51 protein-coding genes and 1 pseudogene (1 of these 52 running past the window's edge) are annotated in these 56246 nt (G+C 62.8%); 30 read left to right on the plus strand and 22 right to left on the minus strand.

Annotated features, from left to right (window positions below):
* The first annotated feature begins 91 nt into the window (after positions 1–91).
* Positions 92–2374 (plus strand): NADP-dependent malic enzyme, encoded by a 2283-nt coding sequence (locus SPHV1_RS07275; RefSeq protein ID WP_054945363.1) that lies wholly within the window; start codon positions 92–94, stop codon positions 2372–2374.
* A gap of 9 nt (positions 2375–2383) precedes the next feature.
* Here SPHV1_RS07275 and SPHV1_RS07280 read toward each other — a convergent pair whose 3' ends face one another.
* Both SPHV1_RS07280 and SPHV1_RS07285 read right to left on the minus strand, forming a co-directional pair.
* Complete coding sequence (locus tag SPHV1_RS07280; protein WP_054945364.1) at positions 2384–3754, minus strand: surface lipoprotein assembly modifier; 1371 nt, start codon at positions 3752–3754, stop codon at positions 2384–2386.
* 1 nt (position 3755) lies between these two features.
* Positions 3756–4895, minus strand: a complete 1140-nt coding sequence (locus tag SPHV1_RS07285; protein WP_054945365.1) for a transferrin-binding protein-like solute binding protein — start codon at positions 4893–4895, stop codon at positions 3756–3758.
* A 235-nt stretch (positions 4896–5130) separates the two neighbouring features.
* On the opposite strand from SPHV1_RS07285, the gene SPHV1_RS07290 reads away from it, so the two are divergent.
* Positions 5131–5964 carry a hypothetical protein gene (locus tag SPHV1_RS07290; protein WP_156367279.1) on the plus strand — a complete coding sequence of 278 codons (834 nt, stop codon included), beginning with the start codon at positions 5131–5133 and terminating at the stop codon, positions 5962–5964.
* 16 nt (positions 5965–5980) lie between these two features.
* Here the strand turns inward: SPHV1_RS07290 and SPHV1_RS07295 are convergent, their stop codons facing one another.
* The 10 genes from SPHV1_RS07295 to SPHV1_RS07340 all read right to left on the minus strand — a co-directional run bounded on the left by SPHV1_RS07295 (position 5981) and on the right by SPHV1_RS07340 (position 16913).
* Positions 5981–6202 carry a hypothetical protein gene (locus SPHV1_RS07295; RefSeq protein WP_054945367.1) on the minus strand — a complete coding sequence of 74 codons (222 nt, stop codon included), beginning with the start codon at positions 6200–6202 and terminating at the stop codon, positions 5981–5983.
* Positions 6203–6559: 357 nt separating this feature from the next.
* Positions 6560–8011, minus strand: a complete 1452-nt coding sequence (locus SPHV1_RS07300) for a pyridoxal-dependent decarboxylase (protein ID WP_156367280.1) — start codon at positions 8009–8011, stop codon at positions 6560–6562.
* Complete coding sequence (locus SPHV1_RS07305; protein ID WP_054945369.1) at positions 8008–9525, minus strand: pyridoxal-phosphate dependent enzyme; 1518 nt, start codon at positions 9523–9525, stop codon at positions 8008–8010. The genes SPHV1_RS07300 and SPHV1_RS07305 overlap by 4 nt, the downstream gene beginning before the upstream one ends.
* A 107-nt stretch (positions 9526–9632) precedes the next feature.
* On the minus strand, positions 9633–10343 hold the full coding sequence (locus SPHV1_RS07310; RefSeq protein WP_054945370.1) for a response regulator: 711 nt from the start codon (positions 10341–10343) through the stop codon (positions 9633–9635).
* A complete protein-coding gene (locus tag SPHV1_RS07315; protein WP_231634570.1) occupies positions 10336–12216 on the minus strand; it encodes an ATP-binding protein in 1881 nt (626 codons plus the stop codon). Before SPHV1_RS07315 ends, SPHV1_RS07310 begins: the two co-directional genes overlap by 8 nt.
* A 1-nt stretch (position 12217) precedes the next feature.
* A complete protein-coding gene (locus SPHV1_RS07320) occupies positions 12218–13267 on the minus strand; it encodes an adenylate/guanylate cyclase domain-containing protein (protein ID WP_054945371.1) in 1050 nt (349 codons plus the stop codon).
* A 4-nt stretch (positions 13268–13271) separates the two neighbouring features.
* Positions 13272–13628 (minus strand): group 1 truncated hemoglobin, encoded by a 357-nt coding sequence (locus SPHV1_RS07325; protein ID WP_054945372.1) that lies wholly within the window; start codon positions 13626–13628, stop codon positions 13272–13274.
* A gap of 86 nt (positions 13629–13714) precedes the next feature.
* On the minus strand, positions 13715–14881 hold the full coding sequence (locus tag SPHV1_RS07330) for an NAD(P)/FAD-dependent oxidoreductase (RefSeq protein ID WP_054945373.1): 1167 nt from the start codon (positions 14879–14881) through the stop codon (positions 13715–13717).
* Positions 14882–14936: 55 nt separating this feature from the next.
* The gene (locus SPHV1_RS07335) at positions 14937–16142 is read right to left on the minus strand and encodes an NAD(P)/FAD-dependent oxidoreductase (RefSeq protein WP_197277679.1); all 1206 of its coding nucleotides are present in this window, start codon (positions 16140–16142) and stop codon (positions 14937–14939) included.
* A gap of 189 nt (positions 16143–16331) precedes the next feature.
* Positions 16332–16913, minus strand: coding sequence for an OsmC family protein (locus tag SPHV1_RS07340; RefSeq protein WP_054945374.1), 582 nt, complete (start codon positions 16911–16913; stop codon positions 16332–16334).
* A gap of 204 nt (positions 16914–17117) precedes the next feature.
* Here SPHV1_RS07340 and SPHV1_RS07345 point away from each other — a divergent pair, with 204 nt between their 5' ends.
* The 4 genes from SPHV1_RS07345 to arsB are packed head-to-tail and all read left to right on the plus strand — an operon-like array spanning position 17118 to position 19511.
* Positions 17118–17456 carry a helix-turn-helix transcriptional regulator gene (locus tag SPHV1_RS07345; RefSeq protein ID WP_054945426.1) on the plus strand — a complete coding sequence of 113 codons (339 nt, stop codon included), beginning with the start codon at positions 17118–17120 and terminating at the stop codon, positions 17454–17456.
* Positions 17456–17935 carry an ArsI/CadI family heavy metal resistance metalloenzyme gene (locus tag SPHV1_RS07350; RefSeq protein ID WP_054945375.1) on the plus strand — a complete coding sequence of 160 codons (480 nt, stop codon included), beginning with the start codon at positions 17456–17458 and terminating at the stop codon, positions 17933–17935. The genes SPHV1_RS07345 and SPHV1_RS07350 overlap by 1 nt, the downstream gene beginning before the upstream one ends.
* Before the next feature lie 8 nt (positions 17936–17943).
* The gene (locus tag SPHV1_RS07355; RefSeq protein ID WP_054945376.1) at positions 17944–18444 is read left to right on the plus strand and encodes an arsenate reductase ArsC; all 501 of its coding nucleotides are present in this window, start codon (positions 17944–17946) and stop codon (positions 18442–18444) included.
* Positions 18441–19511 carry an ACR3 family arsenite efflux transporter gene (arsB, locus tag SPHV1_RS07360; protein WP_054945377.1) on the plus strand — a complete coding sequence of 357 codons (1071 nt, stop codon included), beginning with the start codon at positions 18441–18443 and terminating at the stop codon, positions 19509–19511. The genes SPHV1_RS07355 and arsB overlap by 4 nt, the downstream gene beginning before the upstream one ends.
* A gap of 40 nt (positions 19512–19551) precedes the next feature.
* Here arsB and SPHV1_RS07365 read toward each other — a convergent pair whose 3' ends face one another.
* The 4 genes from SPHV1_RS07365 to SPHV1_RS07380 form a co-directional block, all read right to left on the minus strand.
* Complete coding sequence (locus SPHV1_RS07365; protein WP_054945378.1) at positions 19552–20337, minus strand: DeoR/GlpR family DNA-binding transcription regulator; 786 nt, start codon at positions 20335–20337, stop codon at positions 19552–19554.
* Between the two features lie 88 nt (positions 20338–20425).
* A complete protein-coding gene (rhaT, locus tag SPHV1_RS07370) occupies positions 20426–21553 on the minus strand; it encodes an L-rhamnose/proton symporter RhaT (protein WP_054945379.1) in 1128 nt (375 codons plus the stop codon).
* The gene (gene lldD, locus SPHV1_RS07375) at positions 21553–22716 is read right to left on the minus strand and encodes an FMN-dependent L-lactate dehydrogenase LldD (protein ID WP_054945380.1); all 1164 of its coding nucleotides are present in this window, start codon (positions 22714–22716) and stop codon (positions 21553–21555) included. The genes rhaT and lldD overlap by 1 nt, the downstream gene beginning before the upstream one ends.
* Positions 22713–24131: an FGGY-family carbohydrate kinase gene (locus SPHV1_RS07380; protein ID WP_054945381.1), complete on the minus strand. Its 1419-nt coding sequence runs from the start codon at positions 24129–24131 to the stop codon at positions 22713–22715. Before SPHV1_RS07380 ends, lldD begins: the two co-directional genes overlap by 4 nt.
* Before the next feature lie 89 nt (positions 24132–24220).
* Here SPHV1_RS07380 and SPHV1_RS07385 point away from each other — a divergent pair, with 89 nt between their 5' ends.
* From SPHV1_RS07385 to SPHV1_RS07405, 5 genes are all read left to right on the plus strand, one after another.
* Positions 24221–26341, plus strand: coding sequence for a bifunctional rhamnulose-1-phosphate aldolase/short-chain dehydrogenase (locus SPHV1_RS07385; RefSeq protein WP_054945382.1), 2121 nt, complete (start codon positions 24221–24223; stop codon positions 26339–26341).
* Positions 26342–26365: 24 nt separating this feature from the next.
* On the plus strand, positions 26366–27658 hold the full coding sequence (gene rhaI, locus SPHV1_RS07390) for an L-rhamnose catabolism isomerase (RefSeq protein WP_054945383.1): 1293 nt from the start codon (positions 26366–26368) through the stop codon (positions 27656–27658).
* An 88-nt stretch (positions 27659–27746) separates the two neighbouring features.
* The gene (locus SPHV1_RS07395; protein WP_054945384.1) at positions 27747–31187 is read left to right on the plus strand and encodes a glycosyl hydrolase; all 3441 of its coding nucleotides are present in this window, start codon (positions 27747–27749) and stop codon (positions 31185–31187) included.
* Between the two features lie 47 nt (positions 31188–31234).
* Positions 31235–32170, plus strand: coding sequence for a LysR family transcriptional regulator (locus tag SPHV1_RS07400; protein WP_054945385.1), 936 nt, complete (start codon positions 31235–31237; stop codon positions 32168–32170).
* A gap of 95 nt (positions 32171–32265) precedes the next feature.
* Positions 32266–32457, plus strand: a complete 192-nt coding sequence (locus SPHV1_RS07405; protein WP_054945386.1) for a hypothetical protein — start codon at positions 32266–32268, stop codon at positions 32455–32457.
* 13 nt (positions 32458–32470) lie between these two features.
* Here SPHV1_RS07405 and SPHV1_RS07410 read toward each other — a convergent pair whose 3' ends face one another.
* Together SPHV1_RS07410 and SPHV1_RS07415 are read right to left on the minus strand one after the other, a co-directional pair.
* The gene (locus SPHV1_RS07410) at positions 32471–33295 is read right to left on the minus strand and encodes an IS3 family transposase (protein WP_156367281.1); all 825 of its coding nucleotides are present in this window, start codon (positions 33293–33295) and stop codon (positions 32471–32473) included.
* A complete protein-coding gene (locus SPHV1_RS07415) occupies positions 33268–33615 on the minus strand; it encodes a transposase (RefSeq protein ID WP_054945388.1) in 348 nt (115 codons plus the stop codon). The genes SPHV1_RS07410 and SPHV1_RS07415 overlap by 28 nt, the downstream gene beginning before the upstream one ends.
* Positions 33616–33683: 68 nt before the next feature.
* Here SPHV1_RS07415 and SPHV1_RS07420 point away from each other — a divergent pair.
* The 11 genes and pseudogenes from SPHV1_RS07420 to SPHV1_RS07465 form a co-directional block, all read left to right on the plus strand.
* Positions 33684–34751 (plus strand): annotated as a pseudogene (locus SPHV1_RS07420) (amidohydrolase family protein); the annotation flags it as partial.
* Between the two features lie 4 nt (positions 34752–34755).
* The gene (locus SPHV1_RS07425) at positions 34756–36279 is read left to right on the plus strand and encodes a bifunctional 3-(3-hydroxy-phenyl)propionate/3-hydroxycinnamic acid hydroxylase (protein ID WP_054945389.1); all 1524 of its coding nucleotides are present in this window, start codon (positions 34756–34758) and stop codon (positions 36277–36279) included.
* Positions 36276–36707, plus strand: coding sequence for a heme-binding protein (locus tag SPHV1_RS07430; RefSeq protein WP_054945390.1), 432 nt, complete (start codon positions 36276–36278; stop codon positions 36705–36707). The genes SPHV1_RS07425 and SPHV1_RS07430 overlap by 4 nt, the downstream gene beginning before the upstream one ends.
* A complete protein-coding gene (locus tag SPHV1_RS07435; protein ID WP_054945391.1) occupies positions 36704–37594 on the plus strand; it encodes a VOC family protein in 891 nt (296 codons plus the stop codon). The genes SPHV1_RS07430 and SPHV1_RS07435 overlap by 4 nt, the downstream gene beginning before the upstream one ends.
* A 91-nt stretch (positions 37595–37685) precedes the next feature.
* Entirely contained in the window at positions 37686–38519 is an 834-nt protein-coding gene (locus tag SPHV1_RS07440) for a fumarylacetoacetate hydrolase family protein (protein ID WP_054945392.1), read from the plus strand.
* A 50-nt stretch (positions 38520–38569) separates the two neighbouring features.
* On the plus strand, positions 38570–40918 hold the full coding sequence (locus SPHV1_RS07445) for a TonB-dependent receptor (protein ID WP_082430896.1): 2349 nt from the start codon (positions 38570–38572) through the stop codon (positions 40916–40918).
* A gap of 94 nt (positions 40919–41012) precedes the next feature.
* Entirely contained in the window at positions 41013–41993 is a 981-nt protein-coding gene (locus SPHV1_RS07450) for an MBL fold metallo-hydrolase (protein ID WP_231634572.1), read from the plus strand.
* Entirely contained in the window at positions 41990–42475 is a 486-nt protein-coding gene (locus SPHV1_RS07455; RefSeq protein WP_156367282.1) for a hypothetical protein, read from the plus strand. Before SPHV1_RS07450 ends, SPHV1_RS07455 begins: the two co-directional genes overlap by 4 nt.
* The gene (locus SPHV1_RS07460; protein WP_231634573.1) at positions 42472–43089 is read left to right on the plus strand and encodes an alpha/beta hydrolase; all 618 of its coding nucleotides are present in this window, start codon (positions 42472–42474) and stop codon (positions 43087–43089) included. Before SPHV1_RS07455 ends, SPHV1_RS07460 begins: the two co-directional genes overlap by 4 nt.
* 3 nt (positions 43090–43092) lie before the next feature.
* Positions 43093–43335, plus strand: a complete 243-nt coding sequence (locus tag SPHV1_RS25720) for a hypothetical protein (RefSeq protein ID WP_231634574.1) — start codon at positions 43093–43095, stop codon at positions 43333–43335.
* A 10-nt stretch (positions 43336–43345) separates the two neighbouring features.
* Complete coding sequence (locus SPHV1_RS07465) at positions 43346–44668, plus strand: family 1 glycosylhydrolase (RefSeq protein WP_054945396.1); 1323 nt, start codon at positions 43346–43348, stop codon at positions 44666–44668.
* Here the strand turns inward: SPHV1_RS07465 and SPHV1_RS07470 are convergent.
* Complete coding sequence (locus SPHV1_RS07470) at positions 44665–45546, minus strand: helix-turn-helix domain-containing protein (RefSeq protein WP_054945397.1); 882 nt, start codon at positions 45544–45546, stop codon at positions 44665–44667. The genes SPHV1_RS07465 and SPHV1_RS07470 overlap by 4 nt on opposite strands.
* 126 nt (positions 45547–45672) lie before the next feature.
* Here SPHV1_RS07470 and pobA point away from each other — a divergent pair, with 126 nt between their 5' ends.
* From pobA to SPHV1_RS07490, 4 genes are all read left to right on the plus strand, one after another.
* Positions 45673–46842 carry a 4-hydroxybenzoate 3-monooxygenase gene (gene pobA, locus SPHV1_RS07475; RefSeq protein WP_054945398.1) on the plus strand — a complete coding sequence of 390 codons (1170 nt, stop codon included), beginning with the start codon at positions 45673–45675 and terminating at the stop codon, positions 46840–46842.
* Between the two features lie 237 nt (positions 46843–47079).
* Positions 47080–47475, plus strand: coding sequence for a protocatechuate 4,5-dioxygenase subunit alpha (locus SPHV1_RS07480; protein ID WP_054945399.1), 396 nt, complete (start codon positions 47080–47082; stop codon positions 47473–47475).
* 4 nt (positions 47476–47479) lie between these two features.
* Positions 47480–48319: a class III extradiol dioxygenase family protein gene (locus SPHV1_RS07485; RefSeq protein WP_054945400.1), complete on the plus strand. Its 840-nt coding sequence runs from the start codon at positions 47480–47482 to the stop codon at positions 48317–48319.
* 23 nt (positions 48320–48342) lie between these two features.
* Entirely contained in the window at positions 48343–49527 is a 1185-nt protein-coding gene (locus tag SPHV1_RS07490; protein ID WP_054945401.1) for a cytochrome P450, read from the plus strand.
* A 66-nt stretch (positions 49528–49593) separates the two neighbouring features.
* Here the strand turns inward: SPHV1_RS07490 and SPHV1_RS07495 are convergent, their stop codons facing one another.
* From SPHV1_RS07495 to ligK, 3 genes are read right to left on the minus strand one after another with little or no spacing between them, the layout of a single operon-like run.
* Positions 49594–50484, minus strand: coding sequence for an amidohydrolase family protein (locus SPHV1_RS07495; protein ID WP_054945402.1), 891 nt, complete (start codon positions 50482–50484; stop codon positions 49594–49596).
* A complete protein-coding gene (locus tag SPHV1_RS07500) occupies positions 50477–51541 on the minus strand; it encodes a 4-oxalomesaconate tautomerase (protein ID WP_054945403.1) in 1065 nt (354 codons plus the stop codon). Before SPHV1_RS07500 ends, SPHV1_RS07495 begins: the two co-directional genes overlap by 8 nt.
* Entirely contained in the window at positions 51534–52208 is a 675-nt protein-coding gene (gene ligK / locus SPHV1_RS07505) for a 4-carboxy-4-hydroxy-2-oxoadipate aldolase/oxaloacetate decarboxylase (RefSeq protein ID WP_054945404.1), read from the minus strand. The genes SPHV1_RS07500 and ligK overlap by 8 nt, the downstream gene beginning before the upstream one ends.
* A gap of 99 nt (positions 52209–52307) precedes the next feature.
* On the opposite strand from ligK, the gene SPHV1_RS07510 reads away from it, so the two are divergent.
* The 4 genes from SPHV1_RS07510 to SPHV1_RS07525 form a co-directional block, all read left to right on the plus strand.
* A complete protein-coding gene (locus tag SPHV1_RS07510) occupies positions 52308–53462 on the plus strand; it encodes a LysR family transcriptional regulator (protein ID WP_054945405.1) in 1155 nt (384 codons plus the stop codon).
* A 108-nt stretch (positions 53463–53570) separates the two neighbouring features.
* On the plus strand, positions 53571–54440 hold the full coding sequence (locus SPHV1_RS07515) for an NAD(P)-dependent oxidoreductase (protein WP_054945406.1): 870 nt from the start codon (positions 53571–53573) through the stop codon (positions 54438–54440).
* Positions 54437–55462, plus strand: a complete 1026-nt coding sequence (locus tag SPHV1_RS07520; protein ID WP_054945407.1) for an amidohydrolase family protein — start codon at positions 54437–54439, stop codon at positions 55460–55462. Before SPHV1_RS07515 ends, SPHV1_RS07520 begins: the two co-directional genes overlap by 4 nt.
* Positions 55463–55465: 3 nt before the next feature.
* Positions 55466–56246, plus strand: the 5' portion of a protein-coding gene (locus SPHV1_RS07525) for an aromatic ring-hydroxylating dioxygenase subunit alpha (protein ID WP_054945408.1). It continues 254 nt past the right edge of the window; only the first 781 of its 1035 coding nucleotides appear in the window; it begins with the start codon at positions 55466–55468; its stop codon lies off the right edge, out of view.

The raw sequence follows: 56246 nt of genomic DNA on the forward strand, positions 1-56246 counted from the left end.
GTCTGAGGCAAGGTTCGAGGTTGAAAAGTGCGCGACTCTCGTCTGAGGAGGCGCGGACCGTTTGACATGCGAACCGGAGTTCTAAGGCACCATGGATGAAAACCTGCGCAAGGCGGCTCTCGATTACCACCTTTCCCCGCAGCCGGGAAAGCTGAGGATCGAGCCGACGAAGCGCATGGTCAACCAGCGTGACCTTGCCCTTGCCTATTCGCCCGGCGTGGCGGCACCTTGCGAGGAAATCGCCGCGGATCCGGACAAAGCGGCGGACTACACCGCGCGCGGCAATCTCGTTGCGGTCATCTCCAACGGTACGGCGGTGCTGGGCCTGGGAGCGATCGGTGCGCTTGCTTCCAAGCCGGTGATGGAAGGCAAGGCGGTGCTGTTCAAGAAGTTCGCCGATATCGACGTCTTCGACATCGAAGTGGACACGACCGACCCCGACCGGTTCATCGATGCGGTCTCGCTGCTCGAACCCACCTTCGGCGGCATTAATCTGGAGGACATCAAGGCCCCGGAGTGCTTCGCCATCGAGGCGGCCCTGCGCGAGCGGATGAACATTCCGGTATTTCACGACGACCAGCACGGCACGGCCATCGTCGTGGCTGCCGCGGTGCGCAATGCCCTTGTGCTGCAGGGCAAGAGCCTGGGTGAAGCCAAGTTGGTGACGTCGGGCGCCGGTGCTGCCGCGCTCGCCTGCGTTGACCTGCTGGTGTCTATGGGACTGCCCGCGGAGAACGTCACGCTGACCGACAAGGACGGCGTGATTCACGCAGGGCGCGAAGGCATGTTGCCGAACATGGCGCGTTACGCTCGCCAGACCGATGCACGTACCCTGCCGGAGGTTTTGCCCGGCGCGAACGTGTTCCTCGGCCTGTCCGCGCCCGGCGTGCTAAAGCCAGAATGGCTGCCCCTGCTGGCTGACAAGCCCCTCATCTTCGCACTCGCCAATCCTGAGCCCGAGATCCTGCCCGACATTGCCCGCGCCGCGCGTCCCGATGCGATCATTGCCACGGGCCGGTCGGATTTTCCAAATCAGGTCAATAACGTCCTGTGCTTCCCCTATATCTTCCGTGGAGCGCTGGATGTCGGGGCGACGACGATCAACGAGGAGATGAAGGTCGCTGCGGCAGAGGCGATCGCTTCGCTGGCCCGTCTTCCCGCGCATGAAAGCGTCGCGCAAGCCTATGGCGGACGCAAGCTGGCCTTCGGGCCGGATTACATCATCCCCACGCCTTTCGACCCGCGCCTGATTGTCCAGATTGCGCCCGCCGTCGCCAAGGCGGCCATGGATAGCGGCGTTGCACGTCGTCCGCTCGACCTCGAGGCCTACCGTCGCTCGCTGGCGCAGAAGAATGCGCGCTCCGCGCAGCTCATGATGCCGGTCTTCGAGGCGGCACGTGGATCGCAGACGCGCATCGCCTATGGCGAAGGTGAGGACGAGCGGGTCCTGCGCGCAGTCCAGGACGTTCTTGATGACGGTATAGCCCGTCCGGTGATCGTCGCCCGCCGCCGCATCCTCGAACAGCGCCTGCCCGAACTCGGATTGCGCTTTGAACTCGATCGCGATGTCGAGGTGATCGATCCGGAAACGGACCATGCGATCATGGAACCGCTGGTCGAAGCCTACCGGAAAGTCGCAGGCCGCAAGGGCGTGCCGACACCGGAGATCGTACGTCACGTCTACCGCCGTCCCACCGTAACCGCCGCGATGCTCCTGTGCACAGGGCAGGTCGATGCCGCCCTTGTCGGCGGCAATTCGGAATACTGGGGCCAGATGGAATACGTGTTGCGGATCATCGACCGTGCACCGGGCGCGCAGCGCGTTTATGCGCTTTCGGGTCTGATCCTCGATGCCGGTGCACTATTCATCACCGACACCCACATGGTGCCCGAGCCGACGCCGGAACAGATCGCGGAGATGACCTTGCTGGCGAGCCAGGAGATCCGGCACTTCGGTCTGGAACCGCGCGTGGCCCTGCTGTCGCACTCCAACTTCGGCGCCTCGCACAGCCCCAGCGCGCGCAAGATGCGGGCCGCGCTCTCCTTGCTGCGCGACAAGGCGCCCGACCTTGCAGTCGACGGAGAAATGCATGCCGATGCTGCCCTGTCGCAGCCGCTGCGCGAGAAGCTGGTGCCTGACACCCGTTTCGATGGGCCTGCCAACCTGCTGGTCATGCCCAACCTCGATGCGGCCAACATCACGCTCACTGCGCTCGGCGCCTCGTCAAGCTCGCCGACCGTCGGCCCGATGCTGATTGGCCTCTCGCGCCCGATCCACGTGATGACCCCCAGCATGACTTCGCGCTCGGTCCTCAACATGACGACCATTGCCGTGTCGGAGGCCATGCATCGAGATCGTGCAAAGGTATCGTGAACGGCCTGATCAGAAATTCGTCGTCAGGCCAATTTCGATACGGCTGCGCGTGAAGCGATAGAGCGCCATGTTGCTGTCCTGCTTCGTGAATGTGTAGGACAGGCGCGGGGTGAAGCGTGACAGGACGATGTGCCGGTTAAGCAAGGTCACCTGTCCCGATAGCGTCCTGTCCGAACGCCTGATGCCGATCGCCGGAAGCGCTTCGTCGTAGCGGGCGAATGCCAGCGATGGTTCGAGATAGATCGAGAAGCCTGCAGGCAGGTCGCGATAGTAGCCCAGCGCTGCATAGCCGCTCCAGTTGGAATAGGCCGACGATCTGGCATCCTGTCGGTTGATCCCGAACTTGGCCGCGAGCGCGCTCGTCGAGCTCATCGGATGGAAGGCGCTCACTCCCAGCGACAGGATCGGGCCGCTCATTTCCGGAATGCGCTGGTGATCCAGCCACTGCGCCGAGGCACTGGCCGAGAGCATGAACGTTGGCGCAAGGTAGTGCGTTGCATCGATACGCGCGCCAGCGGAACGCGCGTAGGCCGATCCTGCGTACCAGCGCTGGAATCCGGTTCCCAGGATCGATATGTCCCACTTGCGGCTGACAAAGCGCGGCCCGATGTAGGTTGCGAGGGTCATGTCGTCGAAACGTGACCCGGAATACTCGCGGCGCTGGCCGTTTAGCCCCATGCGAAGGCGTCCATTGCCGGAAATGCGCGGTGCCCATTCGACGCCGGCATCCAGTGCGAGGCCAATACCGCTGCGATGTCGGGCATCGTCGGAGAGTTCGAAAGGCAGTCCGTAAAGCGTCACTTCGCGCTCCGATGGGCCCGCATTGATGTTGGTGTCCGGCGCCAGCGATACGTTGATGCTGTAGGACCATTCCTTCGACTGGCGGATCGCGAAGAGGTAGCCGTCGATGTTGGCGAGAACGTCGCGCGGCAGCTTGCCGGCACGCGTCAGCCGGAACTGCCTGTCGGCATTGGCGTAATCCTTGTCGAGAAAGAAGGCGCGGGCCAGTTCGAGGCGTACGCGCACCGCGTCGGGGTGGTCGATCAGGATCGCGCGGAACCTGTCGATCGCTTCGCGGTAATCGCGACGGGAAAGCGCGACCATGCCGTTCAGGAACCGCACCCGAACATTTTGGGGGTGGTGCATTGCGATTTGCTCGAGGATCTTTGCGGCCTCCTCGGTCCTGCCCTCTCGAAGCAGATGTTCGATGAGGGCTTCAAGGCCGACGACCGGCGTGCTTTCGGCTGCGGTCGAGGAGTCGACATTCGTGGCGACGGGCTCAGGCTCATTGGCGACGGCTTCGCCGCTGGCCACTCCAAGGACCAGCAAGCCAAGCCGCCACCAGTGGCCGAGGCCCGGATCAGGGCTCCGGAAGGACATGTCATTGCTTCCCGACAAGGACGCCGGTGGCCGCCCCGACGCCGTCGTAGAGGTTCCAGACGGCGCCCAGTTCTTCCGCGCCCGGGCCATAGAACATGCCCGCAAAATAGCCCGCTGCGCTGTCGAGCAGCGAATAGGCGCCGGTTGGCGCTGTGGTTACGACCGTCGTACCCGAAAAGCCGTTGAGACCGCTCGTCATGGTGCCCTGGAAGCTCAGGCCGTTCCATGGTTGTGGATCGCCGGGGGTGACAGGTCCGGTGATCGGCAAAGTGCTGATGGGAATGGCGATGATCTCGGGCGCCGCACCGGTGATCGTGCCGTTGGCGAAATTGGCGGTGATCGTGGCATCGCCGCGGATCGAGGCTGTGTCTATCGCAGAGCCATTGGGAACGGTTACCGATCCTTCCACGAACCCGTTGAAGGTTGCGGAGCCGCTGGTGGGGACGTGGCTGTCGGACGTCTCGATTCCCGTCACGAACACCGCCCCCTTTTGCGGAACATTCGTGGCGTTACGGATCCCCCAGGTGCCATAGGCGGTCCAGTCGAGATCCTCACCCGCTCCACCCGTATTCCGGTCTTCGGTGAAGAGCGCAACAGACAGTTTCCTTCCGTCCGACAGGGTCACTTCACGCACCGAAGACTCGTAATCGTCTTCGTTGAACGCGACGTCCTTGATGCCCAGCGCGTCGTTGCCCAGCGTGAAGGTGGTGACCGTTTCGGCGTCGGGATCCGCGGGTATGGTGACGGTGAAATGGCCTCCGCCATCGTCTGTCGCCTGGTCGGCAAAAGTCTGTGAAACTTCACCGAGCGAGAGCGAGCGGGCAGACTGAACCAGGCGAAGCTTCATCGTCTGATCGGTGTCGCCGTCAGCGCCTGCCAGCAGGTCCTCGAAGGTCGTCGGATCGATGGGGTCGGTGCCAAGGCCCGGTGCAATGACCTCACCAACTTGGGCCACGTCGCTGGCTTCGTCGTCGTCGGGCGGGAGCGTGGGACATGTCGTGCACTCCCCGAAGAACCCTTCATCTGAATTGCTGAGACCGGCGCAGCCAGAAATCCCAAGTGCCATGGCGGCGACCGAGCCCAGCAGGACGATTTTCCCGAACCCATCGGCCAGACATTGTCGATTGCAGATCGTAGTCATCTTGACCTCCTGTTTCCTGCCGGATTCAGCCGTTTGGAATTCCGGCAGTCGCTGAGGCTATGGGAGACCGGCACCTGCGATCAGTCGCTTCTCGCGGCGCGCGGGTTGCACGCCGGGATGCAACCCGTTGCAATGCGCGCAAAACTGTGTTCACTCTTTAACAATGGATGCGAAAACGCACTTCTCTGAGAGGTTCCGCCTTGTTCTCAAGGCCTTGTCTCTCAGCAGGGCTGCGGTGGCTGCGGCACTTGCTGTCGACAAGTCGCTTGTGGGCCGTTGGGCATCGGGGGCGGTGCGGCCAACGGATCACAATCTCTCGCGCATCACCGGACTTGTTGCCTCACGCCAGCCCAGTTTCACGATGGCTGACTGGGAGCGCGACATCACCTCATTCGCGCGCCTGCTCGGGCTCGATCCGATCGCATCAATTGCCGAAGAGGGCTTCGCCAGCGATATAGCGGTCCTGCCTCCCGCTTTCCTGGAGCAGGCCCGGCGTGTCACCGGCCAACGCGGCGCGACTTACGAAGGCTTCTGGCGAACGACCCGGCCATCGGTCATCATGAAGGACAAGTTCTTTCACGACTATGGCATGATCCGCGTAATGGCGAATGGGATGCTGCAGGTACGGATGGGCAGCCAGGGTCTCGTCTTCGAAGGCTACGTCTTTCCGGCTGAAGGCAACATCTTTTCAGTCCTTTACGATTCGGTTGGCGCAACCCCGTTGTTTCTCGTCTTTCGCGGGGTCCCATTACCCAAGGCGGATATTCTGGACGGCTTGATGGTAATGGCTGCGCTCAATGCTGAACGCACGCCGGCAGCTGTGCCCCTGCTCCTTGAGCGCATCGGTGACCTGACCGGCGACGATCACGAGGATGACCTGTTCTGTCAGGAACTCTTCACCCGGAACGCCATCGTCGAGGAAGGCGAAATCGACCGGGCGGTGATCGATCATCTGCTGCGCGATATCGGGCCGGCAGCTGCTGAAAAGGGCGGGGATCTGTTCCTCACGGCGACATCGCAAGGTCGCTTTACGCAAGGCACGACGATGACGGGCCAGTTGCGCGGCTAGGCAAGGCAAGGGCCGTTCAATCCACCAAAAGTTCGGTCCATTCCGTCTGCGTCAGGTCAACTTCAACCTTTCGCGGTCGCTTGACCCGACGCAGCCTCTCATCACTGGAGCCATCGGCAAGCAGGCAGTCGCCTTTGACCGTGACGCCCGTCAGACGGTCGCGGGAAGGCTCGGCAAGCGTTGAGAGCGAGACGTGCATCCAAGCCGCCCCGGCTTCATTGTCGATAGCCAGGATCATCTCCGGACACGGGGTTTGCGGCATGGCAGCATGTGCAGCCGATGAGCCTCCCGTAATCAGGACGGCCGATAAGGCTATGGCGGTAAGTAGGTCCCTGTTCATGGCCGTTCTCCATCCGTGGATCTGTGCTTGAGCGGAGAGACGGGCCTGGAATAGGGCGCGGGATCGAATGCGGTCAGGTGCAGCGCCATGCGCAGTGTATTGCACCTGTTGCAATGTCCTGGTGGCCGGGACCGGGGTCCGGGCTTGATGGACTGACCGCCTTGCTCGCTATCGGGCTATCTCTTTGTCCGCGTCACTTGCGTTATGAGATATCTAGGCCGCGCAAGTATCGATCCGATGTCGTAGGCTGTGCTTTCAGGTTTCAATTGTTGCAGGCAAAGGCGCGTTTGCGGCGGCGGCATAATCGCGGCACAGGGCTTCGATGTCGCGGGCGAGTCCGACGACTGCCTCTGCGTCGGTCTCATGGCCCATGATCGAAACCCGCATGATCGTGCGGCCCCGCCACAGTGCGGTTTTCAGGAAATGGCGACCGGTGGCATTGAGGCGGTCGGTCATTGTCCTGGTAAGGGCATCGCCCTGGGCATCGTCGAGGCCGGTAAAGCGCAGGGCCAGCTGGTTGATCGTGGCCTCGTGGCAAAGCTCGACCCCGTCGATCCCTGCGATCCGGGCTGCGAGCGCGGAGGCGGCCGCGCAGTGGCGCTCGACCATCTGGCCAACGCCGTCACGGCCCAGCACCTGCATCATCACCCATGCCGGAAAGCCGCGCGCCCGGCGCGAGAGTTCAGGGACGTAATCGCTGGGATGGCGTCCGTCGCGCTCATCCCGCGTCAGGTAGCTGGCGTCCATGGTCATGGCGCGGCGGTGGTATTGCGCATGGCGGGTGATCGCAAAACCGCAGTCATAGGGAAGCTGCAGCCACTTGTGCCCGTCGACCGACCATGAATCGGCAAGCTCGGCGCCCTGCGCCAGATAGCGCAGACGCTCGCTGGCGCGGACCCACATGCCGAAGGCGCCATCGACGTGAAGCCAGGCGCGGTGCTCCCGGCAAAGCCGCGAAAGGGCGGTGAGATCGTCGAAGGCGCCGCTGATCATCTGCCCTGCCTGGCCGATCACGATCTTCGCTGCCGCCGTGCTGTCTTCCATCGCACTGGCGAGGGCGGGAAGCTCGAATGTGCCGGCATCGTTGCAGGCGATACGGCGGATATGGTCGCTGCCGAAGCCGAGATAGCGCAAGGCCGCGAAATTGGTGACATGGGCATCTTCGCCAATGAAGATTTCCATCGGAGGCGCTCCGGCAAGGCCGCATTCCTCGATCCTGATGCCGAGCCGGTCGAAGATGGCCAGGCGGGCCGTGGATAGGCAGGTGAAGGCTGCCATGGTTGCCCCGGTCGTGAAGCCGACCGAACAGTCGGATGGCAGGGCGAGCAGTTCCAGCAGCCACTTCGATGCGACTTCTTCGGCCACGGCGGCCGACGGTGCGCATTGGTAGATTGCCGCGTTCTGCCCCCAGGCAGACGTCAGCCAGTCGGCAGCCACGCCGGCCGGATGCGAACCGCCGATTACCCAGGACAGGAAGCCCGGGGCCGTGGTCGCGCTCAGGCCCGGCTTCGCAGCTTCGACCAGCTCTGCCAGAACCGCGACGGCATCGCGCGGGGTTGTGTCGAGCGGAATGTCGAACAGCGCGCGCAGCTGTTCGACGCCAGCTGCTGGATGCAAGTCACCGCCTTCGCTCCGAGAGGTCACGGCGTGGTGTGCTGCGAAAGCGAGAACGTCTTGCAGCGAAGTAGGCTGGAGGGGCGCGTTCATCGCGGCTGCATCCACTGGGGAAGCAGCGAATAGGCATCGCCGATCGCCCCGTCCCGGGCCTCGATACCCAGCTTGGCCAGCATTCCGGTCAAAGCGCCGCTGTTATGCGCGTCGAACAGTTCGGTCGCGCCGCCGACATGCCTGCCGCCGATGTAGACTTGCGGGATGGTCGGCGCACCGGTGCGCTGTGCAAGCGCGCGGCGGATGCGCCCGGCCCAGTCGGCATCGGCATATTCGCCGCCGTCTAGGTCGACCGTGCGGTAGGGTACGCCCAAGGCGTCGAAAAGCTCGCGGGCCGACCAGCAGAATTCGCACCATTGCAGCGCGAACATGACGACCGGCTGCGTGAAGTCACCGACAATCCCATCGACATGGGCAAGCGCTTCGCTGTCGGCGGGCTCGGCCTGCATTGGCGCAGGCGCGGGCGAAGCGGGCCGGTCGAAGCGGAAATTGGGCGAGGAGGTTGAGATCGCCAGTTCCTCTGCGTTCATGGCCTCCTCGATCCCGGCAAAGAGCGGGGTCGTCATGTAGCGCTCGCCGGTGTCCGGGATCATCGCCAGAATGCGCGATCCTTCCGGCATGGTCTCGGCCAGTCGATAGGCCGCTGCGAAGGTCGCCCCGCTGGAAATTCCGCAGAATACGCCTTCCTCGCGCGCCAGTCGCCGCGACCAGTCGAGCGCTTCCTGCCCGCCGACCGGCATGACGCGGTCGACCAGTCCGGCCTCGAAAGCCTGCGCGGTTATGTGCGGGATGAAATCGGGCATCCAGCCTTGCATCAGGTGTGGCCGGAAGCGGGGATGGCTTGAAGCCGGGCTGCCGTCCGCCGCATAGTCCTGTATGAGACCCGATGACAGGAGGGGGGCATTGTCCGGCTCGCACCCGACGATCAGCGTTGCCGGGCTTTGAGCCTTAAGCGCACGGGCAACGCCTGCAAGCGTGCCGCCCGTGCCGACGCCGCTGACGAAGGCATCGAGCGGGGCGGCGGCAAAGTCTGCCAGGATCTCCCGCGCGGTCGTGCGGGCATGGACTTCGGCATTGGCCTCGTTCTCGAACTGCCGGGGCAGGAACCAGCCATGCGTCTCGGCCAGTTCGCGCGCCTTGGCGAGCATTCCGGTGCCTTTTTGCGCCGCGGGGGTCAGCACGACTTTCGCGCCGAGGTAGCGCAGGATCTTGCGCCGTTCGACACTGAAGCTCTCGGCCATGACTATGACAAGCGGATAACCCTTGCGTGCACAGACGAGGGCAAGGCCGATACCGGTATTGCCGCTGGTGGCTTCGACTACGGTCTGGCCGGGCTTCAGCGTTCCGTCGCGCTCGGCCGCTTCGATCAGGCCGAGCGCCAGCCGGTCCTTGACCGAACCCATCGGATTGAACGCCTCAAGCTTGAGGTAGATCTCGCGCCCCGGCGGTGACAGCCGTTCAGCCAGCAGCGTGGGCGTGTTGCCGATCAGTTCGAGGATCGAGTTGCGGACACCGCAGGTGCCGGCAGTCGATGCAAAATGCGGCTTGTTCATCGCGGAAATCTCCTCTCGCCGGCGATCGCCGCCGGGCTTGGAAGAGACATTCGCGCCGCTGCGTATCAATCCGATTGCGCAGGGGCGGTTCGATTGTTTCGATTGTTTCAGCCGGGATCGTAGATGTAGCCGATGCCGCGCACGGTGCGGATCACGGCCGGTTTCTCCGGGTTCGACTCGATCTTCTTGCGAATGCGCGAGATGCGGATGTCGATGCTGCGATCGAAGGGTTCCCAGGCGCGATCGTGCGCACCTTCGAGGATCTGGTCGCGGTTGAGAACGCGGCCCTTGTTGCGGGCAAAGAGCTTGAGGAGATTGAATTCCATCGCCGTGAGCGGGAGCGCGTGGCCATCGCCATCGAAGAGCTTGGCGGCGTCGAGATCGAGCGTGCACTTGCCGAAGGGGAAGCGGTTTTCTCCCCCGGCCTCTTCCTGGGAATGATCCGCAGGTCCCTTGCGTCGCAACACTGCCCTTACGCGTGCGACCAGTTCGCGAAGATCGACGGGTTTGCCGAGATAATCGTCCGCGCCCATTTCCAGCCCGACGATGCGGTCCACCGTCTCGCCCGCAGCCGTCAACATGATCACGTGCGGCGCGTCGTCGGCCTGCAGGCCGCGCAGGACCGAGAGGCCGTCCTCGCCCGGCATGTTGATGTCGAGCAGGATGAGGTCGGGCCGACGCCCGGCGATCAGGGCGCGCAGGTCATCGCCGCAAGCGGCTTGCGCCACCTCCAGACCGTGGCGCGCAAGGTATTCGGCAACCATGTCGCGAAGGTCCGCCTCATCGTCGCAGACGTATATCAGCGGCGCGTCAGCCATGATTGGCCTTCAGCATTGTCGTGACGAGACCCCGCAAGTCGCGCGGGGCGACCGGCTTTTCCAGGTAGGGCCGATTGGCGCGATCGAGGAAGGCGCGCACTTCCGGGCTCATCGTGTCGCCGGTGATGAAGGCGACTCGTTCGGCGATCTCGGGGCGTTCGCCCGACAGCGTTTCGAACAGTCCGCGTCCGCCCATGCCGGGCATGTTCAGATCCGTGAGGATGAGGCGATAGCTGCCGGAACGGGCAAGCGCGAGGCCCCTTTCGGCACTGGCGGCACTGTCGACCTGAAAGCCCTCCTTGCGCAGGATCTCGCGGATGAGGTCGCTGACGTCCTTTTCGTCGTCGATGACCAGAACCCTGCCGGTGGCGGCGACGGGTTCGGGACGTTCCACTTCGTGCGGGCTTTCCGACTCCGGCTCGGCCAGTGGGAGGGTGATGCGAAAGTGGGCGCCCTTGCTTGCGGGCATGAGGGCAATGGTGCCGCCATGCGCGTTGACGACGCGGTGGCAAAAGGCAAGACCGATGCCGGTGCCCTGTCCCGGGGCCTTGGTCGTGAAGAGCGGTTCGAAAACGCGCTTGGCGGCGTCTGTAGAGATTCCCGGCCCGTCGTCGATGACGTCGATGGTCAAGGACGCGCCTCCGGGTTCCTCGCGAGCCCGTATCGTGATGCGACTGCCGCCGCCGTCACGGATCGCCTGGTCGGCATTGGCGACGAGGTTCATGAACACCTGCCGGATCTGGCCGGCGTCGCCCTGAAGCGGCGGTAAGTCCGGAGCGACGTCCAGTTCGACTTTCGCGGTCAGTGCACCTGTGCCCTGTTCGAGCGTGTCGATCGCATCGCGTATCGCCGTGGCAAAATCGATCGCCTCGACTTTCAGGTTCTGGCGGCGGGCCATGGCGAGGAACGATTTGACGATTCCGGTGCAGCGCTCCGCTGCAGAGCCGATCTTTTCGATCCGGCGGATCGTGTCGGGATCGCTGGCCTCTTCGCGCATCATGAGGGCGTGGCCGACGACAACGGAGAGCGGGTTGTTGAGTTCGTGGGCGACGCCCGCCAGCAATTCGCCCAGCGCCGACATCTTCTCTGCCTGGAATATCCGTTCACGCTGTTCGGACAGGGTCTTGCGCAAGGCGGCTTCCTTGCTGATGTCGACCATCGAGTAGAGTACGACGTCCTCACCGCGATAATCGATAAGACGGGCCGAGGCGAGGCAGGGAAACGGATCGCCATCCGGGCGCAAGGCATCGACGCGCATCTCGTCGACCCGGCCTTCCGGCAAGAGCGCGGTGATGAAATCCGCCCGCTGCCCGCGTGAGGCGAAGTGCGCGCCGAAATCGCGGCCGGAACCGAGCAGCTCGCGGGCGGCGGGAGTGCGATAGATGATCTGCCCGTCGCCGATCCGCGCCATCACGAGATTGGCCGGACATGCTTCGAGCACTTCGCGAAGCAGGGCGTCGGCCTCGCGGTCGCTTTCTTCGCGTTGCCGGGCCTCGGTAATGTCGCTCTGGGTCAGGACGAAGCCGCCGGTCGCGGTCTGGCGCATGGTCAGGGCGTGGATCATGCCCTGCCTCGTTTCCAGTTCGAGCGGGGGCTGCGCGCGCTCGTCGTCTCCGAGACGCATTTCCATGCTTTCGAGCGCTTCGCGCGACCGGGCCGAGATGGCGCCGCGTGCGGCCATCTCGAACAGCAGCAGGCCCCAGTCGAGCCCGGGTTCGACCAGTTCGGCGACGAGTGGATTGAGTTCGCGAAAGCGCCGGTTGGCCTGCACCAGCCTTGCGCCGTCGTCGAAGATTGCCAGGCCATCGGGCAGGGCGTCGATGACCTCGCCGATGAGGCGGCGGCTGTCCACGTCATGCACAGCCTGGGCCATCTCAGGCCCCTTCCGCTGCATCCAGGCGGCCGGTCAGGGCAAACACTTCCTCCGGTTCCTTGCCGCCGAGATCGAGCGTGCCGACGGGCTCGCTGGAATAGGGATCGGGCAGGGCCTGGATGAAGGCCCGGGTGCCGACGATGTGCATGGGCTGGGCCAGCTGGCGCAATTGGCTAGCCTCGATGACGGCGGGACCGAACACATCGTAGATGTACTTCTGTACCCCGACGACGGAGCCGATCACCGCACCTTGCGACACGCCAACGCGGCAGCGCCATTGCATCGGATGGCTGCGGTTGCGCTGCTCCAGGTAGCGCACGAAGCGTACGGCAGCATGGGCGATCGAACCCGACGCTGCCTCTGCCGGATCGGGCATCCCGGCCACCGTAATGTAGGTGTCGCCCACGGTCTTGATCCGCTCGCACCCGAACTGGTCGCCGATGCGGTCGAAGGCGGTGTAGATGTCGTTGAGCTCGCTGACGACAACGCCAGCATCGTTCTCGACGACGAATTCGGAAAAGCCCGCGAAGTCGAGGCACAAAACGGCGACATCTTCGTAAAGACGCGGGGTGACGACGCCGAAGCTCTTGTATTCCTCGTAGACCGAGCGCGGCATCATGTTGAGCAGGAGCTTTTCGACCTGCTCTTTCTCGCGCTTGATCTCGCGCGTGTTGCGCTCGACCATCATGGAATAGGAATCGATCATCGCTTCCAGTTCCTTGATGCGCGAGATGTTCTGGCACACCAGGACCGCAATCGGCTCGCCGCCTTCCTCGGCGCTGTCGATGGTCACGGCAATCGTCATCGTGCGGCGGCGCAGACGGAAGCTGGCCTCGGTGGTGAAGCGACGACTGTCCTTGAAGGCCTCGCGCATGGCGGCAACGTCGAACTCGGGGAAGAGGTCGGTCAATTGCTGGCCGATCTCGATGTCGCCGAACCATTCGCGGAAGGTGTCGTTGAAGAAGCGGAAGCGCAGTTCGCGAAGGTCGAGCAAGGCAACGCCGACCCCGATGGCGCGCAGCAGCTGTTCGTTGATGGCTTCTATCGACATGCCGCTATCCCACGACCAGGCCGCGCCGCTGCTCGAAAGCCTGCGCCACGGTTTCGATATCCTCCGCAGCGACGCCGTGATCGCTCAGGGTCTCGGCTAGCAGGACCTTGAGCTGGTCGAAATGCGCATCGTTGATGTCGAGCCGTTCGTGCAGGCGCCTGATCTGCTCGTCGGTGAACGAGGCGGGGCCGCCCATCAGTGCGGACACGAACTGCGTCTGATGGTCGACGATCCGTGGCAGATCGACGTTCTCGAAGAAAGGTCCGACGTCGTCGTCTTCGAGCAGGCGGTCGTAGAGATCCATGACAATACGGCTGATGACCGCGAAGCCGCCGTACTTTTCAAAAAGCGATCTTTCCATTGCAACACCCCCCGTCGCAACTGTCCGGGGACTTTGCGCCCTGAATTCCGATTCTTGCAAGCTTTCTTGCATAATTATTGTCTTTATCATGCCGGAACTGCGCAGCGCATGAGATTGTCCGCAATCCAGTTCTGATTGGCCTTCATCTCGCGGTTGAGCTGCTCGTGAAGCACTGCGATGCCTTCGAGATCCCAGTCGAACGAGCCGATGCGGTCGGAGATTTCGAGCATGCCGTGGCTCAGGCCATCGCGGGTAGTGGCATAGCTGCAAGGGGTTCCGGCCAGCACGGCATCGGCCAGGATCTGCGCGTCGCGCAGGGCATCGGTGATCCCATGGGCGGTGAGTGGGTCCTTGAACCAGCCTGCATCGCCGACGAGGGCCCAGCCCGGACCGGCGCATTCGCGCATGTATCCGGGCTGGCCGGGAAACCCGACAAGGCGGCCTTTGCGCACCGCTTGGGAGAGCTGCGTGCCCAGTTCCGGGAACGCCTGCTGCATCAGCTGCAGGAAACGGGACGGGTGAAGTGCCTTGCGGAAATCGCCGAGGCGATCGCGCGGAAGCGAGAGGAAGACGCAGCTCGCGCCATTGTTCGTCGGGATCGCGCCGGCGGCAGCCTGCTCACCCCAATACCAACGGAAGCCGTCATTCGGCATCCCGGTGAAATAGCCGTAGATCGACATGGACGCCTGATGCATGCGCACGAGGTATCGCGCATCCACCTCGCGCGCGATGCGCGACTGGCGCCCGTCGGCACCGATGACGATGTCCGCCTCGACGCGGTAATGCGCCCCGCGCGTATCGCGCAGGATGACGCCGCTTACAGGCCCTTGCGCATGCTTGCGGATCACGCCCATGCAATCGAGACCATAGCGGCGTTCCACCCCGGAAACTTCTGCGGCATCCGCGATCACGCGGTCGAGTACCGTGCGGCGCGGGGCATAGAGGCAGTCGGTCCCGAAAGCGGGGCGGATATCGATGTCGACCCGATTCTGGCCATAGTGGAAACTGGTGCGTTCGATCCCCGGCGTGCCGCAGGCCAGCAGGTCGCCCTCAAGCCCCCAGCTCGCCAGCTGCATCACGGCGCCGCGCATCAGGGCGTGGGTCGAAAGCGTGTCGCTGCCCAAGGGGCTGCGGTCGACCATCAATACCCGCGCACCGCCGCGTGCGAGCAGCATGGCGGTGGCGGCGCCTGCGGGGCGGGCGCCGACGACGACGGCGTCATAGCGTTCATGGTTCCAGGTGGGCGTGTTCATGGTGGTTCTCCTCATCAGACGGCTATCGGACGTGCAGCGCCAAGCTGCGCGGCGATTATCGGGGCAAGCGCCTGTGCATCGCGGCCAACGCCATCGATGAAGGCAGAAGCGCGGTGGCGCATGAACGGCAGGCCCAGGGCATAGAGGCCGGTATCGGAGTGATGCCGCCGTGCTGGATCAGCTCACCGCAGGTGTCGGTGACCGGAAGGTGGAGCCAGGGGTAATGGCGCGCATAGCCGGTGGCGAAGAGCACGCTGGTGATCCCCTCGGCGCGCAGGTCGAGGCATTTCGGCACGGCGCCCGGTTCCATCGGTGCGCGCCATGCTGCGGGATCGCAGGCAGCGCGAAGGCCTGCGCGTTCGATGTGCGCATCAATCGCGCGAAGCAGGACGTGGCGGCGCTCTTCGGCCGCTCGACACTGTTCGGCCAGATCGTTGGCCAACTGGACCTGCAGGCCCTGCGCATCGGTGACACGTCCGACAAGCCGGATGCCTTCGCGGGCAAGTGCGGGGAGGTCGATATCGCCGCCGGTGGGATCGCCTACGAGTTGCAGCGAAGGCTGACGCAGCAGGGCGGCATTGTCGGCTCCGCTGGGGCGTGGCTCGGCCAGAAAGCCGCTGCCATCGAGCCAGTGGAATAGATCCCGCCCGCGATAGCGTCGCGGCGCGCGGACATGGCGGCCAACGGCAAGCGTAACATCTCGACCGTGGCGGCGGATCTCGCGTGCGAGCTGGACGCCCGTCGCAGATGCGCCGACGACCAGAACGCCGCCGTCGGGCAGGAGGTCTGGGGTCAGATAGCTACTCGGTGTGACCTGGTGGATCGCGAGCGAGAGCTTGCCTGCCCAGAAAGGAAGGCGAGGGCGATCGCAGGCACCCGTCGCGATGATGACGGTGCGTGCAATCCGCGTGCCGCGCGAGGTGGCGACGCGAAACCTGTCCGCCATGCGTTCGACGGCGAGGATTTCGCAATTCTCGGTGACGGGAGCGGCGAAGTCGCTGGCATAGCCTTGCAGGCGCTTCACAAGGTCCGCCGAAGTGAGAAATCCGTCGCTTTCCCGGGCGAGCTGGGCGCCAGGAAGCCGTGTCATCCAGCCCGGCGTAAGCAGGCGCAGCGAAGGCCAGCGCTGCGAGCGCCAGCGCTCTCCGATGCGGCCGCGTTCGATGACTTCGTGATCGATACCGCGCTCGGCAAGGCAGCGGCTCATGGCGAGGCCGGCCTGTCCGGCGCCAATGACAAGGCTGTCGATGTTGCGAGGCATGGAAGCTTACTCCTTGGGTTCGCAAGCAAGCCTATGCACGGCAGGTATCAGTCCTGTGCCGCCAGGCCGGGCAATTTGTTTCAATCGTTTCAGCGCAAAGATGCGGGAGGCGATGAGCAGAAAAGCCCCGCCGGCACAGGCCGACGGGGCAGGGGAACGCTCGGGAGAGCGGGGGGTCGGTGTGGCGCGTCAGTCGGCCTGTGCCGTTACGGTGACCGGTACGCCGTTGGTCAGGACGTCGAATACGGCAGAGCGCGCGACCGACTGGTGGACGATCTTCTCCAGATCTTCGGCACCGGCATCGCCCTTGATGCGCACCTGGATGCTGATGCCTTCGAAGCCGTTGCGCACGGTGTTGTCGAGGCCGAGAATGCCGAGCAGGTCGATGTCGCCCTCAACCCTGGTTTCAACCGATTCCAGCCTGACCTGGCGGATCGAGGCGATGTTGCCGATGCCGGCGGTGATGCAGGCCGAGAGAGCGGCCAACAGCATTTCCACCGGCGTTGCGCCCTGATCCTTGCCGCACAGAACGGCGGGGTGATCGCCGTCGATCATGTGCCCGCAGTCACGCGGCTGTTCGCCGCCGGCGCCGTGGAAATTGCCCATGCGGGCCTGGCTGTGGGTGCCGGCAATCCAGTTGCCTTCGGCGCGGAAGGTGAACCTGGCGAGTTCGCGCTGGCCATCGACGGCGCCGAGCGTGGCAAGGAATGCGGGAACGTCGACGCCGTTCATGGCGACCTTGGCGGGCTTTTCGAGAGTGGCAGTGGTCATGATCAAAAGTCCTTGTCTGAAGTGCCTGTTGTGCAGTGAACTTGTGCCGGCGAACGCGTGTCGTTCGTGGCATGCAGACAAGATTGCGGTTGGGCTGTTTCAATCCGATGCCGCGAAACGGGCGTTCGCGTTTCAATTGTTTCGTCCTTGCCTCAGGGTGAAGAATTCGATATTTCCATAGTTATCGAATCATCGGAGAATGCAGTGCACGCCGAAGTCGTGATCCGCGCACTTTCTGCCTTGGCGCAGGAACATCGCCTTGCCGCCTTCCGATTGCTGGTGCAGGCCGGAGAGGAAGGAATCGCCGCCGGCGTGCTCGCGGACAAGCTTGAAGTTCCGGCATCCTCGATGAGCTTTCACCTGGCCCAACTGGCCAATGCCGGGCTCGTCAGCCAACGGCGCGAAAGCCGCTCGATCATCTATTCGGCAGACTATTCGGCGATGAACGGGCTGATGGATTACCTCACGGAGAACTGCTGCGGCGGTATCCCCTGTGGCGAGGACGCAGCCTGCAATACCGAAGCGAAGAGGAGGACGGCCTGATGAAGCGTTTTCACGTGCATGTCGGCGTAAGCGACATCGATCGCTCGATCGCGTTTTACAGCAGGCTCTTCGGCAGCGCGCCGACAGTGGTGAAGCCGGACTACGCGAAATGGATGCTCGAGGATCCTTGCGTCAACTTCGCCATTTCGCATCGCGAGGGTGCAGCCAGGGGGATCGAGCATGTCGGCGTGCAGGTCGGGGACCGTGCGGAACTTGCCGAGGTCCAGAGTCGGCTTGAGGCGGCAGATGGCCCCGTCCTCGATGAAGGCGCGACGACCTGCTGCTATGCAAGATCGGAAAAGAGCTGGATTGCCGATCCCGATGGCGTTGTCTGGGAAGCCTTCCTGACCGAGGGCGAGAGCACGACCTATGGCGGTTCTCCCGATCTGGACCGGCTCGTGTCCGGCAGTGCGGACCGTAGCGCCTGCTGCGTGCCGCAAGCGGTCGCCGCACCTGCCACCTCCACATCCTGCTGCTAGAGGCTGCCATGAGCCACACCCCACTCAACGTACTTTTCCTGTGCACCGGCAATTCGGCGCGCTCGATCCTGGCCGAGGCCATCCTCAATCAAGAAGGAAAGGAGCACTTCCGGGCCTATAGTGCCGGCAGCCAACCGGTCGGCACCGTCAATCCCTGGGCCATCCACACGTTGGAGACGCTGGGTTATCCGGTCGAGGGCTATCGCTCCAAGAGCTGGAACGAGTTCATCGACGGGCCCGAATTCGATCTGGTCTTCACCGTTTGCGACAATGCTGCCGCAGAAAGCTGCCCGGTCTGGCCCGGCAGGCCGATAACGGCGCACTGGGGCATCCCCGACCCGGCTGCCGTGGAAGGACACGATGCCGAAAAGGCCGCGGCATTCCTCGATGCCTACCGCATGCTCAAGCGGCGCATCGAGCTGTTGCTCGCATTGCCTATCGCAAGCCTGGAAAAGGTGGCCCTTCACGAAACCCTTCATGCCATCGGTCGGGAGGCCGATCACAAATGAGTGCAAGCATAATGGAAGCAGATGCCCGCGCGGCGGGGTTGGGCCTGTTCGAGAAATGGCTCTCCGTCTGGGTGGGCGGGGCGATCCTTGCCGGCATACTGCTGGGCAACATGGCACCGGCGATGTTCGCTGCGCTGGCCTCGATCGAATACGCCTCGGTCAATCTCGTCGTTGCCGTCCTGATCTGGGCAATGATCTTTCCGATGATGGTTGCGGTGGACTTCTCAGCCGTGCGCCATGTCGGAGACAAGCCCAAGGGCCTGATCATCACCCTTGCCGTCAATTGGTTGATCAAGCCTTTCAGCATGGCGGCGCTGGGTGTGCTGTTCTTCCAATTCGTGTTTGCCCGATTTCTTCAGCCAAGCGATGCGCAGCAATACATTGCCGGCCTGATCCTGCTCGGCGCAGCGCCATGCACGGCGATGGTTTTCGTGTGGTCGCAACTGACCAAGGGCGACCCGGCTTACACACTGGTACAGGTTGCGGTGAACGATCTTGTCATGATCGTGGCCTTCGCGCCGATCGTCGCGCTGCTGCTGGGCGTGACCGACATCGTCGTGCCATGGAACACACTTTTGCTCTCCGTAGCGCTCTATGTCGTTGTGCCGCTCGCCGCCGGGGCCTGGGTTCGCCGTCGGCTGTTGGCAACGCATGGCGGCGATGAAGGTGCTGTCAGCGCGTTCACCGGACGACTGAAGCCGCTTTCGATCCTGGGGCTGCTCTTGACCGTCCTGCTCCTGTTTGGCTTTCAGGCGCAGACAATCCTGTCCCGGCCCTTGCTGATCGCCCTGATCGCAACGCCTATCGTGATCCAGAGCTATGGGATCTTCTTCATTGCCTATGGCGCGGCAAAGGCTTGGAAAGTGCCTTATGCCGTGGCGGCGCCCTGCGCGCTGATCGGAACCTCCAATTTCTTCGAACTTGCCGTCGCCGTTGCCATCGGGCTGTTCGGTCTTGGCAGTGGAGCGGCTCTCGCCACGGTCGTGGGCGTGCTGGTTGAAGTCCCGGTCATGCTGTCGCTGGTGGCGATCGCCAACCGGACCCGGGGGAGCTTCGCAGCAGGATAGCTCCGGTTCCCGCAATCAGGGGCTTGGTCGGTTGTGTCCTTCAATCCAACGGTGCGATGATCAGGTGCACGCCCTGCTTGTCGAGAATGGCGCGCATCTCCTCAGGAATACCGGGATCGGTAATTAACACATCCACTTCGTCCAGGCCGCAGACGATGGCGCCCGAAGATGAGCGGAATTTTGAGCTGTCGACCATCAGGATCACCTGCTCGGCGCGGTCGATCAGGCGCCGCTCGGCCGCAACGAGGATGACGTCGGCCTGCATCACGCCCTGAGGTCCAACCGAGGCTGCGCCCATGAACAGCTTGGGCGCATAGAAGCGCGGCATGGAATCTTCGCCTGCAGGAGCGAGCACGATGTTCTGCTCCCTGAACACCGTGCCTGAAGGCAGGAGGACCCGTGTACCGGCCTGCGGCAGCAGCGCATTGACGATGTGCAATGAATTGGTGAGGACCTGCGCGTCCTTGCCGTCGAGGTATGGGCACATCTGCAGCGTTGTCGTGCCGCCGTCGATCATGATTCCTTCGCCGTTCGCGCACAGGTCTGCCGCTGCACGCCCAATGGCCTGCTTTTGCGGCAAGTTGAGCGAAATCGATTGATCGAACGGCGTACCCGACAGGCGATCCGCATCTGTCTCGCTTTCGGCGTCGGGCAGCTTCGCGCCGCCGTGAACCCGAACGATGCGGCCTTCTTCCTCGAGGCGCGTCAGATCGCGACGGATCGTGGCGGGCGATGCATCGAGGCAGGACTCCAGCTCGCGATAGGTCACAAACCCGGTCGCGCCTATGGCATCGAGAATGAGTCTTTCGCGTTCAGCCGAATGCATCGTGTTTCCCTGCCCTTGCCCCCAGCGGACCTGTTCGAGGCTCAGTCCGCAAGGTCCGTTACATGCTGCGCGCCCCGCTCCGCAACCGTCAGTGTGCCGCCGCGTTCGCGTCCAGCATATTGCCGAGGCCGATGATGACCGTGGAGCCGACCAGCAGTCCGATACCCAGCCAGACCATCGTGCGGGTGCGAACGCTCGCGCCTTTCCATTCCTTGAGAGCGAAGCCCCAGAGAGTGGAGAAGAGAATGATCGAAGCCATGTGCAGCGTCCAGGATGAGAACCCGTAACGTCCCATCTGGCTCTCGCCCATGGTGTAGAAGAAGAACTGGAAATACCACAGCGTGCCACCGAGTGCGGCCAGAAGGTAGTTCAGCAGTAGCGGCACCTTGGCCGCCTTGGCGCGATGGGCGTCATGCGGGGTTCCTGCACCCGGGTCGGCAATCGCGCCGGGATCGGCGACTGCGCCGAAGTATTGTCCAAAGCTGCGATTGCGGCGAATGAGGATGGAGCACCAGATGGCATTGGTGGTGAGCCCGCCTGCAAGGACAACGCAAAGAACGGGAAGACCCTGGTTGAGCGGATCGGTTCCGGCTGCAAGCGTCAGTTCGCGAATGGGTTGCCCGGCGTCGAGACCCCACGCGAAGCAGCCCGACATCACGCCGGAAAAGACGGCGATCAGCAGGCCCTTGCGCAAGTCGAACTCGGCAACGCCCTCGCTCGCTTCTCCGCCCAGTTCCGCGTCCTTCTTGTGGCCTGCGCGTGCGACGACGACGATGCCGACCAGCGTGACGAGGATGCCCAGCAGGGTCAGCTGCCCGCTGGTGCGCGAGGCGATCTCACCCAGGGTTCCGTGGAAGATGGGCGGTCCCATCGTTCCGATCACGGTGGTCAGTCCCAGTGCAACCGCCATACCCAGCGAAAGCCCGAGATAGCGCATGGTCAGGCCGAAGGTCAGGCCCCCGAAGCCCCACATTGCGCCCCAGAACCAGCACCACCAGAGCGTCTTGCCCGGGGTCTGGACCAGCACCGCGAAGAGGTCGTTGGTGCGCAGCGACGCGAAAAGCCACGGCGCTACAGCCCAAGAGAAGATCCCGCCTGCCAACCAGAAGACTTCCCAGGACCAGAGCTTGATACGCTTGTAGGGGACATAGAAGCTGGCGGAGGCGAAGCCGCCCAGCCAGTGGAACAGGACGCCAAGCGCCGGGTTGCCTCCCATCAAATTCGATCCTTTCCGCTCATTCGCGCGAGAACGTTGCTGTCGATCTCTGCGATTCTTGTCGTTCCGGTCAGCGCCATGGCGACCCGCATTTCGGCCTCGATCAAGGCCAGCATCCTGGTGATCCCCGCCTCTCCCCCTGCGGCGAGGGCCCAGGCCCATGCGCGCCCGAGCAGTACGCCCTCCGCACCCAGCGCCAACATGCGCACGACATCGAGGCCGGAGCGAATGCCGCCGTCCGCAAGCACGGTCAGGCGATCGCCCACGGCCTCTGCGATGGGGGGCAAGGCGCGCGCGCTTGAGAGCACGCCGTCGAGCTGGCGGCCGCCATGGTTGGAAACGACGATCCCGTCTGCCCCCAGCTCCGCAGCCTCGCGCGCATCCTCGGGATCGAGAATGCCCTTGATGATCAGCGGACCCTTCCACTCGGAGCGAATGAAGTCGAGATCGCGCCAGTTGATCGATGGATCGAAGTTGTTGCGCATCCAGGCGAAGAAGTCCTCGATCCCGGTCCTGCCCTGCAGGACGGGGGCGACATTGCCGAGGGTATGCGGACGGCCCCAAAGGCCGACGTCCCAGGCCCAGCCCGGTCGGGCCAAGGCCTGAGCTGCGCGCCATGCGGCTCCCTTGAGGCCCGATGCGCCGGCAAGGCCGGTATGATAGTCGCGATAGCGGCTGCCCGGCACCGGCATGTCGACGGTGAAGACCAGCGCGGAACAGCCTGCCTCGACAGCTTGCGCCAACAGGTCCTTCATGAACGCACGGTCACGGATCATGTAGAGCTGGAACCAGAACGGCTTGCTGGCGGCACCGGCGACTTCGCCCAGTGGGCAGGCACCGACGGTCGAAAGCGTGAAGGGAACCCCGGCCTTTTCAGCCGCACGGACGGCCTGGCATTCCCCGCGCCGGGCGTTCAGGCCGGCAAGGCCGATTGGCGCAAGGGCAAGCGGAAGGGCCAGTTTCTGGCCGAACAGCTCGGTCGACAGATCGAGCTGCGAAACATCGCGCAGGACGCGCTGGCGAAGGGCGAGCCCGGCCAGATCCTCGACATTGCGGCGCAGGGTCGCTTCGGCATAGGAGCCGCCGTCAATGTACTCGAACAGGAAGCGGGGCAGGCGCCGTCTCGCTGCCTCGCGAAAGTCGGGAACCGATGCGACGATCATGCTTGAACCCTTGCCACTGCTTCGCGCCATTTGTTCTGATACGCTTGGAGGTCTCCCTCTAGCGGTTCAACCCGGCGCAGGCCCGCAGCCGGCTTGAGCAGGGGATTGATCAGGCGCAGGGCCCCGAACGAGACATCGTTGTGCGCATTGGCGATGAAAACTTCGGTCTCGGGCCGCAGTGCTGCCAGGGCCCGCACGAAGACTTCCGCTTCGGCAAAGCGGCCTTCGACCAGAAGGCGGTTCTTGGAGCCGATCAGGTCAAGCGAAGTATCGGCCACGAGGGCTGCGTAGAGGCAGATGGCGGCGCGGCGCGCATACCAGGTGCCCGCCCATTCGACCGGGGCGTTGATCCAGCAGGCCTTGCCGTCCGGGAAGGGGCCGAAACCTGGCGCCAGCGTCGGCATCATGACCGTCCCGCGTTCGAGCAGTGCGGGCACGGCTTCCATGAGCCTGGGCTGATCGGGCTTGATATCCACCCGGCGCGTATCGAGCTGGATGACGGTTTCGATCTCGCGTCCGCCCATGAATCGCGCAGATGGTACCGGCCAGCCATAGGCATCGACATTGACCAGTGTGTCGCGATCTTCCGACAGCGAGGCAATGGACACTGTTTCGGCGGCAATGCGCATGGCGACGAACCAGGTGCCGGTCGACAGGATCGTGGCTTCCTGACGCGCAATCTCCGGGAAACCGCGGGCGGCGAGCAGGGCGGCGTTGGAATCGTGCAGTCCCGCATGGACCTGAATGCCCGGAGCCAGACCGGTTTCCGCAGCAAGATCGGGGCGCAGCGGCCCGATGACTTCGCTGGCCTTGACCACGGGGGCAAATCGGTCGGCCCAACCCAGACGTTCGGCCATGGGTGCGAAACGCGCGTCCGCTGGGCACCACAAGTCGGTATGGCAGCCAAGGCTCGTGACTTCGCTGACCGCCTTGCCCGTCAGGAACCAGGCCCAGTACTGCGCCCAGGGCACAAGTGTCGCGCTTTCCATTTCTTCCGGATAGAGGCGTGACATCCAATAGACCTGCGCCCCCAGGTTGAGGCCGTCCGGCAGTGCAGGGCTCCCGGTCCGCGCAAAGGCATCGCGTTCGCGGCGGTAATCGGCCATCACGTCCTGCGGGATCGGCTGCTCGTAGTCGAGCGGCGGGAACAGCGCTCCTTCGCTACCCAGCGCGACGAAGCCGGCGCCATGGGCAACCGGGACGATCGCCTCGACGGGGTGAGCGGCGAATGCCTTGAGCGTAGTCTTGAGCCAAGCTCCTATCCCGGCGACATCCAGGCGGCGCAAGCCGGCTTCCTCACAAGGGGCATTGGGTCGAACCTGCCGATCCAGCATTCGTCCCTGCTTCGTCCACAAGGTGACCTTGCTGAGCGTCTTGCCGATGTCGACGACGATATAGGAACCGGTACCTGACATGCTCTCCCTTGCGAGCTGAATGATTGAATATGATCGTTTACTATCGAAATAGATTGATAAAGGAAAGGGGGATTGTTAAATGCGGCGTCATGAACACGATCACCGCACCATCGCCCGTAGCCGCAATTCCTTTCGCTGTCCCGGAAAGTCGCTGGGACGAATCGGTTGCGGCATCGTTCACTCCAGCCGAACTCCTCCTCTATCGTTCCAATCTGCTCGGTTCGGATCTGACCGTCACCAACTTCGGCGGCGGCAATACCTCGGCCAAGCTGGTGGAGATCGATCCGCTCACGGGTGAGCAGGTCGAAGTCCTCTGGGTCAAGGGCTCGGGCGGTGACATCGGTTCGATGAAGCTCGACGGATTTGCGACGCTCTATCAGGAGAAGTTGCTGGGCCTCGAGAAGCACTATGCCGGGCCCGACGATGATGACAAGATGGTCGGCTATCTGCCGCACTGCACCTTCAATCTCAATTCGCGCGCGGCTTCGATCGATACGCCGCTGCATTCGTTGCTTCCTTTTGCGCACGTAGATCATGTCCACCCGGATGCGATCATTGCGCTGGCGGCCTCTTCGGGGGGAGAGGCCGCCACCCGGGAAATCTGGGGTGGCAAGATCGGTTGGTTGCCCTGGAAGCGTCCGGGCTACACACTTGGCGTGCAACTGCGCGATTTCGTCAAGGCTAACCCGCACGTCGAAGGCGTGATGCTGGCCGGTCACGGCATCATCTGCTGGGCCGACAGCGCGAAAGCCTGCTACGAACATACCGTTTCGCTCATCGCCGATGCGGCCAATTACCTGAATTCCAAGCTTGCCGGAAAACCGGCATTCGGTGGCATCTCCGCAACTCTCTCCTCCTCCGCGGAACGTGCTGCGATTGCTGCCGACCTTATGCCTCGCCTGCGCGGTCTGATGACCGGAGCGCGGCGTAAGGTCGGCCATTTTTCGGACGATGCCGAAGCTCTCGAGTTCGTGAACTCGGTCGATTTCGAGCGTCTGGCAGCGCTCGGCACTTCTTGCCCCGATCATTTCCTGCGCACCAAGATCGCGCCTCTCACGCTCGATCCCGCCCGCCTGCAGGATGATGCCTACCTCGCGCAGAAGGTCGCAGATTACCGCGATCTCTACGCAGCCTATTACGAGCGCTGCAAGCGTCCCAACTCACCGGCGATGCGCGATTCCAATCCGGTAGTCGTGCTGGTGCCTGGGCTTGGTCGCATGACCTTCGCCACCGACAAGACCACCGCGCGCCTGGCAGGTGAGTTCTACGGCAACGCCATCAATGTCATGCGCGGGGCCGAAGCGATCGGCGATTATATCGCGCTCGACGAGCAGGAAGCATTCGACATAGAGTATTGGCTGCTTGAAGAAGCCAAGTTGCAGCGCATGCCTGCGCCCAAGCCGCTTGTCGGCCGAATTGCGATGGTCACCGGAGGTGCCGGTGGCATCGGCGCGGCGACCGCAGCACGCCTGATGGCGGACGGCGCGTGCGTGGTCTTGGCCGACCGCGACGAAAAGGCCGTTGGCGAAGTGCGCGAAGGATTTGCCCGGCAGTTCGGCAAGGATGTCGTTCGCACCGTCGTTTGCGACGTTACCGACGAAGCGCAGGTGAGCGAGGCGTTCGCTGCCTGTGCCCGTGAATTCGGCGGCCTCGATATCCTCGTTGCCAATGCCGGCATTGCATCCTCGGCTCCGATCGAGGAGACCACGATCGCATTGTGGAGCCGCAATTACGACGTTTTGGCCCAGGGCTATTTCCTGAGCTCGCGCGCCGCCTGGCCGCTGCTGAAGGGAATGAAGGAACAAGGCGGATCTTCGGTCGTGTTCATCGGCTCGAAGAACGGTGTGGCCGCTGCCACCAATGCCAGTGCCTATGCGTCGGCAAAGGCGGCCGCCAATCACCTGGCCCGCTGCCTTGCACTGGAAGGTGCGCCGCACGGCATCCGCGTCAACGTGGTAAACCCCGACGCGGTGATCCAGGGCAGCCGTATCTGGGACGGTGACTGGCGCAAGGAGCGCGCGGGTGCCCACGGGATCGATTCCGGCAAGGAGCTGGAGGAACATTACCGTCAGCGTTCGATGCTCAAGCGTGACGTCCTGCCGTCCGACATTGCAGAAGCCGTCTATTTCCTTGCCAGCGACATGTCGGCAAAGTCGACCGGGAACATGGTCAATGTCGACGCGGGCAATGCGCAGGCATTCACGCGCTGAGAGCTAGAGAGAGGATAAACAAACATGAGCAATTTTCCGATCTCGGCAGAACTGATCGCCGAGGCCAACGCGCGCGACCTTGATGCGCTGGACGACGATTACGCGAGCCTCGGTCGCAAGCTGGAGCGCGCTGGTATTGCCATCGATGCGATCAAGGACCGTGTCGCCGACTTTTCGGTTGCCGTACCTACCTGGGGGGCAGGCCGTGGCGGCACCCGCTTCGCCAAGTTCCCGATCGCAGGAGAGCCCACCAACATTCACGAAAAGCTGGAAGACTGCGCGGTCATCAACCAGCTTTCGCGCCTGACCCCGCGCGTCTCGCCACACTTTCCCTGGGACAAGGTATCCGACTACGCAGCGCTGCGCGAAGAGGCGGCCAACCTCGGGCTCGGCTTCGATGCAGTGAATTCGAATACCTTTCAGGACCAGCCCGGTCAGGCACAGACTTACGCGACCGGCTCGCTCTCCTCGACCGTTGCAGCGACACGCCAGCAAGCTGTCGAGCACAACATCGAATGCATCGAGATCGGGCGCCAGCTCGGTTCGACCGACCTCACGGTCTGGGTCGGAGACGGCACGAACTTCCCGGGACAGCAGGATCTGGCGCGCAGTCTCGACCGCTATCTCGAAGCGGCGGCGCAGGTCTATGCCGCATTGCCCGATGACTGGCGGATGCTGCTTGAGCACAAGATGTTCGAACCGGCCTTCTACTCGACCGTCATCAGCGACTGGGGTTCCTCGATCCTCGCCGCGCAGGAACTGGGTCCCAAGGCCAAGTGCCTTGTCGACCTTGGCCATCATGCGCCCAACGTGAACATTGAGCAGATCGTTGCCCGACTGCATCGTTTCGGCAAGCTTGGAGGCTTCCACTTCAACGACAGCAAGTATGGCGATGACGACCTCGATTCCGGATCGATCAATCCGCATCAGTTGTTCCTCGTCTTCAACGAGTTGGTCGAGGCCGAATTGAACCCGCGCGATGGCTTCAATCCCAGCTACATGATCGACCAGTCGCACAACGTGACCGATCCGATCGAATCCATGCTGTCTTCCGCAGAGACTATTGCCGCCTGTTATGCAAAGGCGCTGCTGGTCGATCGCGAGGCCCTGCACCTTGCGCAGGAAGCGAATGACACGATGATGGCCTTCCAGGCGTTGCGCCGGGCGTACAACGTCGATGTTTCCCCGATCTTGGCCAAGGCCCGGATGGAGAATGGCGGCGCCATCGACATGCTGGGCACTTATCGTGAAAGCCGTTGGCGCGATCGCAAGGCGCAGGAGCGCAAGGCCGTTGGGCTGGGCGCAGGGATCGTCTGAACCAATACAGTATTATCGGGGTCGCGGCCTGTTAGGGTCGTGGCCCTGTATGCAAGCAAAACACCAGATCTGGATACCGGGAGAATTCATGTCGCGTCGATCGCTTCGTATCGTCCTGTGCCTCGCCACTGCGCTGAGCGCCTTGCCCGTTCTTGCCGAAAATCGAAACGACGGCAGCGAGATTGCCCCTTCGACACAAGCCGGACCTTCCCTGGAAGAGGCGTTCAATGATCCGCCCAATTCCGCGCGTCCACGCGTGTGGTGGCACTGGATGAACGGCAACATCACCAAGGACGGAATCCGCAAGGATCTGGAATGGATGAAGCGCGTCGGCATCGGCGGTCTGCAGAACTTCGATGCGAACCTTCAGACGCCGCAGATCGTCGATCATCGCCTCGTCTACATGACGCCGGAATGGAAAGATGCGTTTCGGTTCGCCGCGCACGAAGCCGATCGTCTCGATCTGGAACTGGCCATAGCAGCCTCGCCGGGCTGGTCCGAGACTGGAGGTCCGTGGGTCAAGCCGCAGGACGGTCTCAAGAAGCTGGTCTGGAGTGAAACGACGCTTGGAGGCGGCAAGCGCTTTGTCGGCAAGCTCCCGAAGCCGCCGGGCGATACCGGTCCCTTCCAGACCCTGAAACCTCCGTTGAGCATCGATGCGATCATTTCGGGAGCGCCCGCTGAGGCCGACGAGGCCTCCTTCGAGGGCGGGGTTGGCGTGTTCGCCTTTCCGGTTCCCGATAACGGATCTGAACTGACCCCGCGCGCTTCCGACGGTGCAGGCAATGTACTTTCGAGCAAGGCGCTCATCGACTCCGACCTAGCAGGAGGCGTGACCCTGGCGCGCGAGGACGGCAAGGCCCCGCAACTCAGGCTCGATTACCCGCGTCCGATCACGGCGCGGTCGGCAACGGTCTTCGTACCCAACGTCAAGATACCGTTTGCCGGGGCTGCCTTTACCGGCTCACTCGAGGCGAGCCAGGATGGCAAGACCTGGAGGCCAATCCAGCAGTTCGACCTGAACAACGTGCCGACGACGATCAGCTTTGCCCCGCTCGAGGCAGCGCATTTTCGGCTCGTTCTCAATCCACGCAAACCGGATGGCGGCCTTGGCTCACCGGCGCCGGGAATTGCTGCTAACGGCCTTTTCGACGCCATCGGCAAGCGGATGGCCACACAGCCGCTCGTCGTCGGGCAGTTCGAGCTTCATGGCGAAGCCCTTGTCGACCGTTACGAAACCAAGGCTGGCTATGTGATGAGCCGCGACTACTACGCGCTCACAGGACCGGATGACGATGCAACGGGTGTCGATCCCGCCAGCGTTATCGATCTGACCGACAGGCTCAAGGCCGACGGTACGCTCGACTGGACCGCGCCGAAACTTCCCGCCGGCCAGCACTGGCGGGTGCTGCGCCTGGGTTACTCCCTGCTTGGCACCACGAACCATCCCGCTCCGCCCGAGGCGACTGGTCTGGAAGTCGACAAGTTCGACGGCAAGGCCGTGCGCGAATATCTCGAGCACTATATCGGCATGTACAAGGATGCGGCCGGGTCAGAGATGGTCGGCAAGCGCGGTGTGCAGGCCATCCTGACCGACTCGATCGAGGTCGGCGAGGCCAACTGGACGCCCAGAATGCTCGAGCAGTTCCAGCGGCTGCGCGGCTACGATGCGCGGCCTTGGCTGCCGGCACTTACCGGAACCATCGTCGGGTCGCGCGAGCAGTCCGACCGTTTCCTCTACGACTATCGCCGGACCCTTGCCGACCTGCTTGCCAGCGAGCATTACGGGACCGTGGCCAAGGTCGCGCATGAAAACGACCTCAAGGTCTATGGCGAGGCGCTGGAAGACCATCGCCCCATGCTCGGCGATGACATGGCCATGCGCAGCCATGCCGACATCCCGATGGCCGCCCTCTGGACGTTCAATCGCGACGAAGGACCGCGCCAGACGCTGGTTGCAGACATGAAGGGGGCTGCATCCGTCGCGCACCTCTATGGGCAGAATCTCGTCGCTGCGGAATCCATGACGGCCTCGATGGCGCCTTGGGCCTTTGCGCCGAAGGACCTCAAGCGTTTCATCGATCTGGAATTCGTGACCGGGGTGAACCGTCCGGTCATCCATACTTCAGTCCATGTTCCGGTGGATGACAAGAAGCCAGGGCTCTCGCTGGCGATCTTCGGCCAGTATTTCAACAGGCAGGAAAGCTGGGCGGAAATGGCGCGGCCATGGGTCGACTATATCGCGCGCAGTTCTCTGCTTCTGCAGGAAGGACGCAATGTGGCCGACGTCGCCTATTTCTATGGCGAGGAAGCTCCACTCACGGGTCTCTATGGCGATGAACCGGTGACTGACGCTCCGGTGCGCTATGCCTACGATTATATTAACTTCAATGCCTTGACCGAACTTCTTGCCAACGATGGTGAAGATGTGGTCGCGCCGAGCGGGGCTCGCTACAAGACCATCTACCTCGGCGGCTCGTCCAGTCACATGACCTTGGCGGCACTCCGAAAGCTGGCCGCACTCGTCGATGGCGGCGCGACCGTGGTTGGCAAGGCGCCGATCGCGACGCCGAGCAACACGAGCGCACAGGAAGGCGATTTGACCGAATGGTCATCGCTGGTCGCCAGGCTCTGGCCGGGAAGCGGCGATGCCCGCGTCGGCAAGGGCCGCGTGATAGCCTCGCACGATATCGAAAGCGCGCTCCGGGCGATGGGCGTTGCTCCCGATTTCACTTTCTCCGGTGCCGACGCCGGGGTGAAGATCCCCTTCGTCCATCGCCGTGACGGGAAGGGCGAGATCTACTACCTCGTCAATCAGCAAGAAGCCGCACAGTCTATCGAGGCGCACTTCCGCGTTACCGGCAAGCAGCCCGAACTCTGGCATCCCGAGACGGGCCAGAGCGAGCCCGTCAGCTACCGCATCAGCGGCGATGAGACCGTGGTGCCATTGCAACTGGACGGCGATGAGGCGGTCTTCGTTGTCTTCCGCAAGGCGGCCGCGAAGGATCAGGTTACGCTTGCCCCGCAAGGCGAACGGGAAATCGCGAAGCTGGACGGAGCATGGCAAGTTGCGTTCCAGGCCGACCGCGGAGCGCCGGCGAGCCTCGAACTCGCCGAGTTGGAACCGCTCGAGAAGAATGACATTCCGGGCGTGAAACACTTCTCTGGAATAATGACTTACTCCCGCAATTTCACAGTATCTGGAAAGTTCGGGAAAGGCCGCTCGCTGTGGCTCGACCTCGGCAAGGTCGGTGACATGGCGCAGGTCTCCGTTAATGGCGTGGACGTCGGAACGGCTTGGCATGCGCCCTATCGCCTCGATATCGGCAAGGCCGTTCGCAAGGGGCAGAACAGCCTGGAAATCCGCGTTGCCAATACCTGGGTCAACCGCTTGATTGGTGACCAGCAGGAAGGCGCACAGAAGATCACCTGGACGGCCATGCCGACCTATCGTGCCGATGCCCCCTTGCGGCCATCCGGCCTGATCGGTCCTGTCCGGTTGGTCGAGGAAAGCAAAGCCGGGGATTGACGAGCGACGTCTTGCCAAGGCGCGGTGCGCGGATCAAAGCTTCAGGGATGGTCACGCCAAGCCCCGATCCCGCGCCGCGCTCACATCAACCCCAGATCGATCCGCGCGCCGTGCTCACATTCAGGGCGGTGTGCGATGCCGGGTCGATCAGCGGGGCAGCGCGGTTGCTCAACATCTCGCAGCCTTCGGTGTCCAACACGATTGCCTTGCTTGAAAGCAGGCTCGGGGTGGTTCTGTTCGAGCGCGGTCGCGGCGGCATCACCCTGACCGAGGAGGGCATCGCCTTGCGCCGGCGTGCCGATGCCCTGGCAATTCTGCTCAAGGATACCGCGAGCGAAGTCGAGCATGCCAGCCAGCGCATTGCAGGACCCTTGCGGATTGGCGGCACGCCAGGTGCCTTGCTCACATTGCTGCCCGGAGCCATCAAGCGTGTGGAAGACACTATCGGCGAGTTCGCCCTGAGCGTCGTCGAACGGCCTGACGCGCAATTGCTCGAGATGCTGCGCAAGGGCGAAATCGAGTTGGCCTTCGTCACCACCCAGATCGAGCGGCTGCCTCCCGATATTCTGGAAACGACCTGCGAGCGCGATCCCTTTGCGTTGATCGTCGGCGCCCATCACGAGGGATTGCCCGAGTCGATTTCCTTGCGCGAGGTCGAACACTATCGCTGGGTTCTGCCTGAGGCGAGTGGGGCCTTTCGCCGTCAGGTCGATGCGCTCTTCATTGCCGCGGGGGTTGCGGTGCCCGGGACGGTCATTCGCTGCGACTCGCTCCTCACCACACGCGCCATTGTTCGGGAGACGGACCGGGTAACGGTCTTGCCGCGCACCGTGGCTCTCGATGGCATTTCGACAGGCTCGCTTCGCGCCATCGCCATCAGGGAAGCGGTGTTCGAGCGCAGTGTCGGTGTCTTGCGTATTTCCGGGAGAAAGCTGTCTCCTCTTGCCGAAGCGATGGTTCAGGCTGTCGCTGTCCATCCATAGGAAAATACTATGGCAATTAGAAATATCATTATTTTACTTTAGGTCTGTGGCTTGGGTAAAACGCGTTCAACCGAAGAGAACCGAGGGAGAGCGCGATGCGGACCCTGATCCGCCAAGTTTCCATTTTCGATGGCACCGGAATTGCCTCGCAGCTCGGCAGCGTCCTTGTCGATGGCGAGCGTATCGCGCGCGTGGCCTTGGGCGAGGATGCTCTGGCGGGAGAGGCTGCCGAGGTCGTCATCGATGGCACGGGCAAAACGCTCATGCCGGGTGGAGTGGGCCCCTAGGGTCGGACAGTCATTAGGCTGCTGTTTTGACCCTTGATTTGGCGTGTAACTCCTCGAACTGTTCTGGGCTCATGTAACCCAAGGCGGAATGCAACCGACGTTGATTGTAGGTGTGATCGATGAACCGTGGAAGATGGATGGCGACATCGTCGAAAGTTTCGAATGCCATCGGGTAGACTGCTTCGACCTTGAGCGTCTTCATGAAGCTTTCTGCCTTGGCATTGTCGTAAGGATTTCCGCGTCGGCTCATCGAACCACTGATGCCGTTGGCTGCCAACAATGCGCGATAGGACCCGGCTGCGTATTGAGAGCCACGGTCCGAATGATGAATGAGGCCCGGAGGTGGTCGCCGGCTCGAAATGGCGGACTCGAGAGCGGCAATGGCTAGTCTGGCGTCGATCGAGCGGCCGATAGCGTAGCCGACCACCCGCCGAGACCATGCATCCAGGATGATCGCCACATAGGCAAACCCGCCGATAATAGGCACACATGTAAGATCTGCGACCCAGAGCTGGTCTCTGCCTGACAGAGCGATCTCCTTGGTCAGGTCTGGGAATATTGGCAGATCATGGGCGCTGTCTGTTGTTGCAACATATCGCCGTCGCCGCCGTGGCTGCAGGTCATGCTCGCGCATCAAGCGCTTGATGCGCTTGTGATTGGCGCAGATCCCCTGCTGCTTGAGGGCAGCCCGTACACGGCGCCAGCCATAGGCCTCGAATTCGTCACAGATCGCGATGATCGCGTTCAGCAACTCGGCTTCTCCGATCCGTTGGAGTTGCTCGCGATAAAACGTGGAACGGGCGATACCCATCAGCTTGCATCCTTGGGAAACGGAGATGCCTCTGGGCCGGTGATGACGGAGGTAGTCCCGCTTTTCCGACGTGGTGCACTTTTCAGAGCCCCCTTTAGAAACTCAAGTTCGAGAGCCTGCTTGCCGACGAGGCGCTCGAGCGCGGCAATGCGGGCCTCGTACTGCTGAATGAGGTCGGCAGCACGAGCATCATCGTCAAAATCGCCAGCCTCATACTTCTCGATCCAGACTCGGATCAGTTGGCGGGAAACGTCGTGCCGCTTGGCCAGGCCGTGTAGCGTCTCGCCGCCGAGGTACTCCTGAACGACCTGACGCTTGAACTCGATACTGTGAGATCGGTGACGCATTGGCTTTCTCCGAAAGCCAAACCCATGGTCAAAGATTTAGGTCCCGACTGTCCGACCCTAGGGGCCCACTCCAGGGCCTGGTCGATGCGCATACGCATCTGACATGGGCCTCCTCTGTCGAGAAGATCTACCACCAGTTCATTCTGCCCCCTGAGGAACTGAGAGTCGCGGCATGGCGCAATGCGCGCGTGTTGCTCGATCACGGTTTCACCAGCCTCTATTCGGCAGGCGCACTGGGCGATCAGATCGAACCGGAACTGGCCGCTGCCATCGAGGCGGGCGATACGCCGGGACCGCGCCTTGTGCCCTCGACGCTCGAGCGCAGCCCTGAGGGCGCCGAAGGCGTCGATACCGGCAACGTCTTCAACGGCCGTGGCCCCGATGCGATGAGAAGGTTCGTCGCTTACTGCAAGGACGAGGGCGTCAAGTCGATCAAGCTCGTGGTCTCGGGCGAAGATGCTCTCAAGCCCGGATCGGCCATGGATGTGCTTTATACCCGCGAGGAAATGATGGCTGCGGGCAAGGCGACCAGCGAGGCTGGCCTGTGGATTGCCTGCCATACCTATTCACCCGAAGCGATCGGACTGGCGCTCGATGCCGGTGCGCGCATCCTCTATCATTGCTCTTTTGCCGACGAGGCGACCATCGCGCGCATGGCTGCCGAGAAGGACAGGTTCTTCTATGCGCCGGGTGCGGGCGTTTCCGTCGCGGCCCTGGAAGCCAGTCCGCCACCGCATGTGGACATGACCCACATGAAGGCCAGCGCGGCCCAGCGCATGGAACTGGAAGGCAGGCTCGTTCCCGAGCTGAAGAGGCGCGGCGTTCGGGTGCTGGTCGGCGGCGACTACGGCTTTCCCTTCAATCCCAACGGCCGCAATGCCCGCGACCTCGAGCACTTCGTCACCTACTTCGGCTTCACGCCCGCAGAAGCACTGCAGGCTGCGACACAGTACGGCGGTGAGCTGATGGGGCTTGAAGTCGGCCTCATGCGCGAAGGTTACCTGGCCGACCTCCTGCTCGTCGACGGCGATCCGACTCAGGATGTTGCGATCCTGCAGGACAAGGACCGGCTCGCGATGATCATGAAGGGCGGGGTCCTCTACAAGGCGCCTGCCAATCTGGAAGCAGTAGGCTGAACCCATGACCATCGATGTCGTTATCGTGGGGTGTGGCCCGGTCGGCGCACTGGCAGCGAACCTGCTCGGCCACGCGGGACTGACCGTACTCGTGCTGGAAAAGGAGCTGGAGCATTATCCGCTGCCGCGCGCAGTCCATCTCGATCACGAGATGATGCGCCTCTTCCAGACTGCAGGCGTGATCGACCGGGTCGCAAATGACATGGTGGCGACCGATGGGCACCTGCATGTCGGAGCCGATCATGGTGTGATCCGCTACATGGGTACAGTGGGCAAGCCGCGTCCGTTCGGATGGGCCAACGATTACTTCTTCTACCAGCCCGAACTCGAAGCGCATTTGCGAGAAGGCTTAGCTTGTCTGGACAATGTCGAGCTCAAGCTTGGCGCCGCCTTCACCGGCCTCGTCCAGAATGGCGACACCGTCACCGTAGCCTACGAACGGGATGGCAAGATCGAGGAAGTGACGTCGCGCTGGGTGATCGGCACAGACGGTTCGCGCAGTGCAGTGCGCAAGGCGCTGGGCGTCGCCCTCGACGATCTCAAGTTCGAAGAGCCCTGGCTCGTTGTCGATGCTGAAGTCGACGGACCCGTCACGTTCCCCGATATTACGGGTGTTCCGGCTGACGCGGACCTGCAGCGCCTCTCCGTGATGATGTGCGATCCCGCTCGGCCGGCCACAGTCGTTCCCGGAAGGCGCGATCATCGCCGCTGGGAATTCATGCTGCTGCCCGGCGAGGACGACGCGGCGATGATGAAGCCGGAGAAGGTTGGCGAGCTTGTCGGCGCGTGGATGGTGGATGTTCCGCACCGTATCGTGCGTGCCGCGACGTATCGCTTCCACGGGCTCGTGGCCGAACAATGGAAGGTGGGCAATGTCTTCCTTGCAGGCGATGCCGCACACCAGACGCCGCCGTTCTTCGGGCAGGGCATGTGCCATGGCCTGCGCGACGTTGCGAACCTGGCCTGGAAGATGGATGCGATCGTGAATCACGGTACGTCTTCGGCCATCCTCGATACTTACCAGTCCGAGCGCGATCCCCATGTACGCGCGGTTATCGGTGCCGCAGTCGAGGCCGGGCGCTATATTTGCGAGCTCGACCCGGACGAGGCGGCTGCTCGCGATGCCGATATCCGCGCCAAGGCCCGCCAGCGCCAGGGCGAAACAGCGCATGACCTCATCCCGGCGATTGCGAGCGGTGTCATCGCTCAGGGCACCCCGGGAGCAGGGGAGCGGTTCGTGCAACCGATCCTGGACGATGGGCGCAAGCTGGACGACCTTGCCGGGCAGGGCTGGCGGCTGTTCGTGCGCGATCACGCTGCAGCCAGCAATGAATCGGACGTGGTACTGATCGTCGCGGCCGATCTTCCTGACAGCGGCGCGATCCTCTCCTGGCTCGACGCGCACATGGCCGATGCCGTGCTCGTGCGCCCGGATCATTACGTGTTCGGCACCGCCAGTGGCGATGCAGCGGCATTGCTTGCCGCGCGTCGGCAGAAGCTTGCCGCAAGACGGGAACTGACTGCATGACACTGACCCTTGAACAGGCACAGGCCATCGTGGCCGGCGCTCTTGCCGAGGCCCGGCGGCGCAAGGCCAAACCGCTCGCGGTGATCGTCCTCGATGCGGGGGCACATCCCGTGGCCTTCGCTCGGGAAGACAAGGCCAGTCTGTTTCGCTTCGATATCGCGCGAGCTAAGGCGACAGGCGCGATCGGTATGGATGTCGACACCTCGGTACTTGCGGAGCGTGCCAAGGGCAATCCGGTGTTCTTCCAGAGTGTGAGCGATATTGTCGGTGGCCAAATCGCCTTTTCGCCGGGCGGTGTCGTGATCCGCAATGCGTTGGGCGTGGCAATCGGCGCGGTTGGCATCAGCGGCGATACCGGTGAGTGCGACGCCGAATGCGCCTATGCCGGCATGGCTGCAGCCGGACTTTCCAGGGAGACGATCTCGTGAAACTGCGTAGCATCGAATTGGCGCTGCCCGATCCGGCGGGCGCCGCGGCATTCATGACCCACATCTGGGGAATGGCCCCGGCGGAGGTGCGCGGAGATACGCATTACCTGCGCGGGTCCGGCCCATTTCCCTATCTCGTCGCCTTCGAAAAGGCCGACGATGAATTCGTGCGCTCGACCACGTTCGTGTGCACGGCCGAGGAACTCAGTGGCCTCAGGCAGCGTATCGCCGATGCCGGATGGCCTGCCCGCCCGACCCGGTCCGAGGATCCGGGCGAAGGCGAGGGGATCCTCGTCGAACTGCCCGAGGGCGAGATCCTGCGTTTTCTCGTAGGCGCCGAAGATGTCGAACCGATCGCCGGGCGCGACTTGCCCGTAAAGCTGACTCATGTCGTCTTCAATTCGGCCGACGCCGAAGCGTCTGGCCACGCTGTCGAGAACGTGCTGGGCTTTCGTGTGTCGGATCGGACCAAGGGCATGGTGTTCGTGCGCTGCAATGACAGCCACCATTCAACGGCCTTTGCCCGGGCGGGTTTCAGCTCGCTCAATCATATCGCTTTCGAGATGACCGACATCGATGCGGTCATGCGCGGCATCGGGAGGCTGCGTGACAGCAAGCTCGCTCCGGCCTGGGGACCGGGCCGCCATGGCCCAGGTGCGAACGTCTATGCCTATTACATCGCTCCTTTCGGTCCGGTGATCGAGTTTTCGACCGCGGTCGAGAAGGTGCCGGACGATTACAGGGTGGGCGCGCCCGAAGACTGGATCTGGCCGCCCAATCGCATCGACCAGTGGGGCATCTCGGACAAGGACTTCGACGGCCTGCGCCTTGCAGAGGAGCGCTTCCGCTTCCGCCGTGACTGGGATGCCGCACCGATTGGAAATTGATCGCCGCACGCTCGTTCTGGGCGCAGCCAGTCTGGCAATGTCCAGCAGGGTTTCACGCGCCGCGGACCGCATCGGCAGGGGAGAAACGCCAATGAACAAGTACATCAGTTTTGAACGGCCAGACGGCACCGCAAGCTTTGGCCGCCTCGAAGGAGACAAGGTTCTCGATCTCGGCGCACCGGGCGGCCCAGCATGGCTCAAGGACTCGCTTGACGGCGACCTGTCCGAACTGGCCATTACAGGTGAGTTCGACCGTGCTGCAGTGACGCTGCTGCCTGTCATACCCAACCCGGGCAAGATCCTGTGCGTTGGCCTGAACTATGCGACCCATGTCGCCGAGACCGGTCGCGAGCAGAAGGATCACCCGGCGATCTTCACCCGCTGGGCCGACACCTTGATCGCCGCCAGCGAGGCTCTGGTGCGCCCGCCCGAAAGCGAACGCTTCGATTACGAGGGGGAATTGGCAGTGATCGTCGGCAAGGGCGGGCGCCGCATCGCGCGTGAAGATGCCATGGGCCATGTAGCCGGCTATTCGATATTCAACGATGCCTCGGTACGCGACTGGCAGCGCCACAATATCCAGTTCACACCCGGCAAGAACTGGCCTGCCACGGGTGCTTTCGGACCCGCGATGATCCCGGCGTTAGAGATCGAGGATATTGGCGCCCAGCGCGTCCAGACCCGCCTGAACGGCGAACTCGTTCAGGATCAGCCGGTTTCGGACATGATCTGGGACATCGCCTCGGTCATCGAATACTGCTCGACCTTCACCACGCTTCAGCCCGGCGACGTGATCGCCAGCGGCACGCCCGGCGGCGTCGGCGATAAGCGCAAGCCGCCCCTCTACATGAAGGCTGGAGACACCGTCGAGATATCCGTCGGGGTGATCGGTACGCTAGCCAACCAGGTCGTCGACGAAGTCTGAAAATCCACATTTTTCAATAATAACAAGAAGTTCTAAAGGGAGTTCCATTTATGGACTACAGGAAAGTCATGCTCCTTTCGGGCATTGCCATGGGTGTTTTGAGCGTTCCGGCAATGGCCCAGGAGGCCCTGGCCGACGATACGGGAGTGACCGGCGGCGACATCATCGTGACGGCATCGCGCCGCGCGGAACGCCTGCAGGACGTGCCGATCGCCGTTTCGGCCGTGACCGGCGACCAACTGGCGGAGAGCGGCTTTCAGAAGCTCACCGATATCCAGTACCAGTTCTCGGGGGTGCAATTCGGTACTTCGCCCAATGATTCCGGGTTCCGCCTACGTGGCGTAGGCAGCGCCGGAGGCTTTTCCAGCTCATCCGAGCAGAACGTGGGCACCGTTGTCGACAATGTCGTCATTCCATTCTGCAATCCGATCAACTCGCTGGGCGATCTTGAGCGTGTCGAAGTCCTCAAGGGGCCCCAAGGCACCCAGTTCGGCAAGAACGCGTCGTCGGGCGTCATCAACATCACCACCAAGCGCCCCGATCCAACGGCATTCTCGGGCAAGGCTTTCGTCAGCTATGGCGAACTGAACGAGTGGAACGTCAACGGCAGCGTCAACCTGCCAGTGTCGCAGAACTCCGCGCTCGCAGTGTTCGGTTTCTATCGTTCGAACGATGGCTTCATCAAGAACGTCTATCTCGACAAGAAGTGGGGCGGCGAGGAAAGCTACGGCGCGCGTGCCAAGTTCCTGCTCGAAGGCAGCGACGAATTCTCGATCTATCTGATCGGCGACTATTCGAAGATCGAGCGCACAGGCCCCGGTCAGCTCTGGACTCTCAATCGTCTGCCGGACGATGTTGCGGTCAATCCGCTGATGGTGGCACGTTTCGCCAATCTTGCGGCGCTGGGCGTGACGCCCGGCTTGGACAACAGCAAGTCGGTCGAGGACTACGACGGTTATACCTCCGAGGAGAACTACGGTGCATCGCTCGAGATAAACCTCGGTCTGGGCGATTATAGCCTGACTTCCGTGACGGCGTGGCGTCGCCTCGACGAAGGGCCCCAGCAGTTCGCGATCGATGCGACCAGCATGCCCATCTTCACGGCACAGCCTACCGGCACCGACCAGACATTTCTTTCGCAGGAACTGCGCATCAGCTCTCCGGCGGGCAGCGCCCTGGAATTTACCGGCGGCGTCTATGCCTCGCGGCGCAAGGTCGGTGACGACAATGACTTCAACCGCGCGCAATTGCGGCCAGCATATCCGTTCACGCCCATCGATCTGGGCGGTCTGGCTGCAACGCCGCTCGTCGATATCTCGTCCGGGCAGGGCAATACCCAGACCCGTTCGGACTCGCTGGCGGCTTTCTTCGACGGCAAGTACCATGTCAGCGACCGGTTCGCACTGATCGGCGGCATTCGCTACCAGTACGACTGGGTCAAGGCTTCGTACTATTCGATCATCGATCCCAACTACGCCCCCTTTTCGGTCGACTTCGACTACGCCGTCCCCGGTTTCGTCACACCATACGATCCGGCTGACGAACTGCGCGGCAGCACCAGGAAGGGGGACTGGTCAGGCCGCGTCGGCGCCGAATTCAAGATCAATCCGGACGTCATGTTGTTCGGGACGGTCGCACGCGGATACCTGGGCCCGACGGTGACCTTCTCTGGCCTCACCGGTACGCAGACCAACGTCAAGCCGCAGACGGTTCGCGACATCACCATCGGCGTGAAATCGCAGCTGTTCAACCGTGCCGTAACTTTCAATGCCAACCTGTTCTACGACAAGTACAGGAACCTGCAGACTTCGGTCTTCAATGGCGTCGAGTTCCTTACGGAGAACGCGGGCGGCTTCACGGCCAAGGGCTTCGAGGTCGATGCCTCGTGGCGCGTCACTCCGGAACTCTCCTTCAACGGCGGCTTCACCTTCTCGGACACCAAGTTCACCGACTACGTAACTTCGTGCCCGAATGTCGTGAAGGACGGCTACAGCTGCTATCTTGCTGATGACGGAGAAACCAGCCTGGTCCAGGCCAAGGGTGAGCCGCTTTCAGGCGCGCCCAAGTACAGCGCCACTTTCGGGGCCGACGTGCGCCTGCCTATCAGCGATACGCTCCAGTTCGACTGGTCGGCAAACTTCTATTATCGCAGCCGCGTGCAATATGCCGTGGTCGAGAAGTACGCATATCAGAACGGCTATGGCACCATCGGCCTCAACGCCGGGATCGGTCATCCGGATGGCAACTGGCGAATTGGCGTCTTTGCCCGCAATCTGCTCGATCAGCGCTTCCATTCTGCGGTTATTGCTCTGCCCTTCGCAGATGCGGGGGCCTACGTGAACTGGATGACTCGGGAAGGTCGCCGTACTCTCGGTGTATCCGCACAGATGAAGTTCTGATGTATAGGGCCGGGGTAGTGCCCCGGCCCTTTTGATTTTCTGCCGATTGCGGCCCCAAAAGAACGACAGGGTGATGATGCAGGCGCACAGACGATTGGCTTGGATTGTGATGGCCGCGGCCTCGTTTACGGTGGGTTCCGTTCCCGCCCTCGCGCAAGGCACTTGTCCTGCTTTGCGGTGGACGACGCTCGGGACGGCGGGCGGCCCGGTCCCGACGGCGGAGCGTTCGGAGCCGGCCAATCTCCTGACCATCGGCAAGCGCCGCATCCTCGTGGATACGGGAGATGGCACCGTCGACCAACTGGCGCGTATCGGCGTCGATCTGGGCACAATCGATGCGGTCTTCATTTCCCATCCCCACTGGGACCATGTCGGCGGGCTGGGCGCTGTCATCGTCTTGCGTTGGATGAACCAGTATCCGGGCACCCTGACTGTCTACGGCCCGGTCGGAACCCGCGCGATCGTCGACGGTATCCTCGCCTCGCTGGCGACACCGGCGCAGATTGGCTTCGGCCTCGGCACGCCGCCGCCTTCACCGGCCGAAGCGGTTAGCGTGGTCGAGATTGCCGATGGGCAGGGCATCGATCTTGGCGAGGGGGCCATGGTCAGCGCCGCGGCAAACAGCCACTTCGATCATGGAGGCATGTCTGATCCGGATAATGTCTCGCTAAGCTATCGGTTTGCCCTTGGCCGTCGCAGCGTCACCTACACCGGCGATACCGGGCCCAGCGATGCCGTCGTCAAACTGGCCGATCGCACCGGGATGCTGGTGAGCGAGGTTATCGATCTCGATCGCCTGCTTCAGGAAATTAGCGAGCGCCGAAAGGACGCAACACCTGAAATGCTCAAGGGCATGGAAGAGCATCTCTCGACCCACCATCTCAAGCCCGAAGCGATTGGCGAAATGGCAGCGAAGGCCAAGGTTGGCCGGATCGTGCTGACGCACTTCGCAATTCCGCCAGGACCGCTTGTCCGCTCTGAGCCAGGCATTCGAGCGGAGATTTCCATGCATTATGCGGGCCCTGTCGACCTCGCCAACGACTTGCAAACATTCGATCTGGGGTGCAGGCCGTGAACCCGGCGGCGATATCCTCCCGGGATGTGGATCGCATGATCAGACGCGAGCAGCGCGTCAGCGCCCTGATCAACATTGCGCTCAGCGCCGTGTTTTTCCTGGTTGTATTCGGGACCGATCGCCGCGCCCTGCAATTCGGTTCTACAGATAATTTCGCTCTCGACTTTTTCGTTCAGGCCAGTGCTATCGCGCTGATGTCCGCGCTCGTACCCTCGCTGCTCGTTTGGACGAAATTGAAAAAGTCAGGCGTTCTTCTGACAACTGCGGCGGGGATCGGCCGAAACGTGGCGCTTGTCCTTGTGATCGGCATTGCCAGCGCCGCCATGCTCGCAGCGGGATGCCTGCTGGGCCCTTGGAACGGACTGGAGTGGTTTGTCGCCCTGGCCATCAAGCTGGCCTACGGTGGCATCCTGGGTTTCGTCGGGACGACCATTGCCTTGCGCAGATTGTTGTCCCGATATCGGGTTGAGGAGAGGGTGTGAACGCAACTTCGATGTCAGCCGCCATCGCAGACCTCGGTTATGCCATGGGGCCTCAGGTGGTCGGGCAATGCCGCGCCCTGTTCGGTGCCGAGCAGGAGCCGATTGCAGAGAGGCTTGCGCCAGTCGCTCTCGATTGCGCCTATGGTCCCGATCCGCGCCATCGCCTCGATCTCTACCGCGAGGGCGGGATGCCCGAGGTGCTCAGGCCGGTCGTCCTGTTCGTGCATGGCGGGGGCTTCCTGCTCGGTGACAAGGGCGGGGAGAGTGGCTGGGCGAACGCGCACGTTGGGCGCTGGGCTGCCATGAACGGAATGCTCGGTGCAGTGATGAACTATCGTCTCGCGCCGGCGCACATGTTCCCCTCGGGGGGCGAGGATGTCGCCAAGGCGGTCGACTGGCTGCGCACCAATGCGGCTCGGTTCGGCGGTGATCCGCAGCGAATTCTGCTTGTCGGAACCTCGGCAGGATCGGTCCATCTCGCGAGCTTCATGAAGCTGCGAGACGATCATGCGTCGTTGGTGCGCGGCGCGGTGCTCTTGTCAGGTCTCTATGGCTACACCCCGCTCGATGAACGCGATGAGTTCTATTACGGACCGCAAGCGCTTTATGCGTAGCGCATGCCACGGGAGGCCGTCGCCGCAACCGGGCTGCCGTTGCTCATCGCCTGCGCGCAATTCGACCCACCGCGCTTTCAGGCCGAATGGGCAGGGCTCTTGCAGGAACGTCTGGAGCGCCACGGCCTTCTGCCGCGCTGCCACTACGCAAGCGGCCATAATCATTACTCGCTAGCCATGCATATCGGGACGGCGGACCGTCGTCTCACCGATGAAATGCTGGCTTTCTTTGCTGACTTAGCCTGAGGACAAGAACATGCCGAACATTCCCGCCCTCGACCGCCGTAGCCTGCTTGCCGCCGGCGCCATGCTGAGCGCTGCGCCGGCCTTCGCCCGCTCCGTTCGTCAGGCGAATCCGCGCTTCCCCGAAGCTTTTCTGTGGGGTGCCGCCACGGCGCCGCATCAGGTCGAGGGCAACAATACGGCCAGCGACTTGTGGTTTATGGAGAACCAGCAGCCGACTATCTTCGCTGCGCCTTCCGGCGATGCCTGCAACAGTCTCGAACTGTGGAGCACGGATCTCGATATCGTCAAAAGCCTCGGGCTCAACAGCTACCGCTTCGGCGTCGAGTGGGCGCGGATCGAGCCTGAAGCGGGCCTGTTCTCCCAGGCCATGCTCGATCACTACAAGGCCATCGTCGCGGGCTGCCACGAGCGGGGGTTGAGGCCGCTCGTCGCGTTCAATCACTTTACCGCTCCGCGCTGGTTCAGCGCCCAGGGCGGCTGGATGAATCCGGAAGCGCCGCAGCTTTTTGCCCGTTATTGCGACAGGGTCGCTCGCGCCATCGGCGCGGACATTGCCATGGCGATGACGCTGAACGAGCCCAACATTCTCGCGATCCTGCGCCCGATGTTGCCGGGGCAGGTCTGGGACCTGCAGCGTGCCACGCTGGAAGCAGCCGCAAGGCGGCTTGGCGTCGAGCGGTTCTCCTGTGCCAATATTGCGGCGAAGGAAGATATCGATGCTGTCGAGGCAGGTCTTGCCGAGGGTCACAAGGCCGCGCGTATGGCCATCAAAGCCGTCGCGCCCGACTTGCCGGTGGGACTTACACTGTCCGTAATTGATGATCAGGCCACAGGAAGGAACTCGATACGCGACCGCGTCCGCGAGGAAACCTACGGCAAATGGCTTGAACTCGCCAAGTCAGATGACTTCATCGGGGTGCAGAATTACGAACGTGCGGTCTGGGGCGAAAAGGGCCGGATTCCGCCACCCGCAGATAGCGACCGCAACTGGTCCGGAACCGAAGTATGGGCACCTTCCCTGGCCGGTGCCGTGCGCTACGTCCATGAGGCCACGGGCAGGCCGATCCTCGTGTCGGAACATGGTGTCGGCACGAACGACGATACCTTGCGTGCCCGCTTTATCCCGGCCGCGCTCGAGAGCCTGAAGCGGGTCATGGACCAAGGGGTGCCGGTGCTGGGCTACGTCCATTGGTCGCTTCTGGACAATTTCGAGTGGATCTTCGGCTACAAGCCCAGGTTCGGTCTGTGCTCTGTCGATCGCGAGACATTCGAACGCACGCCCAAGGCGAGTGCGAAGGTGCTGGGAGCAATCGCCATGCGCAATACGCTCTAACCAGCGTTTTGCCGGCTTTCGCTCGTGCGAGCGCCGGACTTGTCCGCCAGCGGTCGCCTGCCGGTCATGCGCCGGTAGAAGCGCGAGAAATAGGACGGATCGGAAAAGCCCAATTCGTCGGCAACCTCGACAATGCTGGCATTGCTGAAGAAAAGCAGCCTTTGCGCTTCAAGCACGAGGCGTGCGTGGATCAGTTCGACGGGCGTGCAGTCCAGCCTCTTGCGGCATATGCGCGTCAGCGTCTTTCCGGTGATGCCTAGGCGCTCGGCGTACCAGCCCAGGCTCTTGTGTTCGCGCAAATGCAATTCGACCAGTTGACGAAAGCCCGAAAGGCGCTCGTCCTCAGCCGGTAGCACGTCGGCTTCCTCGGTGTCGGCGGGCAGCGAACGCACAAGCGCTTCGGCAAGCGCGAGGAACAGCGGCTGCGGCGTACGCCAGTCGGACTGGATTGCCAGCATCTCCTGGCAGAGCCAGTCGACGCGCTTCACATCTGCATCGGGTACCGTGCCGCAGGCGCCGCGGGTGAGGATACGCAGCATCGGATCGGATGCGTCGCCGGCCCGGGCAATGAACCCGGGGGACAATGACAGGACATGGCCGGAGGTCTCCGGCGAGAAACGAAAGCCGTGCACGCTGCCGATCGGCACGACCATGAAGCACGGTGCCTCGAGAGTCCGGACCAGATCGTCGCAGCGGAACTCGACCTGTCCCTGCGATACCAGAAGGGCCTGAACGCTGAGAAGGTGGCGATGCGGTGCAATTTCCCAATCGTACAAGGCGCTTCGCGCTGCGATCGTCTCAATATGAGCGAAATCCGGTGGGGCTTCGGAGGTGTCTTCGCCATAGAGCAGGAAGTTGGGAATCGGGCTTGGGGGCATTGTGACTGTCCTGAAAGTACCGGCATATTGGTCCCGCTGTGCCTTCCTGTCGAGCCCTGCGCCGGTCATTTTATGGCAGGTATCGGACGCACCTTGTCAGAGTGCGCCGTTTGAGGACGAAGGCGCATGCGTAAACAAGTTGCAATCATTGGTGCGGGCCCCGCGGGACTGCTTCTGGGTCATCTGCTCAAGGCCGAGGGCGTCGACTGCGTCGTGCTCGAACGTCAGTCCGGCCCCTATGTCCTGTCGCGCATTCGCGCCGGCGTGCTTGAGCAGGTCACAGTCGGCCTCATGGAGCGGCTTGGCCTCGATGCGCGCATGAAGGCTGAGGGTCTGCCGCATGACGGCTTCAACCTCGCCGACGGTGAGCGCCTGATCCACATCGATATCGCCAGGCTGACCGGCAAGCAGGTGATGGTCTATGGCCAGACCGAGCTGACGCGCGACCTGATGGAAGCTTCCGAGCCGCGCGGGCTTGAAGTGATCTACGAGGCCGCCGAAGTCGCGCTTCACGATATCGAGAGCGATGCGCCTTACGTGACCTACAATCGCGATGGCAGCGAACACCGGATCGACGCGCGGTTCATCGTTGGTTGCGACGGTTTCCACGGCCCCTCGCGGCAGGCCATCCCTGCCTCGGCCGGACAAAGCTTCGAGCGTGTCTATCCCTTCGGTTGGCTCGGTATCCTTGCTGATGTTCCGCCTTGCAACCACGAGTTGATCTACGCCAATCACGAGCGCGGCTTTGCCCTCGCTTCGATGCGCAGCAACACGCGCAGCCGCTATTACATCGACGTGCCCCTGACCGAGAAGGTCGAGGATTGGTCGGACGATCGCGTTTGGGACGAATTGGCGATCCGTCTCGGTCCCGATGCGGCTGCGCACATCGTTCGTGGCCCCTCGCTCGAGAAGTCGATCGCGCCGCTGCGCTCATTCGTGTTCGAACCGATGCGCCATGGTAGCCTGATGCTGTGCGGCGATTCTGCGCATATCGTTCCACCCACCGGCGCCAAGGGACTCAACCTGGCTGCAAGCGACGTCTACTACGCGGCAGAAGCGCTGTTGGGTTTCTTCAAGTCGAACGACAACGACGCGATTGCCGGCTACTCGGAAAAAGCCCTGGCGCGTGTATGGAAATCCGAGCGTTTCAGCTGGTCGCTCACGCGCCTCATGCATCGCTTCCCGGAAGACGGTCCGTTCGAGCGCCGGATGCAGGTAGCCGAACTCGATTACATCGCGTCGAGCGAAGCTGCCCAGCGTTCGATTGCAGAAAATTACGTGGGCCTGCCCGTCTGAAGGCAGATCCTGCTTGTCCTTTGGGTCGCATTCAAGGGAAAGAGGAAGGGGAGGCGCAAGCCTCCCCTTTTTCGTTTGTGAAGCGGTATGCGCAACGATATAATTTTTTGCTAAGTATCGTTGCATTGCTGCAGGATCGGAGCCGCAGTGCCGATTGCTTGATCCAGGTCAATACGCCGGGTCTTCTGGTGCGTCAGGCTCTCCTTCACGCGAAAGTGTCTGATGGAGTTGCAGGCTATGGATGGGACGAGGAACCTCGCTGGCAACGGCGAAAGTGACAGGACGCCGATTCCCGGCACGCCCCTGTTCGACGGGGAGGCTGCGGGCAGGGGCTATCAGCTCAATGCCATGTGCTACTCGTTCAACGATGCCCGTAACCGAGCGGCTTTTCTTGAGGACGAGGCCGGTTACTGCGACCGTTTTGGCCTGACGCCGCAGCAGCGCGATGCCGTTGCCGCGCGCAATGTGCTGGCGATGATCGAGGCCGGCGGGAACATCTACTATCTCGCCAAGCTTGCGGGAATTTTCGGTTTCAACGTGCAGGACGTCGGTGCGCAGCAGACGGGCAAGACCGTCGAGGCATTCAAGCAGATGCTGCTCGACCGGGCGCTGCCTGTTCAGGAAGGGGAATAAGCTCATGGCAAGGATCATCGGTGGATACTTCACCAGCCACGTTCCCTCCATCGGCGGGGCAATCATGCGCGGCGATCAGGAAACGCCCTACTGGAAGCCTTTCTTCGACGGCTTCCCGCCCGTGCGCGAGTGGCTGGCAGAAACAAAGCCGGACGTGGCCGTCTGCTTCTACAACGACCATGGGCTCAACTTCTTTCTCGACAAGATGCCGACCTTCGCGGTGGGCGCGGCCAGGGAATACTGCAATGAGGACGAAGGCTGGGGCCTGCCGGTCTACAAGTCCTTTGCGGGCCATCCTGACCTGAGCTGGCACGTCATCGAACAACTTGTCGGTGACGAATTCGATGTGACGACTTGCCAGTCGATGTTGGTCGATCACGCGCTGTCGCTGCCGTTCGAACTGGCCTGGCCGGAAGTCGATGCCTGGCCGGTCAAGCTCGTGCCGATTGCCATCAATACGGTGCAGTTCCCGCTGCCTTCGGCGAAACGTTGCCTCGCGCTCGGGCGAAGCGTTCATAGGGCTCTGGCGGATTGGCAGGGTGACGAAAAGATCGTGGTCATCGGCACGGGCGGTCTGTCGCACCAGCTCGACGGTGAGCGCGCTGGCTTCATGAACCCCGATTACGATCGCTTCTGCATGGACAACCTTGCCGCCAATCCGGACGCGCTTACGCGCGACAGCGTGCGAGACATCGTGCGTCTGGCCGGATCGCAGGGCGTCGAGATCCTGAACTGGATCGCCGCGCGCGGGGCGCTGGGCGACACTGCCCGGGAGACCCATCGCAATTACCACATCCCCATTTCGAACACGGCCGCAGCGACGATGCTGCTGGAAGCGGTCTGACATCCAGGCGAATGGAGAGACACATGGCCATAACAGAAAAGCCGGGCTTCACTTTCGACCCCTATTCGCCCGCAATCGATGCGGACCCGTTTCCCGCCTACAAGGTGCTGCGCGACGAATATCCCTGCTTCTGGAGTGAGCAGGCCGGAAAATGGGTACTGTCGCGCTACGATGATATCCTTGCCGCCTTGTCCAACTGGCGGGTCTACAGTTCGGCGCAAGGCAATCTGGTCGACGAGTTTCCCGGCCGCGCAGGGTCGACCCTCGGCAGTTCCGACCCGCCTCGGCATGACCGACTGCGCGGCCTGATTCAGTCGGCAGTGACCAAGCGCGCGCTCGACCACCTTATTGCGCCTGCCAGGGCTTCGGCGCGAACGCACCTTGATGCACTCGACGGTCGCAACAGCTTCGATTTCGTGGGTGAGTTCGGCTCGAAGGTGACGGTCGATCTGCTGTTCCACCTGTTCGCCCAGCCGCTGGACAATGCCGATGAAGTCCGGCGCAATGCGGTGTTGATGGTCCAGACCGACCCGGTGACGCGGCAGAAGGCACCGGAACATCTCGCTGCTTTCGAGTGGATGGCCGATTATGCGCAAGACCTTGTGCGCGAACGCAAGAAGAATCCCGGCGACGATCTGCTGTCGAACTTCATCACCGCGGAAATCGACGGCGAAAAGCTGCTCGACAAGGAAGTCCAGCTTACGGTGACGACGCTCATCATGGCCGGGATCGAATCGCTTTCCGGCTTCTTCGGCATGTTCGCGCTCAACCTTGCGGACTATCCCGAGGCCCGTCGCGCGATCGTGGCCGATCCCTCGCTGATTCCCGATGCGATGGAGGAATCGCTTCGCTTCAACACTTCGGCACAGCGTTTCAAGCGCACGCTGACCTGTGACGTCGAGTTGCATGGGCAGACGATGAAGGCAGGGGATGCGGTCATTCTGTGCTATGGGTCGGCGAACCGGGACGAGCGCATGTTCGCCGATCCGGACACCTACGACATCACGCGTCGGCCCAAGCGGCATCTGGGGTTCGGTGGCGGGGTGCACTCGTGCCTCGGGTCGATGCTCGCACGCGTGGCGACGCAGGCCGCGTTCGAGGAACTCCTGGAGAGAATTCCGGAGTTCAGCCGCGTCGACGAGACACTGGCCTGGACCTCGTCGTCCAATTTTCGCAGCCCGAAAGTGCTTCGGCTTGCCATCGGTTGATGGCCAAATGAAAGGCCCCGCCGGTTAGCTCCGACGGGGCCCTTGTGTCTCGGCAATACCGGTGCCTTAGAGTTCTTCGGGCCAGTAGAGGCGCATCGGGTTGGTGAGGAGGAGCTTGCGCTGCAGATCCTCAGTCGGCGCGATGCGCGGGATCATGTCGACGATATGGCCATCGTCGGGGATCTCGTCCTGCATGTTCGGGTGCGGCCAGTCGGTGCCCCAGATCACGCGGTCCTGATAGTCGGCCACCAGAGGAGCAACGGCATCGGCGAAGGCGTTCCACGGATCGCCCTTGCCACCTTCCTTGATCGCGTCGAGGCGATCGGGGCAGGTGGGCTTGAACCAGATGTCGTCCCGGCTCTCGAGGAAAGTACGGAATGCCTTCATGTCGGCTCCGTCCGGCCCCTGTGTCACGTCGGGGCGGCCCATGTGGTCGACGACGAGGGGGACCGGGATCGCGTCCATGAATGGGCGCAATTCCTCGAGGATGTCGGCCTCGAAGTAGATCACGACGTGCCAGCCCTGGGGCAGGCGGCGGGCCACTTCGAGGAACTTGTCCTTGGGCGCGTCGTCGACGAGGCGCTTGAGGAAGTTGAAGCGGATGCCACGGATGCCACCTTCGTGCAGCGCGGCAAGATCGGCGTCTGAAATCGCCGGATCGACGACGGCAACACCGCGCGCCTTGCCCTGCGACTTGGCGATGGCATCGAGCGTGGCTGCGTTGTCAGTGCCGTGGCAGCTTGCCTGGACGATGACATTGCGCGAGAAACCGAGATGATCGCGCAGCGCGAAGAGCTTGTCCGGCCCGGCATCTTCGGGAAGGTACTTCGCCTTGGCGCTGAACGGGAACTGCGCCATCGGACCGAAGACGTGGCAATGCGCGTCGACGGCGCCGGCAGGCGGGGTATAGGCAGGCTTGCTCGGCGCGCCGTGCCAGGAAACGATACGATCAGACATAGACAATCCCGTCCATCAGCTTGCGGGCGGTACGAAGGAGGGCGGCGGTCTTGACGTTGCCGCCCTCGTCGGTTTCGAGGACGCAGGACATCTCGCCGGTCGGGTGTTCGACCGAGAGCGTCTTGCGGCGACCCTCAGGGATATCGGCAAGCTCGGCCGCAGGCGAGCCTTCGATAAGGCAAGCGGTAGCGACCGAGACGGCGCCCAATACGCCGATCGTGGCGTGGGCCCGGTGCGGGATGAAGCTGCGAACCGTGATCGCGCCGCCGTTCTTCGGACGCGCTACCAGCATCATCTTGGGAACGGACTTTTCCTTGACGTCGCCAAGGTTCATCGTCTCGCCAATGGCAAGCCGGATGGCTTCGATCTTCGCCTTCAGCTCGGTATTGGCATCGAGGCTGTCGCGGTCCTCATAGCCGGTGATGCCGACGTCCTCAGCCTTCATCACCACGCAAGGCATGCCGTTGTCGATCAGCGTGACGGGCACGCCGTTGACGACATCGACGGCATTGCCGCTGGGCAGAAGCGCGCCACAGGAAGAACCGGCGGTATCGCGGAATTCGAGCGGGACGGGCGCATGGGTTCCGGGCACGCCGTCGATCGCGGCGTCCCCGGTGTAGGACACCTTGCCGCCCGGTGTCTGCACGGTGGCAACGGCAACCTGACCGGTGTTTTCCATGTAGATCGCGACGCGCGTTTCATCGCCGGTGGCGGTGACGAGGCCGCGCTCGATGGCGAAGGGGCCGATCCCGGCCAGGATGTTGCCGCAGTTCTGCGCATCGCTGACGATGGCCTGGTCTACGAAGACCTGGAGGAACAGGTAATCGACGTCGATCCCCTCGCGGGTGGACTTGCTGACGACGGCGACCTTGCTGGTCAGCGGGTCGGCGCCACCCATGCCGTCGATCTGACGCGGGTCGGGCGAGCCCATGACGCCGAGCAGGAAGGCATCGCGTGCAGCCGTGTCGGCGGGCAGGTCTTCCTTCAGGAAGTACCCGCCCTTGGACGTCCCACCGCGCATCCACATGACGGGAGCGCTGGAGAGGACATCAGACATACTTGAGGCCTTCCTTTTCAAGACGCTCACGCATCTTGTACATGTCGAGACCAAGGACGCCGGCGGCGAGCTTCTCGCGCTTTTCGCCCTCGTTGGCTTCGCGTGCGCGGGCCTTTTCGAGCACTTCGGCGGCCTTTTCGCGCGGAACGACGACAACGCCGTCATCGTCGGCCACGATCACGTCGCCCGGCTGCACGGCGGCATTGGCGCATACGACGGGGACATTGACCGAACCGAGCGTATTCTTGACCGTGCCCTGCGCATAGACCGCCTTCGACCAGACGGGGAAACCCATTTCGGTGAGGTCGCGCACGTCACGGACGCCTGCGTCGATGACAAGGCCGCGGCAGCCGCGCGCCATTGCGCTGGTTGCCAGCAGGTCGCCGAAGTAGCCGTCTTCGCATGGGCTGGTCGGTGCCAGCAGGAGGATATCGCCCTCCTTGAGCTGTTCGATGGCGACATGGACCATCCAGTTGTCACCCGGAGGGGCGCTGATCGTCACTGCAGAACCGGCAATGCGTGCGCCGACATAGATCGGGCGCATGTAGCTGGCGAGCAGGCCGGTGCGGCCCTGCGCTTCATGGACGGTGGCGACGCCGCACTGGGCGAGGCCGTCGATAACCTCGGGGGCCGCGCGTTCGATGTTCTGGACGACAATACCGCTCATCAATCTACTCCTCTGCTTCCATGTACAGATGACGGACGCTCGGCCTAGGGGGAAAGAGAAACTTTGGACGAGCGATTGGTTTTGGCTAAGAGTGTCCGAATGGAAATATGGAGTCTCAATCTTCGGCACTTGCGGGCCGTGGCGAAAATCGCGGAACTCGGCACAGTGAATGCAGCTGCCGCAGCGGTAAACCTCAGTCAGCCCGCCATAACACAGGCGTTGAGTCGGCTGGAGGCGATGCTGGGTCTGCCACTGTTCGAACGTCGGCATGACGGGATGATTCCGACTCGCGCCGGCGATGTGCTGGCGCCGCGGATCATGACCGCGCTCGCCCATATCCAGAGCCCGCACGTCACGATGTCCCGCCTGCGCGCATTGCTCGCCCTGGCCGAGACCGGAAGCTACGCCGGGGCGGGGCAGGAGACCGGCCTGTCGCTGCCGTCGATCCACCGCGCAGTGAACGATCTTGCGCTGGCGCTGCGCCGGCCGCTTGTGGTGCGGCGGGGCAAGTTCGTCATTCCGACCGAGGCAGGCAACCAGCTGGCCCGGGAGTTTCGCCTTGCCCGCGTGGAGCTTGAGGCAGGCCTGTCGGAAGTGGAGGCACTGCGTGGTTACGAAACCCGGCGGATCGCGATTGGCGCGATGCCGCTTTCGCGCGCCCGGGTGCTGCCCGCGGCCGTGGCGCGGTTTCTCTCTCGCCGACCTCAGGTGAAGCTTACGATCGTCGAGGGGTCTCGCGCCGAACTGGTAGAGCCCCTGCGCAATGGTTCGCTCGACGTCATCGTTGGCGCCCTGCGCGATCCGCTGATCGAGGAGGACCTGGTCCAGCGCCCTCTGTTCGACGACGCCCCCGCCATCTTTGCGCGCAAGGGCCATCCGCTCAGCAACGGCAACCCGACGCCGGCCCAGATGGCAAGCTATCCCTTCTGTCTTGCGCCGCGCGGCACGCCGCTGCGGGATAGCTTCGAGCGGTATTTTACCGAGAACGGACAGGCCCTACCTGAAGTGCCGGTGGAATCGGGCTCGGCCCTGATGATCCGGCAGGTCATGATGAATTCGAACTTTCTGGCTCTGTTGTCGCCGGACCAGATGCAGGTGGAAGTGCAGGCGGGCTGGCTGTGCGAACTGGCTCGCTTGCCGCAGGGTTATCAGCGCACGATCGGCATGACGACGCGCGCTTCCTTGCGTCCGACCGAGGTTCAGGCAGAGTTCTTCGCGGATCTGCAGGCCGCGGCAACGGAAATTGCCGAGTAGCGCAAGCTGTTGAAACGGGTGCGGTCCGGGAGCATGGATTAGTCTCAGATTATATCGCAAAGCCAGTTCCGATTGGCCTTGATGCGGGTGGCAGGGCATTGAGGCTTCATGAATAATTCCATAGCTCTCATTGGGTTTGGGGAGGCCGGATCGACCTTTGCGCGGGGCGCGCAATGGGGTGATAATGTCAGGGCTTTCGATATCGACCCGTCGCGGCGCGAGGCCATGGATTCGCATGGTATTATCGCCTGCGACAGCCTTGCCGGGGCGCTTGATGGCGCGCAGCTGGTTCTATCGCTGGTTACCGCTGACGCTGCACCCGAGGTGGCCCGGGCCGCCGCGCCGCTGCTCGGTGGCGGCGCGCTGTTCTGCGACATGAATTCTGTGGCGCCGGGAACCAAGCGAGCATCGGCAGAGGCCGTGTCCCAGGGCAAGGGCCATTACGTCGATGTGGCCGTGCTCGCGCCTGTCGAGCCGGCGCGCATGAAGGTTCCGCTGCTCGTTTCGGGTGCCGAGGCGATCAAGGCGCAGGAATTGCTGGGCGAAGCCGGTTTCACCAATGTGCGTATCGTGGGCGATCAGGTCGGGCGGGCATCGGCGATCAAGCTGGTGCGCTCGGTGATGGTGAAGGGGCTTGAGGCCCTGACCGCCGAAATGATGATGGCCGCTCATGCCGAAGGCGTGGCGGACGAGGTGCTCGCATCGCTCGATGCGAGCGAGAAGTCGATCGGTTGGGCCGAAAAGGCCGACTACAACCTGGACCGGATGCTGGTCCACGGTCGCCGCCGGGCGGCCGAGATGGAGGAAGCGGCGCAGATGCTGCGTTCGCTGGGAATCGATCCGCTGATGACGGATAATACCGTCAATTGGCAGCGGTCGCTCGGGGAGTTGGCAATGACGCCGCTTCCCGATGGTTATGAAGCCAAGCTCGCCGGAATCGCGGCGACTGGCGTGTTCAAGAGAGGAGATGGGCAATGACGCTCGTCATTGACTGCCACGGTCACTATACGGTTCTGCCAAAAGCGCACGACGAATGGCGCGAAGCCCAGAAGGCTGCATTCAAGGCCGGTGAAACCCCGCCGCCTTACCCCGAGATTTCCGATGACGAGATCCGCGAAACGATCGAACAGAACCAGCTGCGCCTGATCAAGGAACGTGGCGCGGACCTGACGATCTTCTCCCCGCGCGCGTCGGCCATGGCCCACCATGTCGGCGATCAGGAGGTGTCCGAGGAATGGGCGCAGCACTGTAACGACCTGATCTACCGCGTCACCAAGCTCTATCCCGAGACTTTCGTGGGCGTGTGCATGCTGCCGCAGAGCCCGAAGGCGGACCTGACCGCCTCGGTCAAGGAACTGCGTCGCTGCGTCGAGGAACTCGGTTTCATCGGCTGCAACCTCAACCCCGATCCGGGTGGCGGCCATTTCGAACACCCGCCGCTGACCGACGAGTACTGGTTCCCGATCTACGAGGCGATGTGCGAGCTGGATGTACCGGCGATGATCCACGTCTCGGGTTCGTGCAATCCGGCGATGCACGCCACAGGCGGCTTCTACCTCGCTGCCGACACGGTTGCCTTCATGCAACTGCTTCAGGGCGACCTGTTCAGCCGCTTCCCGAACCTGCGCTTCATCATTCCGCATGGCGGCGGCGCGGTGCCGTTCCACTGGGGCCGCTATCGCGGGCTTGCCGACATGCTCAAGCAGCCCTCGCTTGACCAGCACCTGATGAACAACGTGTTCTTCGACACCTGCGTCTATCACCAGCCCGGCATCAACCTGCTGGCCGAAGTGATCGAGACGAAGAACATCCTGTTCGGCTCGGAAATGGTCGGTGCCGTGCGCGGGATCGATCCGCAGACCGGTCACTATTTCGACGACACCAAGCGTTACGTCGATGCGCTGGAAATCAGCGACGAACAGCGTCACGCCATTTTCGAGGGCAACGCCCGCCGGGTGTTCCCGCGCCTCGATGCGAAACTAAAGGAACGAGGTCTTTAAGCCATGAGTACCTGGCTAACCAATCAGTGGTACGTTGCCGCATGGGATGCGGAAGTCGATTCCGAGCCGCTCTCGCGCACGATCTGCGGCGTACCGGTCATGCTTTACCGCAAGCTCGACCGTTCGGTCGTCGCCATGCGCGATGCCTGCCCGCACCGCCTGCTGCCCCTTTCGATAGGCATTCGCGAAGGCGATTCCATCCGCTGCAAGTACCATGGGCTGAAGCTGGGCCCGGACGGTGTGGCGGAAGAAATGCCGCTCAAGTCCGAAGCCGTGAACAAGCGCGTGTGCGCCGAGGTCTTCGCGACGGCCGAGAAGCACCGCTTCATCTGGATCTGGGTCGGTGAACGGGAAAAGGCCGACCCGGCGCTGATTCCCGACCTGTGGCCCTGCAGCACCGAAGGTTGGGTCTTCGACGGCGGCTACTACCCGATCAAGTGCGACTACCGCCTGATGATCGACAACCTCATGGACCTTACGCACGAAACTTACGTGCACTCCAGCTCGATCGGGCAGGAAGAGATTCTCGAGGCGCCGCTGGAATGCCGGGTCGAAGACGAACGCGTCTTCCTCTCGCGCTGGATGCCGGGGATCGATGCCCCGCCGTTCTGGCGCAATGCGCTCAAGAAGCCGGGGCCGGTCGATCGCTGGCAGATCTGCCAGTTCCTGCTGCCTTCCGCCGTCATGATCGACGTCGGTGTGGCTCCCGTCGACGCGGGCGCCACGCTGGAAGATCACGACCAGGGGGTGCGCGGCATGGTGGTCGACTTCATGACGCCGGAAA

Origin of the sequence: Novosphingobium sp. KN65.2 (assembly GCF_001368935.1) — a bacterium.
Classification (GTDB): domain Bacteria; phylum Pseudomonadota; class Alphaproteobacteria; order Sphingomonadales; family Sphingomonadaceae; genus Novosphingobium; species Novosphingobium mathurense.

Excerpts from the sequence above, each read along its gene's own strand:
- SPHV1_RS07425 (WP_054945389.1), top strand. The coding sequence starts at position 34,756 with ATGACCATCGATGTCGTTATCGTGGGGTGTGGCCCGGTCGGCGCACTG.
- SPHV1_RS07485 (WP_054945400.1), top strand. The coding sequence starts at position 47,480 with ATGGCAAGGATCATCGGTGGATACTTCACCAGCCACGTTCCCTCCATC.
- ligK (WP_054945404.1), bottom strand. The coding sequence starts at position 52,208 with ATGAGCGGTATTGTCGTCCAGAACATCGAACGCGCGGCCCCCGAGGTT.
- SPHV1_RS07365 (WP_054945378.1), bottom strand. The coding sequence starts at position 20,337 with ATGCATTCGGCTGAACGCGAAAGACTCATTCTCGATGCCATAGGCGCG.
- lldD (WP_054945380.1), bottom strand. The coding sequence starts at position 22,716 with ATGATCGTCGCATCGGTTCCCGACTTTCGCGAGGCAGCGAGACGGCGC.
- SPHV1_RS07440 (WP_054945392.1), top strand. The coding sequence starts at position 37,686 with ATGAACAAGTACATCAGTTTTGAACGGCCAGACGGCACCGCAAGCTTT.
- rhaT (WP_054945379.1), bottom strand. The coding sequence starts at position 21,553 with ATGGGAGGCAACCCGGCGCTTGGCGTCCTGTTCCACTGGCTGGGCGGC.
- SPHV1_RS07350 (WP_054945375.1), top strand. The coding sequence starts at position 17,456 with ATGAAGCGTTTTCACGTGCATGTCGGCGTAAGCGACATCGATCGCTCG.
- SPHV1_RS07400 (WP_054945385.1), top strand. The coding sequence starts at position 31,235 with ATGGTCACGCCAAGCCCCGATCCCGCGCCGCGCTCACATCAACCCCAG.
- SPHV1_RS07305 (WP_054945369.1), bottom strand. The coding sequence starts at position 9,525 with ATGAACAAGCCGCATTTTGCATCGACTGCCGGCACCTGCGGTGTCCGC.
- SPHV1_RS07285 (WP_054945365.1), bottom strand. The coding sequence starts at position 4,895 with ATGACTACGATCTGCAATCGACAATGTCTGGCCGATGGGTTCGGGAAA.
- rhaI (WP_054945383.1), top strand. The coding sequence starts at position 26,366 with ATGAGCAATTTTCCGATCTCGGCAGAACTGATCGCCGAGGCCAACGCG.
- SPHV1_RS07515 (WP_054945406.1), top strand. The coding sequence starts at position 53,571 with ATGAATAATTCCATAGCTCTCATTGGGTTTGGGGAGGCCGGATCGACC.
- SPHV1_RS07295 (WP_054945367.1), bottom strand. The coding sequence starts at position 6,202 with ATGATCCTGGCTATCGACAATGAAGCCGGGGCGGCTTGGATGCACGTC.
- SPHV1_RS25720 (WP_231634574.1), top strand. The coding sequence starts at position 43,093 with ATGCCACGGGAGGCCGTCGCCGCAACCGGGCTGCCGTTGCTCATCGCC.
- SPHV1_RS07320 (WP_054945371.1), bottom strand. The coding sequence starts at position 13,267 with ATGTCGATAGAAGCCATCAACGAACAGCTGCTGCGCGCCATCGGGGTC.
- arsB (WP_054945377.1), top strand. The coding sequence starts at position 18,441 with ATGAGTGCAAGCATAATGGAAGCAGATGCCCGCGCGGCGGGGTTGGGC.
- SPHV1_RS07465 (WP_054945396.1), top strand. The coding sequence starts at position 43,346 with ATGCCGAACATTCCCGCCCTCGACCGCCGTAGCCTGCTTGCCGCCGGC.
- SPHV1_RS07385 (WP_054945382.1), top strand. The coding sequence starts at position 24,221 with ATGAACACGATCACCGCACCATCGCCCGTAGCCGCAATTCCTTTCGCT.
- SPHV1_RS07335 (WP_197277679.1), bottom strand. The coding sequence starts at position 16,142 with ATGCCTCGCAACATCGACAGCCTTGTCATTGGCGCCGGACAGGCCGGC.
- SPHV1_RS07500 (WP_054945403.1), bottom strand. The coding sequence starts at position 51,541 with ATGTCTGATGTCCTCTCCAGCGCTCCCGTCATGTGGATGCGCGGTGGG.
- SPHV1_RS07430 (WP_054945390.1), top strand. The coding sequence starts at position 36,276 with ATGACACTGACCCTTGAACAGGCACAGGCCATCGTGGCCGGCGCTCTT.
- SPHV1_RS07520 (WP_054945407.1), top strand. The coding sequence starts at position 54,437 with ATGACGCTCGTCATTGACTGCCACGGTCACTATACGGTTCTGCCAAAA.
- SPHV1_RS07495 (WP_054945402.1), bottom strand. The coding sequence starts at position 50,484 with ATGTCTGATCGTATCGTTTCCTGGCACGGCGCGCCGAGCAAGCCTGCC.
- SPHV1_RS07300 (WP_156367280.1), bottom strand. The coding sequence starts at position 8,011 with ATGAACGCGCCCCTCCAGCCTACTTCGCTGCAAGACGTTCTCGCTTTC.
- SPHV1_RS07480 (WP_054945399.1), top strand. The coding sequence starts at position 47,080 with ATGGATGGGACGAGGAACCTCGCTGGCAACGGCGAAAGTGACAGGACG.
- SPHV1_RS07310 (WP_054945370.1), bottom strand. The coding sequence starts at position 10,343 with ATGGCTGACGCGCCGCTGATATACGTCTGCGACGATGAGGCGGACCTT.
- SPHV1_RS07325 (WP_054945372.1), bottom strand. The coding sequence starts at position 13,628 with ATGGAAAGATCGCTTTTTGAAAAGTACGGCGGCTTCGCGGTCATCAGC.
- SPHV1_RS07340 (WP_054945374.1), bottom strand. The coding sequence starts at position 16,913 with ATGACCACTGCCACTCTCGAAAAGCCCGCCAAGGTCGCCATGAACGGC.
- pobA (WP_054945398.1), top strand. The coding sequence starts at position 45,673 with ATGCGTAAACAAGTTGCAATCATTGGTGCGGGCCCCGCGGGACTGCTT.
- SPHV1_RS07490 (WP_054945401.1), top strand. The coding sequence starts at position 48,343 with ATGGCCATAACAGAAAAGCCGGGCTTCACTTTCGACCCCTATTCGCCC.
- SPHV1_RS07415 (WP_054945388.1), bottom strand. The coding sequence starts at position 33,615 with ATGCGTCACCGATCTCACAGTATCGAGTTCAAGCGTCAGGTCGTTCAG.
- SPHV1_RS07510 (WP_054945405.1), top strand. The coding sequence starts at position 52,308 with ATGGAAATATGGAGTCTCAATCTTCGGCACTTGCGGGCCGTGGCGAAA.
- SPHV1_RS07445 (WP_082430896.1), top strand. The coding sequence starts at position 38,570 with ATGGACTACAGGAAAGTCATGCTCCTTTCGGGCATTGCCATGGGTGTT.
- SPHV1_RS07280 (WP_054945364.1), bottom strand. The coding sequence starts at position 3,754 with ATGTCCTTCCGGAGCCCTGATCCGGGCCTCGGCCACTGGTGGCGGCTT.
- SPHV1_RS07315 (WP_231634570.1), bottom strand. The coding sequence starts at position 12,216 with ATGGCCCAGGCTGTGCATGACGTGGACAGCCGCCGCCTCATCGGCGAG.
- SPHV1_RS07395 (WP_054945384.1), top strand. The coding sequence starts at position 27,747 with ATGTCGCGTCGATCGCTTCGTATCGTCCTGTGCCTCGCCACTGCGCTG.
- SPHV1_RS07405 (WP_054945386.1), top strand. The coding sequence starts at position 32,266 with ATGCGGACCCTGATCCGCCAAGTTTCCATTTTCGATGGCACCGGAATT.
- SPHV1_RS07355 (WP_054945376.1), top strand. The coding sequence starts at position 17,944 with ATGAGCCACACCCCACTCAACGTACTTTTCCTGTGCACCGGCAATTCG.
- SPHV1_RS07275 (WP_054945363.1), top strand. The coding sequence starts at position 92 with ATGGATGAAAACCTGCGCAAGGCGGCTCTCGATTACCACCTTTCCCCG.
- SPHV1_RS07380 (WP_054945381.1), bottom strand. The coding sequence starts at position 24,131 with ATGTCAGGTACCGGTTCCTATATCGTCGTCGACATCGGCAAGACGCTC.
- SPHV1_RS07470 (WP_054945397.1), bottom strand. The coding sequence starts at position 45,546 with ATGCCCCCAAGCCCGATTCCCAACTTCCTGCTCTATGGCGAAGACACC.
- SPHV1_RS07330 (WP_054945373.1), bottom strand. The coding sequence starts at position 14,881 with ATGAACACGCCCACCTGGAACCATGAACGCTATGACGCCGTCGTCGTC.